Raw genomic sequence first — 57671 nt, 5'->3', positions numbered from 1 at the left:
ACCCGCCACGGCCTGAACATCGTGGCGACCAACAACAGCTGGGGCGGCGGCGCCTTCTCCCAGACCCTGCTCGACGCCATCACGCGCGCCAACGCCGCGAACATCCTGTTCGTCGCGGCCGCCGGCAACAGCGGCACGAACAACGACACGACGGCGTCCTACCCGTCCAACTACGACGTCGCCAACGTCATCGCAGTCGCCGCCATCGACCGCAATGGGGCGCTGGCGTCCTTCAGCCAGTACGGCGCCAAGACCGTCGACCTCGGCGCCCCCGGAGTCGGTGTCTGGTCGACGACCGCCTTCAACACCTACTCGTCCTACAACGGCACCTCAATGGCCACGCCACACGTCACGGGCGCGGCCGCCCTCTACGCCTCCACGCACCCCGGTGCGACAGCGGCGCAGATCAAGAGCGCGATCCTGAGCTCGGTCGTCCCGACGGCCTCCCTCAGCGGCAAGACGGTCACCGGCGGACGGCTCAACGTCAGCGGCTTCTGACCTAGCAGACGGTCAGCGGGTGTGGTCGGGGCGAGAGCCCGGACCACACCCGCTTCTCGTTGCCGAGCGCCGTCTCCAAGACTGACTGACAGTTCACGACGCCACGCTCAACAACGGGCTCGTCGTGCACCACGTCCGTGGACTCAACTAGCCGTCATTGCGGCTCTTCTCAGTTTGGTGTTCGGCGCCACAGCGGCGAGTGCCAATCACTCATGGGGCGGCTATCACTGGGCTCGAACCAGTAACCCGTTCACGTTGAAACTCGGCGACAATGTGACCTCTGCCTGGGGCACACTCTGAAAGCCCCGGTCACGCCAGTTGCAGCAATTGTTCGTTGCGTTCAGGCTGCAACTATCTGGGCCGATACACATCGGCGCGGTGATCCACCTGCACGACGATGATCACCAGCCGTTCCTCGACGATGTCATAAATAATGCGATAGGGGCCACGGCGCGCGCTCCACAGACCTGCCAGTTCACGTTGCAAAGGGTTACCGACTCGCCGCGGGTATCGGGCGAGGTCTCCGTAGACGAACTCAATTATCGCTGGCACAATCCGGGGCGGTACTCCTTGTAAATCTCGGCGGGCCGAACCAGCGAATTCGACCTCGCAGCTCTTCTCGTCGTCCGAGCTCACTTCGACGATCGACGGGGAACGTTGAACTCGGCGCGTATCTCGTCCTCGCCAATCGTGCGACCGTCGACCAGCTCCTGGCGCGCTTGGGCGACGGCAGCGAGAGTCCCGGGCCGAGAAAGCCAAAAGAGCGTCTCCTGCAACGAATCCCACTCATCGGCTCCGATCAACACCGCCACCGGGAATCCATTTTTCGTGATCGTCACCTGCTCGTGAGTGAGCGACACCGCGTCGACGAACTCACTCAGCCGGTCCTTGACCTTAGAAATCGGTAGCGTCTGCATGCCACCACCGTAGGCCCGAATCCTGGCCATAAATAGGCCCATATAGTGGCTCTTCTTGGCGATCGTTGTCTTGCGGTGAGCGAACGGATTAGTCTGCCGCGCTCTGTCGCGTGTCGTCGCGACCTTTGCGCCCCGGTCATCGGCCGGCCCACAACTCAGCGATCGGGATCTCCCGGTTCAGCACGTTCGATGCGGCGCGGTGGCCGGAGCAGAGCGCCGCGGTGACCGTGGCAGGGTCATCCGTCCAGGTCGCCTCTCCGGCGATATGGAGCACCCCGCCGACGGGCGTCGCGAGGTCGTCGTGGTCGGCCGTGGTAGCGCCGCGCGTCATGTACGCGTAGGAACCACGAGCAAAGGGATCGTCCTGCCACGCGGTGATGTCAACCCGGGTTGGAAACTCCACCTTGTCGCCGTACAGTCTCCGCAGCTGCGCCAGAACCGAGTCGACAACCTGCAGGTCAGTCCAGTTACGGATCTCGCGAGCCGCAGGCCCGGCGGCGAAAGTCAGCAGGGTAGGCGTTCCGTGCAGGGCCGTCAGGTCGTACCAGGAGTGCCACGCGCGACCCTCGGGTCCTTGCTGCCGGATTGCATAGACTCCGTCGTCCCAGAATTTCGTCGGAAACCGCAGGAAAATCTTCTCGAAGGCGTTCATCGTGAGCCGCCCCAGGGCACCCACGTTCGGTTCCGGGAGCGGCGGTTCGATGGTGAACTCCGGTGACCGGAGCACCCCGACGGGCACCGTCACGACGGCCGTGTCCGCGGTCAGAATGCCGCGGTCCGTCGTGACCGTGACGCCCGTCGTCGCCCACCGCACGTGGCTAACAATGTGCTCCAGCCGAACGTCGAGTCCGGCCGCGAGGTGCGTGGCAAGGCGGTCATAGCCGTCGGGAAAGACCACCTCGTCACCCTCTATGACATCGTCGTCGAGTCCGTGGGCGGCAAGATCGTCGATCCAAACCCCGTACTGCTCTTCGCTGCGGTGCTGCAAAAACTCCCGCACACGTTCGGCCCGAGCCGGGTGCCAGCCCTGGCCAGCGAGCGCTGTCTCGGTCACGTCACGGTAGGAGGCATCCGCTTGTGACGCAGCGACCGCCTTGACGAGCGCGGCATCAACCGAGCGGATGTCGTCGGTGAAGGCGCGCGCGGCGTCATCGGGCAGTCGCTCACCGCTTGGACCGTAGTACGCGATCGGGCGGCTGTTCGGTTGGTATCCGCCGACCGTGAACTCGACGGTTGGCATCCCAAATGCCGCGGCCGCTGCTGCGACGGGGTTGTCGGTGATGCCGTGGATCCACGATGCGCCGCGATCGGTGACGTACCCGTCGGCGCGATCCGTACAGACCCGGCCGCCCACACGGTCGCGGGCCTCGAGCACCACGACGCGGCGGCCGGCGTTCGCCAGCAGTCGAGCAGCGGCCAGCCCCGCCACCCCGGCGCCAACCACGATCGCATCGAAATGTTCCATGCCTAACCATCTCCTACGGGGGCGAGCAGCGCTGCCAAAGTCGGCTGCCATTCAGCCGTGAGCCCACTCTCCCATCCTCGTCCTCGATGACGGCGGCGGGGGTCGCTGAGAGTCTGAACTTGACCGTACGGGGGGATGCGCATGTTGGGTTGATACCGCAGTCGCTGGCCGATTCCCACGGCCACCGACATTGCATATGCTCTCGGAATCCTCGCGGTGTTCGGCAAGGGCATCCCCTCCCTGTCGGAATCGCCCTCGGCGGTTGGCTGTCAACGTTTATCGGTCCCAAGACCGAGAAGCCCGACCTGACCTTTGCCGCACTGATCACAGCCGGCGCCCTCGGCGGAATCGGCGCGGTGGCGGTCATGATCTACCCCCTCGCCTGCTACAGTTCCATGCACTTCGCGGGCGTCGCGACCCGGTGACCGGCTCGGCGCATCCGCTCGTCAGAGGCTGTCTCGTCAACGGCTGTTCGGGCACACGAAGAGGCCTCAGTCTTTCGACTGAGGCCTCTTCGTCACTCCAATTTGACTTAGTGGCTGCTCAAAGCCGGCTCATCAAACTGGTTGCTCGTGTTGTTCACGCCGCCAGCCTTCAGCGCGGCTTCGCCGGCGAAGTACTCCTTGTGGTTGTCACCCAGGTCGGAGCCCGACATGTTCTGGTGCTTGACCGTGGCGATTCCCTCACGGATTTCGCGACGCTGCACGCCCTTGACGTAAGCGAGCATGCCCTGGTCGGCGAAGTAGCCCTTGGCCAGGTCATCCGTCGAGAGTGCGGCCGTGTGGTAGGTCGGCAGGGTGATGAGGTGGTGGAAGATACCGGCCTCTTTCGAGCTGTCGCGCTGGAAGGTGCGGATCTTCTCGTCGGCGTTCAGGGCCAGTTCGGTCTCGTCGTAGTCGACGCTCATGAGCTTGGCACGGTCGTAAGCGGAGACGTCCTTGCCCGCGGCGAGGAGTGCGTCGTAGGCCTGCTGACGGAAGTTCAAGGTCCAGTTGAACGACGGGCTGTTGTTGTAGACCAGCTTGGCGTTCGGAATGACCTTGCGCACCTCGTTCATCATGCCCGCGATCTGGCCGATGTGCGGCTTCTCGGTTTCGATCCAGAGCAGGTCGGCACCATTCTGCAGCGACGTGATGCTGTCGAGCACGCAACGCGCCTCGCCGGTTCCGGCGCGGAACTGGAACAGGTTGCTGGCCAGGCGCTTCGGGCGAAGCAGCTTGCCATCGCGCTTGATGACCACGTCGCCGTTGCCGAGGTCGGCCTCGGTGATCTCGTCAACGTCGAGGAAGGAGTTGTACTGGTCGCCCAGGTCACCGGGCGTGTACGTCACGGCGAGCTTCTGCGTGAGGCCGGCACCGAGCGAGTCGGTGCGCGAGACGATGATGCCATTCTCGATACCGAGCTCGAGGAACGCATAGCGAACGGCGTTCAGCTTGGCGATGAAGTCTTCGTGAGGAACGGTTACCTTGCCGTCCTGGTGGCCACACTGCTTCTCGTCCGACACCTGGTTCTCGATCTGAATGGCGCAGGCGCCAGCCTCGATCATTTTCTTGGCCAGGAGGTAGGTGGCTTCGGGGTTACCGAAGCCGGCATCGATGTCGGCGATGATCGGCACAACATGGGTCTCGAAGTTGTCAATCTGCACCTGGATCGCAGCTGCCTTGGCGTCGTCGCCAACGATGCGGGCGTTGTCGAGGCCGGTGAAGAGCAGGTCGAGCTCGCGGGCGTCGGCCTGGCGAAGGAAGGTGTAGATCTCCTCGACGAGAGCGGGAACGGTCGTCTTCTCGTGCATGGACTGGTCGGGGAGCGGACCGAATTCGCTGCGCAGCGCCGCAACCATCCAGCCGGACAGGTACAGGTAGCGCTTGTTGGTCGTCTTAAGGTGCTTCTTGATCGAGATCATCTTCTGCTGGCCGATGAAGCCGTGCCACACACCGAGCGACTGGGTGTAGATGGAGGAATCTCCGTCGTACTCCCCCATGTCCTTGCGCATGATGTCGGCCGTGTACTGCGCGATCTCCAGGCCGGTCTTGAAACGGTTCTGGGCACGCATGCGGGCGACAGACTCCGGGTTGATGGCGTCCCAGCTGCTTCCAACCTGCTGCTTGAGGGCTTCGATGGCCGCGATGTCTTTCCGGTAGACAGTCATGTTAATTCCTTCGACGTGTGAGTTGGGCTGAGCCGGAACTTCTGACTCAACGAGCCGCTATCGGCTGATAAATCCAGATTGGCGCAAGAACAGTGACTCTTTCCCAAGACAGTCGAGAGAATAAATGCGGTTCTTCTGCAATTGAAAAGTTATTCGCGGAGTTGGGTGCTTCCGGGGGCATCTCCGGTCACGACGATGACCAGCCGGCACCTGGGGCACCGATGGCACTCTTCCAGACCATCAGCGGTGTCGACGCCGTCCGGGATCATCTCGGTGCCGCAGGCCGGGCAGGCGGGACCGTCGTCGTCGTCGTCGTCAAAGTCCTTCATCACACGGGCGATTTCAGGCCGGCGCCGCACAGCGGCACGACCACGGACTCGGCCGTGAGCAGGCTCGCGGCCACCGCCCAGGTGGGGCTGGCTTTGTCGAACGTCGAGTCAACGGCGGCGCGCACGGCAGCGAAGCAGACAGCCGAGGTCGGCTCGACGAAGAGTCCCTCGTCGGCCAGTTCGTGGCGCGCGCCCGCGGTTTGCCGGTCACTGACGGAAACGATCGTGCCACCGGTGGCACGCACGGCGGACAGAATCTGCCGGCCCCGGGGAGGCGCCGCGATGGCGATACCCTCGGCGAACGTGGTGCCGCCGTCAACCGCCGCGGGCATCGCGAATCCCTGCGCCATGGCCTGTTCCAGCGGCGAACAAGCGGCTGCCTGCACCGCGACAATCCGCGGCATCCGCTCGGCAAGACCAGCGGCGACCAGCTCGCTGAAAGCGAGGTGACAGCCGAGCACCAGCGTGCCGTTGCCGACCGGAACCACCACCGTCTCGGGCAGCGAGCGCCCGCGCTGCTCCCAGATCTCATAGCCGTACGTTTTTACGCCGTGCAGAAAGTACGGGTGATAGACGTGGCTCGCGTACATGACGCCGGGTCGGCCCGCTGCCCGCAGAGCGGCCGCTGCGGTATCCGCGCGCGAGCCGGGTACCAGTTCGACCGTGGCGCCGTGCGCGCGCATCTGCGCGAGCTTGCCGGGCGAGGTGGACTCGGGAACGTAGACCGTGCAGCCGATGCCGGCCCGCCCGAAATAGGCGGCCATCGCCGTGCCGGCGTTTCCGCTGCTGTCGACCATGGCGTTGGTCACACCGAGCCGTTGGGCGAGGGTCGCGAGCAAGACCGCGCCGCGGTCTTTGAACGAGAGCGTCGGCAGCAGAAAGTCGAGTTTGAACTGTACGTGGCCGAGAGCGCGGGACGGCACGAGGGGCGTGAAGCCCTCCCCCAGAGTGATCGCCGGGTCGACGGCGATCGGCAGCGCCTCGGCATAGCGCCAGAGCGAGGGAGCGCGGCCGGGCAGCGCCTGGGCATCCACTTTGATGTCGAATTCGGCGACGTCGAGTAGGCCGCCGCAGGTGCAGCGCCAGACCAGGCTCTCGACCGGATAGACGGCGGCGCACTCGGAGCAGACAAGGTCAGGCATCCCTCGATGCTAGCTGCCCCGCCGTCAGCTGCCGGTGGTGAACCTCCAGATGCTCGTCGAGACGGGGTTGCCGGCTAGATCACGCACGGCACTGCTGCCGCCGGTGACCGTGACGGTGAAGTTGGTGGTGACGACCAAGGTACTGCTCGGGTTCAGAATCCACTGATTCGTTGTGCCGCTGCGGGAGACGACGGCGGCGATCGCAGCGCCGGTCGCGGTGTTCTTCAGCCTGAAAGTGGATGCCGCCACCCCCGCCATTCCCTCGCTGAACGTCACCGAGACACTCGCGGTGCGGCTGGCACCCGTCGCCCCGCTGGCGGGAGTGCGCGTCGTGATCGTCGGCGCCGGGCCGGTCGTGAAGGTCCAGCCGGTTGACACCAGCGGTGTGCCCGTCGCGTCACGGATTGCTGCGGTTCCGCCGGTGAGGCTGACGCTGTATTTGGTGTCCGGCGCGAGGGTCGCGGTCGGATTGAGCGTCGCGACCCGGGTGGTCGCGTTGTAGCTGACCGCGGCAGAGAGAACCGTGCCGGCCGGATTCTTCACCCGCATCGTTGTCGTCGACAGCCCCTGCACGGCTTCGCTGAAGGTTGCGGTTGCGTTGGCGGACTGCGCGACCCGGGTGGCCAGGCTGACCGGTGATTTCGCCGTGACGGTTGGCGGGACTGCTGCCGCCACGATCGGGCTCAGAAAACCGCTCCTGGCGGTGTTCCAGTGGGTGGCCAGGTAGTTCGACGCGGGCGGCGTGCCCGGGAAATAGTAGTCCTCGTCGTGACAGTCGATGGCCCAGTCGGTGCCCGGGCAGGTGAAGGTCAGGGTGCCGCCCGCGGCGAAGTGCGGCCCGCCGTCGTCGTAACACATGAGGTCGGCCTCGTCGTAGCAGTGGCCGGCCTGGCTGGAATGCGGCGCCGAGTACTGCACCGCCCCGATATTGTGGCCGATTTCGTGGGCGATCACGAGCAGGTCCAGGTAGGCCGACATCGAATAGCGCGGCCGGGTGTCGTTGTTGGCGTTCAGCGCGGGATTCGGCTGGTCGTCGATCGAGAGCTCACCCTGACCCCCATAGGGATAGACATCCTGAATCTGATCGATGTAGGTGATATACAGACGATCATTGGCGATGAAGTCGACCGGTCCCAGCCCGAATGCGACCTGATTTTGCAGGCTCCAGACGTAGTCGTTGAAGTCGTATGTGGCGTCGACTCCGACCGGCAGCAGGGTCACGTTGCGCACCGTGACGTCGACGCCGTTGGTGCACAGAAAGCGGTAGTTCTGGCTGGTAGCGGCATCCGCTGCCTCGAGATTGTTGTTCACTTGCCGCATCACGTCACGCAGGGGGGCCAACATTGTTGCGTACCGGTTGGTGCGATCCTGCGGAACCCCGTAGATCACCTCGATGCGCTTGCCACTCACACCGCCGGCGCTGCACAGTGCGGTCAGCTCAGAGGCCGGTGCGGCGGGAACGCTCTCTTCTGCCGCAGCGGATGTCTGTCTCAGCCTGGCCGCGCCGCCGAACGCCTCGACCGGGTCGGGTCCGTGGCTGCACAGCTTGGTTCTGGCGAGCGTCAGCTTCAACCGGTCACACAGCTTGGACAGGTCGGGGGCGGTCTGCGCTGTGGTCTGCGCCGCTGCCTGCGCTGCTGTCGGCGCTGTGACGGCGTCGGCGGCATTGGCTGGCAGCGGTGCATCCGCGGTGACGAAAATGGCACTCAACGCGAGCACGGCGAGGCTACGGCGAATAATGCGGGACGGCTTCGGAGCGCGAATAAATGTCATCTTCGTGTCCTTCCGGTACTGGCCACAATTCGACCCCAACGATAATGCGGTTCGCCCACCCATTCAAGGGCCGGCGCCCCATAGTGTGGGAGCCATGATGGTTCACCGCTACTGGCGCATCGCGCTGGTTGCGCCCGTGATCGGGTTCCTCCTCGGTGCCGCCGTGGTGGGAGTGATGTCCTTGGGCAGTAACCCCCAGGCGCGAGCCGGCCAGACGATCGAAGGCGTCGTGCGGGCGATTCTGGGCTTCGGTGCCGTCGGCCTGGTCGTCAGCATCGCCGCGCTGGTCGGCGGCGTCGTTCTGGTTGGCTGCCTCGACCGGCACCTCGCAAAATCGTCGGGTGCGCGCACCGCCCTGGCCGCCCTCGGTGCGGCCGGTGGCGTGCTGGTTCTCGGAATCGTGTTCGCCACCGTGCAGGGGATAACCGGAACGGGCTGGGCGTACCTCATCATCACCTTCACCGTGGCGCTCGCTACCGCGGCGGGGATCGCGGCAGCGTTTCTGGTGCTCCGGGCCGAGCGACGAAGCGAGCGCACCCGGCCAGAGCGGGTGGAGCATCCGCTGCCCAGCGCCTGGGTCGATTTCTAGAATGCCGGTGCGACCCGTCGCAACGTAGGGTGGGCACATGATAGTTCGGCGCTACTGGCGCATCGCGGTGTTCGCACCGATCGTGGGGTTTCTGATCGCGGCCTGCGTCGCCGTCGTCATGACCGACGCCGGCAGCGGTGAAACCGAGTTTCGGTTCTGGTTTGTCGTGCGTTCCATGGCGAATTATGGCGTGATCGGCCTCGTTATCGGGGCGGTCGCTTTGCTGGGCGGTCTCGTGGCGGTGGCGATTGCTGATCGAAAGCTCACTAAATCGCGGCGCCTGCGCACGACAGTGGCCGCATTGGGCGCGATGGGCGGTGTGGTGTTGCTGTCCCTGACGATCGCCGCAGTCTTGACGATGCTGGACGACGGACTGTATGCGGGCATCACCATCGCCTTCGGCGTGGCCTTTGGCGCGGCGGCAAGCGTGGTGGCGGCCGCCATGGTTCTCTACGCGGATCGTCACAACCGCTAGGCCGCAGCAAACGGCTTCTGCGAGCGCGCTTTGGCGTTCTCGGCCTCGATTTCCCGGTTTTTCGGCGGTGCGGAGCTCACCAGATCTTCGAGCAGGTGCCGAGAGATGCGCGCTATCACGTGCACGGCAGCTCAAAAGCTTCTTCGTTCACCTTCGACGGATGCGTGGGCTGGGCCGAGTTCTGCGGCCGGCACATTCTGGTCGACGCGGGCGTGTTCGTGCCGCGTCGCCGAACCGAGTTCCTGGTCGAGCACACCCTGGCGCTGTGTCCACCCGAGGCAGTCATCGTTGATCTCTGCTGCGGATGCGGCAGCGAACGGGTGGAGAGCTGATCGCGTTCCCCGGGCAGGTCGACAACCATCTCTCGCTGCACGATGGTGGGCGTCGACGACAGCACGATGACGCGCTCGACCAGGTACGCGGCCTCGTCGATGTCGTGCGTGACGAACAGGGTCGTGATCTTCACGTCGCGCAGTGCTTCGAAGCTGGTGCCGCGACAGGCCAACCGCGGCGGCAAACTCGGGGCTGAGCGAAGCGTAGTCCTGAATGATCTCCCGAACAGCGTCTTCATTAGCGGATGCATACGCAAACGATTCCGCGAGCGCCGCCCGGAAACTCGTGACGAGGTCAGGGTTGGTCTGGGTGCAACAAACGCTGAGCTCCTCCGACATGGTCGGGGAGGTTACTGAATCAGGTAGTGGATGACAACGACGTATAGGCGTTCAAAATGAAACTTTATTGTCAATCTATGACAAATAACGGCCAAAGCCAAACAATGTCAAGGTCTCGTCAGATGGCAATGATCACGTTACTTGATCGAAACATCCGCTCCACAAGGTGATTATGCACTCATCGCGAGCACCGGACCGGCGTTCAAGCAACAATGATGACTGAATCCTCTTGTCATCTAATGAAATAGATGTTCTACTAAATGCAATTGTGAGTGGCATGGAAACACGAGGAGCTTGACATGAGCGCAGTACCCAAACCAGACACGACCACGCGAACGGCCGAGCGTGCCCTCGCGCTACTCAGCGTTGTCTGCGAGCGAGGCTCACTCACCCTCGGTGAAGCCGCGAAAGCGGTCGATCTCTCCGCCAGCACAGCACTTCGCCTCTTGCGCACCCTCGAGGCAGCCACCTTTATTCGCCGTGACGACGAGGGCTCCTACCGCCCAGGAGTGGCGATCGTGCAGCTCGGCGTTCTCGCCCTGAGTCAGGAATCACTCGTGGCGCTCTGTCGCGATTCGATGACGCGAATTGTCGAACAAACCGGAGAATCCGCGTATCTGAGCATCCCGGCCCCGGGACGACAGGGCCTCTACGTGGCCATTGTCGAAGGAACCCACTCCGTTCGGCACTCGAATTGGGTGGGCCGCAAGTTTCCCCTGGATTCGAGCGCCTCGGGTAAGGCCCTGCAGGGCGGCACCGGCGACACCGGCTACTGCGTCGTGAGTGACGGTGTGGAGCGTGACGTCACGGCGATAGCGGTACCGATCACTGTCGGCGACCGCATCGTGGGCACCCTCAGTGTGGTCGTTCCGAGCTACCGCATCACCACGTCAAGCATCGAACGTATCGGCCAGATCTTGCTCGGCGAAGCGCGCCAACTCTACGCCCGCTAATCACCCCTGAAACTTTCCCGCACCATCCACTGCCCCGCCAGAACAAGGGAGCCCCACCTATGACTCACACCTCGTCGCACCCGACTACCCACACCGCACGCCCCGTTCGCGCCGCCCGCGGCACCGAACTGACCGCGAAGAGCTGGCAGACCGAAGGGCCGCTGCGCATGCTCATGAACAACCTCGACCCCGAGGTTGCCGAGCGCCCGGACGACCTCGTCGTCTACGGCGGCACCGGCAAGGCCGCGCGCAACTGGGAATGCTTCGACGCGATCGTGCGCACCCTCGAAACGCTGGAAAAAGACGAAACCCTGCTGGTGCAGTCGGGCAAGCCGGTCGGCGTGTTTCGCACCCACGAGTGGGCGCCACGGGTGCTCATCGCCAACTCCAACCTCGTCGGAGACTGGGCGACCTGGCCCGAGTTTCGTCGCCTCGAGCACCTCGGGCTCACCATGTACGGGCAGATGACCGCCGGATCGTGGATCTACATCGGTACCCAGGGCATCCTGCAGGGCACCTATGAAACCTTCGGCGCCGTGGCCACTAAAAGGTTTGGCGGAACTCTTACTGGCACGCTGACTTTGACCGGCGGGGCCGGCGGCATGGGCGGCGCACAGCCGCTCGCCGTCACCATGAACGACGGCGTCGTGCTGATCGTCGACGTCGACCCCGCTCGTCTGCAGCGCCGGGTCGACCACGGTTACCTCGACGAGATGACCGCCGATCTCGACGACGCGATCGCCCGGGTGCTCGCCGCCAAGACCGACCGGCGGGCGCTGTCGGTCGGCCTGGTCGGCAATGCCGCAACCGTGTTCGCCGAGTTGCGCTCCCGCCAGGTACCGATCGACATAGTCACCGACCAGACCAGCGCGCACGACCCGCTGTCCTACCTGCCCGAGGGCGTCACCGTCGAGGAATGGCACGGCTACGCGGCCGAAAACCCCGAGGAATTCACCGTGCGCGCCCGCGCCGCCATGGCCAAGCAGGTCAAGGCGATGGTCGAATTTCAGGATGCCGGTGCCGAGGTCTTCGACTACGGCAACTCGATTCGGGCCGAGGCGAAGCTCGGCGGCTACGAGCGGGCGTTCGAGTTTCCGGGGTTTGTGCCGGCCTACATTCGCCCGCTGTTCGCCGAGGGTAAGGGCCCGTTCCGCTGGGTGGCGCTCTCCGGCGACCCGGCCGACATTGCCGCCACCGACAAGGCCATTCTGGAGCTGTTTCCGAACGACGCCGGGCTGCACCGCTGGATCACCAAGGCCGAGGAAAAGGTGCAGTTCGAGGGCCTGCCGGCCCGTATCTGCTGGCTGGGCTATAAGGAACGTCACCTCGCCGGGCTCAAGTTCAACGACATGGTCGCCTCCGGCGAGCTGCGCGCCCCGATCGTGATCGGCCGCGACCACCTCGACTCCGGCTCGGTCGCCTCTCCCTACCGTGAGACCGAGGGTATGTTGGACGGCTCCGACGCGATCGCCGACTGGCCGCTGCTGAACGCGCTGCTCAACACCGCCTCCGGCGCGACCTGGGTCTCCATTCACCACGGCGGCGGGGTCGGAATCGGCCGCAGCATCCACGCCGGGCAGGTCATCGTCGCCGACGGCACCCCGCTGGCCGCGGAGAAGATCGCGCGTGTGCTCACCAACGACCCCGGCACCGGAGTGATGCGGCACGTCGACGCCGGCTACGAACGGGCCGAGGAAGTGGCCCGCGACCGCGGCCTGCGCGTACCCATGTGGGAGGACTAAACGTGCTCGCCGGTCTCGCCGAGATCGCCGAGGTCGGCCGCGACACCCGGCGCGGCGGCTACTCCCGCCATCTCTGGCAGGCGGCCGACCTCGAACTGCGCTCCTGGTTCGTCGAACGCGCCGAACGGCTCGGCCTGCAGGTCGAAACCGACCGCAACGGCAATCTCTGGGCCTGGTGGGGTCAGCCGGGACCGGATGCGGTCGTCACCGGCAGCCACCTCGACTCCGTTCCCGGCGGCGGCGCCTACGACGGGCCGCTCGGAGTGGTCTCCTCGCTCGAGGCCATCGGCCGGCTGCAGGCAAGCAGGTTTGTGCCGACCCGGCCGTGCGCGGTGCTGATGTTCGCCGAGGAAGAGGGCTCCCGCTTCGGCATCGCCTGTCTCGGCTCGCGGCTGCTCACCGGCGCGATCGACGCCGATCAGGCCCGCGCCTTGTCCGACCGTGACGGCGTCACGCTGGCCGAGGCCGCCCGGAAAGTAGGTGTCGACCCGGCGCACCTCGGCGTCGACATCGTTGCACTAGAACGCATCGGACTGTTCATCGAGCTGCACGTCGAGCAGGGCCGCGGCCTGATCGACCTCGACCAGCCGGTGGCCGTGGCATCATCGATTCTGGCCCACGGTCGCTGGCGCCTCACCGTCACCGGCCAGGGTAATCATGCCGGCGCGACCACCATGATCGAGCGCCGCGACCCGATGGTCGCCACTGCCCAGGCCATCGTGGGTGTGCAGGCCGCCGCTCTGGGTCGCCCGGGAAGCCGGGCGACGATCGGCCGCATCGAAGCGATCCCCGGCGGCACCAACGTTATCGCCAGTTCGGTGCACGCCTGGCTCGACGCCCGCGCCGAGACCGACGAAGAAACCCGCCTGCTCGTGGCTGACATTGAAGCCCGCGCCCAGCAGGCCGCTCAGCAGAACGGATGCTCCGCCACCCTCACCGAGGAATCCTGGGCCGACGCCGTGCAGTTCACCCCCGGCTTGCGCGAGCGGTTCGCGCAAGCGCTCGGCCAGGTGCCACAACTGTCGACCGGAGCCGGCCACGATGCCGGCGTGCTCGCCGCCCACATGCCGAGCGCAATGCTGTTCGTGCGCAACCCGACCGGAATCTCCCACGCGCCGGAGGAATTCGCCGAAGCCGCGGACTGCGTGGCCGGCATCGACGCGCTCGAACTGCTGCTGAGAGAACTACTGTGAACGCATTCTGGTGCGAGTACCTGCTGATCGATGGGGTCGCCGTGACCGGGGTGCGGCTCGAGGTCGACGACCACGGTCGCATCTCTCGGGTTCAGATTCACGGGGCGGAGGCCGCGGACATCCGTTTGGGAACGGTGTTGCCGGGGTTCGGTAATGCGCACTCGCACGCGTTTCACCGGGCCCTGCGCGGTCAGACCCACACCGAGGGTGGCGATTTTTGGATTTGGCGCGAGCGGATGTACCGGGTCGCCGCGCAGCTCGACCCCCTGAAGTACCAGGCGCTGGCGACGGCGGTGTTCGCCGAGATGCTCGTGAGCGGCTACACCGTCGTCGGCGAGTTTCACTACGTGCATCACCGCGCGAATGGCGAACCGTATGAGACGGAGCATGCCATGGAACTGGCGCTTGCGGCGGCGGCGCGGGCCGTCGGCATCCGTTTGGTGCTGCTCGACACGGTGTATCTGCAGGGCGGAATCGGGCAGGAGTTGGCACCCGAACAGCGGGCGTTCGGCGACTTTGACGCCGCAAGCTGGCTGGCCCGATGGCACTCACTGCGCGCAGCACTGGGGAACGACGACCTCGTAACCCTCGGCGCCGCGCTGCACTCGGTGCGTGCCGTCACGCCCGAGGCGATGCGTGAAGTGCTCGCCGGGTTACCGGCGGACGTTCCGCTGCACGTGCACCTGTCGGAGCAGCCACAGGAGAACGCGGATTGCCTCGCGGCGTATGGCCTGACCCCGACCGGTGTGCTCGATTCGCTCGGTGCCCTCGCACCGCGACTGAGTGTGGTGCACGCGACGCATCTGAGCGACGCGGACCGCGCGCTGCTCGGCGACGCCGGCGTGACCGTCGTAATGTGCCCGACCACCGAGGCCGATCTCGGCGACGGAATCGGTCCGGCGCTCGCCCTGGCCGAGGCGGGCTGCCCGATTGCCCTCGGCTCCGATCAGAACGCCGTCATCGACCCGTTTTTGGAGATGCGCGGATTGGAAATGGGCGAGCGGCTGGCCTCGCGACAGCGCGGACGCTTTGCCCCGACCGCCCTGCTCACCGCTGCCACGAGCGTCGGCTATGCCTCGCTCGGGCTCGGCCGCCTCACGATGCGCGAGGGCGACCCGTGCGATCTGGTCGAAATCAGCACCGCCGGCGTGCGCACGGTCGGATCGTCTGTCGAGCAGCTTCCGCTGACCGCGACCGCCTCCGATGTGCTGCGGGTCATCGTGGGCGGCGACGTCGTGGCCGATGCCGGTCGGCTGGTCGGCGGCGCGCGGCCGTCGGAGCTGATGGCCGACGCGCTTGGAAGGCTCAGCGAATGAGCGGCACCGAGCTCATCACCGGAATAGGTGAACTGACCACGCACGATGAATCCGGCGAGCGCAGGCACGACGCGGCACTCGTCATCGGCGACGGCCACATCCTCTGGATCGGTGCGGCCGCCTCGGCCCCCGCTGCCGATCATCGAACGGATGTCGATGGCCGCGCCGTTCTGCCCGGCTGGGTCGACACGCACACCCACCTCGTATTCGGCGGCGACCGTTCGGCAGAGTTCGAAGCCCGCATGGCCGGCCAGAAGTATGCCGCCGGCGGCATCAACACGACCGTCGCCGCAACCCGCGCGGCGACCGAGGAGCAGCTTGTAGCCACAGCGCTGGGCCTGCGCCACGAAGCCGAAACGCAGGGCACCACCTTTCTCGAAACCAAAACCGGGTATGGGCTCGACGTGGACAGCGAAGCGCGGTCGGCCCGGGCCGCCGCCCGTGTCGCCGACGTCGTCAGCTATCTCGGCGCCCACATCGTGCCGAACGGGCTGGATCGTCGCGACTACCTCGACCTCGTCACCGGGCCGATGCTCGCCGCGGTGCTTCCCTACGTGCAGTTCATCGACGCGTTCTGCGAGCAGGGCGCGTTCGACGTGGAAGAAACGCGGGAGGTGCTGTTGGCCGGCCGGGCCGCCGGCCTCGGGCTGCGCGTGCACGGCAACCAGCTCGGCTTCAGTGGCGGCGTGCGGCTGGCCGCTGAACTCGGCGCCCACAGCGTTGACCACTGCAACTACCTGGAGCCATCCGATATCGACGCGCTGGCGGCGTCGGCCACGGTCGCCACGCTGCTACCGGCCTGCGACCTGTCCACCCGGCAACCGTTTCCGCCGGCCCGCCAGCTGCTCGACGCCGGTGTCGCCATCGCCCTGGCGACCAATTGCAATCCAGGCACCTCATACACCACGTCGATGCCCTTCTGCGTGGCGACCGCGGTATTGCAAATGGGGCTGACCGTGACCGAGGCGGTTTGGGCGGCGACCCGTGGAGCAGCCCGGTCGCTCGGCCGCGATCAGGGAACGGATGCCGTCGGCTCGCTGCGGGTCGGCGGCCTGGCCGACCTGCAGGTTCTGAACGCCCCGTCTATCTCGCACCTGGCCTACCGCCCCGGCGTGCCGCTAACCGCAAACGTCTGGAGACGGGGAGTGCGGGTGGCCTGAACCGCGAAAGCGAGAAAATAGCTGCTTCAGCACACCCGAAGCAACCTTTTTCCCGCTCTGGCGAGACGCGGCAAACTACGCTGGGGGGATGACCTCTCGCGCGATCACCCCTCCCCTGGCAACCAAGAAGCCGCAATGCCGCGAGCACCACAACGACGTCTACGTCGACGACTACGAGTGGTTGCGCGACAAGGACAGCCGCGAGGTCATCGCCCACCTCGAGGCCGAGAACAGCTACACCGAGGCCCGCACCGCCACCCAGGAACCACTCCGGCAGCAGATTTTCACCGAGATCAAGAACCGCACCCAGGAGACCGACCTGAGCGTTCCGGTGCGTCGCGGCGCCTTCTGGTACTACACCCGCACGGTCCAGGGCCAGGAATACGGCATCCACTGTCGCGCACCGATCAGCGGCCCGGATGACTGGGCGGCGCCCGTGCTCGGCACCAACCAGAGCGTGCCCGGCGAGCAGATCCTGCTCGACGACAACGTCGAAGCGGCCGGCCACGAGTTCTTCTCGCTCGGCAGCTTCGACCTCAGCGACGACGGCACCCAGCTGCTTTACGCCGTCGACGTGGAGGGCGACGAACGCTACACGATTCGGGTGCGCACCATCGCGACCGGCGAGAACCTGCCAGACACGATCGAAAACACGAGCGCCGGAGCTCTGTTCGACCCGAGCGGACGCTATCTCTTCTACACCACCGTCGACGACGCCTGGCGCCCGGACACCGTGTGGCGGCACGAAATCGGTGCCGCTGAAGTCGCTGACGCCAGCATCTTTCACGAGCCCGACGAACGATTCTGGGTGGGCGTCGGCATCACCCGCAGCCGCAAATTCCTCATGATCGAGGCCGGATCCAGCGTCACGACCGAATCGTGGGTGCTCGACGCGAGCAACCCCACCGGCGACTTCGCCGTGGTCTGGCCGCGCCAGGACAACGTGGAATACGATGTCGAGCACGCCGTGATCGCCGCGGAAGACCGCCTGCTGATCGTGCACAACGGCGGCGCGGCCGTCAATTTCGAACTGGTCAGCGTCGCAGCCGCAGACCCGCAAGGCGAGAAGCGGATGCTGCTGCCGCACGACCCGCAGATCCGGCTGGAAAGCGTCGACGCCTTCGCCGACTTTCTCGTCGTCGAGTACCGCCGCGACGGCCTCACCCGCCTCGCCATCGACCGACACGACGCGAGCGGCCTGACCGAGCTCGACTTCGACGAACCATTGTTTGCCGTCGGTTCAGCCGGCAACCCGGAGTGGACCCAGCCGACCCTGCGGTTCGGCTTCACGAGCTTCATCACCCCGTCAACGGTCTACGACCTCGTCGTCGCGACCGGCGAACGACGCCTGCTCAAGCAGCAGCCCGTACTCGGCGGCTACGATCCGGCGCTCTATGAGCAGCGCCGCGAGTGGGCGACCGCCGAGGACGGCACCCGGGTGCCGATCTCGCTGGTCTACCGCCGCGACCTCGTCACGCCCGGCACCCCGGCGCCGACCCTGCTCTACGGCTACGGATCCTACGAGCACAGCATCGACCCCGGCTTCGGCATCGCCCGACTCAGCTTGCTCGACCGCGGCATGATCTTCGCCATCGCGCACGTGCGCGGCGGCGGCGAACTCGGCCGCACCTGGTATGAAACCGGCAAAACCACGACCAAACGTAACACCTTCACCGACTTCGTGAGCTGCGCCCGACACCTCATCGACGCAGACTTCACCACCCCGGCCCGGCTGGTCGCCGAGGGCGGCAGCGCTGGCGGACTGCTCATGGGCGCCGTCGCGAACCTCGCACCCGAGCTGTTCGCCGGCATCCTCGCCGAGGTGCCGTTCGTCGATGCGTTGACCTCGATTCTCGACCCCTCGCTGCCGCTGACCGTGATCGAGTGGGACGAATGGGGTGACCCGCTGCACGACGCCGCGGTGTACGCCTACATGAAGTCCTACTCCCCCGTCGAGAACGTGCGTGCCGTAACCTACCCGGCGATTCTGGCCGTGACCAGCTTGAACGATACCCGGGTGCTCTATGTGGAGCCGGCCAAATGGGTGGCCAAGCTGCGCGAGGTGGGAGCGGATGCCCTGCTCAAGACCGAAATGTCAGCCGGCCACGGCGGAGTCTCCGGTCGCTACAGTGCCTGGCACGAACGCGCGTTCAACTACGCCTGGGTGCTCGACACCGCCGGCCTGAACGTGCCCGAGAGCTAGAAATGTCAGAGGGCACCCCAGCCTGGAAGCGGCTGGTGCTGCCGGGGGAACCGCCGGCATCCGCTGGCCTGCGGATCGGTAATTTTGGGCAGCCGAGACCGCTGGCCACGGGACCGAAAGTGCCGATGGGGCTGCAGTTCGAGCTGCGCGAGCAGACTCCGCGCACCAACGACCGCTGGCGCGGGCCGACCGCTAAACCGGTGAAGGCGCTCGTGGCCGGGCACGGCGACTATCGACTCGGCGTTCGGCCGGTCATCCACAATGCGCAGGGCAACTGGGTGCGCAGCAATGTCACCTGGAGCCACCTCACCTTTCAGCTGAACCGGTTCAACCTCGACCCCGAACACCACCGCTGGATCTCCCAGTTCGCCGCCCTGTACAAGGCCGTGCGCGAGGTTTACACGAGCCAGGAAACCGACTGGATCTACCTCGACAACTTCACGAGCCCGCTGCTGTGGCCGCTGCTGCGCGAGGCCGAGCAGCTCGGCATCGGCTTCGTCGGCAACAGAAAAGACGTCGTCGTGCGGGTCGGTTCGCTCGCCGAGATCAGTCTCGATGCCTCGCAAACGGATGCTGTCGGCCCGCTGCTCCTGCAGTCCCGCCTGCAGATCGACGGCGTCGACCATCCGCTCGAGGCCGCCGGAGTCATCGCCGGCCACGGTATCTACAGCGTGCGCTTCGGCACGCCGACCGTGTTCACGCTCGCCCCGGCCGCCGGCCCGCTGAGCGGCGAACAGCGTCACCTGGTCCGGCAGGTCGAGGCGGCGAGCGTTCCCGCGGCCGACACGGCCGAGTTTCTCGGCACGGTCTACCCGGCCCTGCAGCGCACCGTCGCGGTCACCAGCATGGATTCCTCGGTGCGCTTTCCCGAGGTGCTGCCCGACGACTTTGAGCGCACCGAAACACCCCACCTCGTGATCACGACGGTCGAGACCGACCAGCGCGACTGGTTCGACCTCGGCGTGATCGTCACGGTCGGCGCCATCACAGTGCCGTTCGGCCCACTGTTCAAGGCCCTCGCGAAGGGGCAGACCCGCCTGAAACTGGTCGACAACAGCTATCTCTCGCTGCAGAGCCCCGAGTTCGAGCAGCTGCACGAGCTCATCAACGAGGCCCGCGCGTTGCACGAATGGGAGACCGGCCTGCGCATCAGCCGCTATCAGGCCAGCCTGTGGAGCGATTTTGAGGATCTCGCCGATGAGACCATTCCGGCCGTGTCGTGGCGAGCGGCCGCCGCCGGTCTGAAAGATCTGACCGGGATCGACCCGGTCGACCTCCCCGCTGGCGTGCACGCGACCCTCCGCCCATACCAGCAGGAGGGGTTCGCCTGGCTCGCCTTCCTCTGGAAGCACCAGCTCGGCGGGGTGCTCGCCGACGACATGGGGCTCGGCAAGACCCTGCAGACCCTCGCGCTGCTGGTGCACGCGCGCGACTCGAGGCCGTTTCTGGTGGTGGCGCCGACATCCGTTGTCATGAATTGGCTGAACGAAGCCACCCGGTTCGCTCCCGGGCTGCGGATACGCACGGTGACGGCGACCGAGGCCAAAAGCCGTACGCAGCTAGCGGATGCCGCCGCCGACGTCGACGTGCTCGTCACCTCCTACGCTCTGTTCCGTCTCGACTTCGACGCCTACCAGGCCGTGAGCTGGGGCGGCCTCATCCTCGACGAGGCGCAGTTCGTGAAGAACCGCACCAGCCGCGCCTACGCCTGCGCGAAGGAGCTGAACACACCGTTCAAACTGGCGATCACGGGCACTCCGCTGGAGAACAACCTGATGGACCTGTGGTCGCTGTTCAGCATCGTCGCACCCGGACTGTTCGCGTCCGCGCGCAAATTCACCGAAGACTACGTGCGGCCGGTGACCCTTGGATCGAGCCCGGAGCGGCTCGCCAAGCTGCGCCGGCGCATCCGCCCGCTGATTTTGCGCCGCACCAAAGAGGTCGTCGCCCGCGATCTGCCGCCGAAACAGGAACAGGAACTGCAGATCGCGCTGAACCCGGCGCACCAGAAGCTCTACGACACGTTCCTGCAGCGCGAACGGCAGAAACTGTATGGGCTGATCGAGGACCTCGACAAGAACCGCTTCATTATTTTTCGCTCACTCACCCTGCTGCGACTGCTGAGCCTCGACGCCTCGCTGGTCGATAAGAAATATGTCGGCGTGCGCTCCAGCAAGCTCGACGCCCTGTTCGAGCAGCTCGACGACGTCATCGCCGAGGGGCACAAGGCCCTGATTTTCAGCCAGTTCACGTCGTTTCTGAAGCTCGCCGCCGCCCGGCTGGACGCTCTGGGCGTTCCGTACTGCTACCTCGACGGGTCGACGCTACGGCGCAGCGAGGTGATCGACCGGTTCAAGAGCGGCGCGGCCCCGGTGTTTCTGATCAGCCTGAAAGCCGGTGGCTTCGGCCTCAACCTCACCGAAGCCGACTATGTTTTTCTGCTCGACCCCTGGTGGAATCCGGCGACCGAGGCGCAGGCCGTAGACCGCACCCACCGCATCGGCCAGACCCGCAACGTCATGGTCTACCGGATGGTCGCGACCGGCACGATCGAGGAGAAGGTGATGGCGCTCAAGTCCCAGAAGGCGCAGCTGTTCAGCGCGGTGCTCGACGACGACGCCCTGTTCAGCACCGCGCTGACCGCCGACGACATTCGCGGCCTGCTCGAGCCCTGACCGCCGCCCCTGGTCAGAGCGTCACCGCCACTTCCGGTGGCTAATTCAGGAAATCGGCCGCAGAGCCCGCCAGCCCGGCCCGCAATTGCAGGTCGGGACCGGCGTGGCCCCGCGGATCTCCTGAATTAGCCACGTGGCCGGCCCGGAAGAGAGCCGGCGGGAGGGGCTAGACGTCGCTTGAGGCTGCCCACAGGTTGATGCCGTTGTCGACGGCGTGCACGTCGATCGCGGTCAGCTCTGCAGCGCTGAACTCGAGGTTCTGCAGAGCGCCCACGTTCGTTTCGAGCTGGGCGACCGACGATGCGCCGACGAGCGCGCTGGTCACTTCGGAGTTGCGCAGGACCCAGGCCAGGGCCATCTGGGCGAGCGACTGACCGCGCTCAACGGCGATCTCGGTCAGCGCCCGGATGTGCACGAGCGCCTCGGTGCTCACCATGGATTTCTTGGCCGAACCCTCCCGCGCGACGCGGGAGTCCGAAGGGATTCCCCCGAGGTAGCGGTCGGTGAGCAGGCCCTGCGCCAGCGGCGAGAACGCAATGCAACCGGCTCCGATGTCTTCGAGGGTATCGAGCAGATCGCCCTCGACCCACCGGTTGAACATGGAGTACGAGGGCTGGTGAATCAGCAGCGGTGTGCCGAGGTCGGCCAAAATCGCCGCGGCCTGGCGGGTGCGCTCCGGCGAGTACGAGGAGATCCCGGCATACAGGGCGCGGCCACTCGTGACGGCGGTGTGCAGCGCGCCCATCGTCTCTTCGAGCGGGGTGTCTGGATCGGCGCGGTGGGAGTAGAAGATGTCAACGTAGTCGACGCCCATGCGGCCGAGCGACTGGTCGAGGCTCGACAGCAGGTACTTGCGGCTGCCGAAGTTTCCGTAGGGGCCCGGCCACATGTCGTAGCCGGCCTTGGTCGAGAGCACGACCTCGTCACGGTGGGCGGCGAAGTCTTCGCGGAACAACTGACCGAAGTTCGTTTCGGCTGAGCCGTACGGGGGGCCGTAGTTGTTGGCGAGGTCGAAGTGGGTGATGCCGAGGTCGAAGGCCCGGCGTAGAATCGCCCGTTGCGTTGCGAGCGGCTTGTCATCGCCGAAGTTCTGCCACAGCCCGAGGGAGATGGCGGGAAGTTTGAGGCCGCTGCGTCCGACGCGACGGTAGGGCATGGACTCATATCGAGAGTCATTGGGAAGATAAGTCATTCGATTATTCTTCCACTTTCAGGCCACGCCACGCCAGAGGCTTGTACGAAAGCTGGCCTGCGAATCAGTGCACCGCTTCGGTGTCAGCCCAATCGGGGTTGATGTGTTCGCGCAGATACTCGGCGAATCCCGCCGGGGCTCGGCCGACGCGTCGCCCCGAGGTCAGCACCGGAATCAACGCCGTGCGTGCCTCGGCGACCCCCAGTTCACGCAGGGCTGCCACGAGAAGCCTGTCTTCATCGCGATCGACCGGCGCAAATTCGCCGGCGGCCAGGTATCGATCAGCCCGCACACCCAGATTAGCGCCGTGAACGTGCGGATGCCCCTCACCGATCCTGTGCAGGGATTCCCAGTGCACCAGCTCGTGGGCGGCCAGTTCGTCGTCGGGTTGCACCGTTCCGAGCACCAGATCAACTCCGTTGCGGGCAAACGCCAACTGGGTGATCAGCCAGTTCGGCGGCACGGCCGAGTCCGCGTCGGTGCTGGCGATCCAGATTCGCTCGGCTTGGCCATCACCCACAGCGGATGCCGCCACACCCGACGCCGAGACCGCTTCCAGCCGGCGCAGCGCGCGCTGCACACCGAACCGACGCGCCACGCCGACGGCGCCGGCCTCAATTTCAACTCGGTCGAAGTCGGGCCAGAGTGCGGCGACTCGGGCCGACAAATCGGTGCACTGGTCCAGGACCAGCAGCACCGACACCGCTGGGCGGTCCGGCTGCGGCAGCACGGCGAGCGCGTCGATCGCCACGGCGAGTGCTGCCAGGGCGCGCGGCAGCAGGACTTCCTCGTTGCGCACCGGCACCACGATGGTGACGAATTCGGGGCTCGACCGACTTGTTTGTACGCTCACGGCACGAGGCCGTCGCGCTGCGCGACCGAGAGTGCGGGCCGGGGTTCATACACCTCGAGCACGAAGTCGCGTTCGAGGTGATGCACGGTGCGCTGCAGCCCGACCACGTGGGTGAGCTGCGTGTGCACAGCATCGCCGGTGAGGGGACACTCCGCTACCGGGTGTCGCCAATGGCAGGCCACCAGAACCCCGTCGGGGGCGAGGCTGGCCCGGCAGCGCTCGAGCAGTCGCCGCAGGTCGGCACTGGAACAGTAATATCCGACCTCGGACAGCACAATCAGGTCGAACTCCCCCTCCGGCCAGTCCGCCGGAACCGTTCGCCGCTCAAAGCTCACGCCGGGCTGGCCGGCGAGTCGCGCTCGTGCAAGGCTGAGCGGCTGTTCGATCAGATCAATGCCGAGCACGGTGTCACACCGTTCGGCCAGCTCGGCCGTGAGCACACCGGTTGAGCAGCCGAGTTCGAGGGCTGCGCCAAAGCGCTGCCGGGGCAGCGCCGCGATCAGGACGGCTCGTTTGCGCTTCTCGTACCAGCGGGTCTCGAACCCCCACGGATCCGGACCCGAGGAATAGATCGAGTCAAAGTACCCGGTCGTGAGCGTGTAATTCGGGTCGGCGGGTGCGGGGGCATCCATTTGCGGGCGCGCTGGCGCACCTCCAGATTTTTTCACGGTCACCTCGATGAGGGTCTCGAAGGTGCGCGTGAAATGTTCCTGAAAACCGGCCGGTACGATCGCTTCGTCGCCGAACGAATCCGACAACGGGCCGACCTGACTGCGATGCAGCGCCAGAGCGCGCGCCTTGGCCTTGCGCTCGGTCGGCAGCAGATCAAAGACGCGCACGGTGGAGTCCGACCAGATGGGGGCATCCGGGTTTGACCAGTGCCAGGCCCAAATCGGGTACTCGAACAGGCGGGCGCTGCGTTCTCGTGCGGCTCGGTCGGCGGCCGCGCTGGCTGCCGCATGATCCGGATGCCCATCGGCTCGCCACGGTGCCACCACCCAGGTCGACGCGCCCACGTCGCCGATCGCCTCGATGATCGCCCCGGCGGCCAGGTCGATGTGCTCGGCGAGTTTGCCGTCGGGGAGCTCGAGCAGGTGCACCTGCGCGTTCGGTGCCAGGTGTGCGAGAGCATCCGTCACTTCGATGCGGCGGATCTGGGCGAGTCTGGCCTGGTCGTGGGTCGGGGAGTTCGGGTGAGACGCCTCGCCGTTGCTGAGTACGATGACCACGATCGGCACGTCGAGCCCCGCAACGTGCGCGATCAATCCGCCAACGCCGAGGCTTTCGTCGTCCGGATGCGCCGCGACCACGACGAGACGGCCGAGCCCGTCCGTGCTCAGCGTGGCGAACCGGTCTGGCCAGTTCGCTGCCTCCCAGCTCTTCTCGGGTGTTCCGTCATCGACGTTGCTGAATGTCACCACGGTGCACTCCCCTTCGTTACGAGCATGCGTCCCAACGCAGCGTCATCGTACTCGGCATGGTGTTGGCGTACGTACAGCTGCAGATCGGCGACCCGCTGCGCGTGCCGATCGTTCAAGGCCAGCGGCGCCGGTCCGAGGGCATGCCCGATATGGAATATGACGTCTTCGGCCGCGCGCGCGACGATCCCGCGCACCCGGGCGGCCAGGAGGGAACCGGCCGGTCCGTCGGCCGCGCCAGCATCGATCGCGGCCGCGGCCGCGGCCAGTGCCGTCGCCGCAGTGGTCACTGCCACGTCGACGGCGCCGAGATGGACGAGCGCAATCTGGTCGGGGGCGCGCCCCTGGGTCCAGTCGTAGAGGGTGCGCGCCAGGCCGACGGCACCGCCGCACCACACGGCGGCGACTCCGATACCGCCCCACGCGAACCCAGGCCGGCGCAGGTACCAGCCCTCATCACCAACCGCATCGGCCGGAACACCGTCGAAATCGACCGGGCCGCTCTTCACCTGCGGCAGGCCGCGGGCGATCCACAGCTCGTCATGTACCGTAATGCCGGCCTGCCGCAGGTCGACGGCGAACAAGCGTCTGCCGTGGTCGCCGACGTGGGCGGTGACCAGCGCGTGAGTCAGCAGTCCCGCGAGGGAACACCACGGCTTGGTGCCGTCGAGCCGCCAGCGGTCGCCCTCTCGCGTCGCTGTGAGCACGGTGCCAGCGGTCTCCGCGGCGAACACGCCCCAGGTGTGATCGGGCTGGGCGTCCAGGCCGGCCTGGGCGAGAATCGCCCGCGCATCGAGGTGCGCCTCGGCCACTCGTGCTGCCGTGAGGTCGGCCGACGCGAGCGTGCACAGCGTGTCGAACAGAACGGCCGTTTTTCCCTCCCCCGGGCGGGGAACGGATGCGAGACTGCTCGCGAGTGCAATCGCCCGCTGCGCGTTACCGTTGACCTCCAATGCAGCGGCACTGAGCGGGGCCGGTCGAAGCTGCGATTCAAGCCTCATTACTCCCCCTCGACCCACGCGGCATCAACCGAGACCGATGTGTTACGACGCCCGCGAGGCGGAGTTCAGTGCTGCGCGCTTGCGCGGTTTACGGTTCTCCGCGCTGACCATCCAGGAATACTGCTCGAGCTTCTCGATGAACGCGTGCAGAATATCCGCGCTCGTGGGGTCTTCCTCATCGACCTCATCGTGCACCTTGCGAATATTGTCGACGGTGGCATCGAGTCGTTCGGTGATGAGCGTCACCGTCTCCGCCGTGTCGACTTCGCCATCGGGAAACTTGGGCAGATGGGTGGTTTGGGTGACCGTCTCGCTGCGGCCATCGGGCATGGCGTCGAGGGCGCGCATTCGCTCGGCTACTTCGTCGGAGAATTCGCGCGCATCGAGAATGATCTCGTCGAGTTGCAGGTGCAGGTCGCGAAAGTTCTTTCCAACGACGCTCCAGTGCGCCTGTTTTCCCTGCACGTGCAGCTCGATCAGGTCGACCAGAACGGACTGCAGGTTATTACTGAGTGTTTCTGAGGCTTTCATGGTGTCCTCTCAATTGGGGGGGGAATTTGACTCGAGACTATATCACCGGAGGCGAATCTGGTCCAGAATCCTATCACCCCTATTGGGCGGCCGCTGACCCGACGTGTGGCCCCCGGTTTTCGGGCGTGCTGATGGCCGCTCGCCCGTCAGTCGCCTCGCGGCGGGCGCGGCTTGCTGTACTTCTTGTGTGCGGTCTGCGGAGCGGTACCAAGAATTCGTGCGATGTCGGCCCAGGAGCATCCGCCGTCGCGCATGGCGTTGACCGCCGCGGTCACCCGGAGGTTGACCTCCACCCGATCGCGCACCGCCCGTTCCAGTTCACGTTCGAGAGCTCGGTACGGACGCGCAATGTGCGGGGCGACGTCTTCCGCGCGCGGAAAAACGGACGCGGATTCGTTGGGCTGGTCGTTATTGGCGGGCGCAACACTGGTCATTGAGAAACCTTTCCATTGATGCAATGTAGGCCTCGGGCGGTGCCGCGTCAACGGGTTTACACAGACACGGTGACGTATCCGGTTACAGGGCTGCTGGCATGCCTTCGAACGCGCGTGCGCCTGTGGCAGAATCGTCTGCATGACACACGACAAGCGCCCCGGCACGGTCGTTTCGGTCAGCCGCGACGACGAGCACCGGTTCAGCAAGCCGGCGGTGGGCAGCATCCGTTTGCTGGCTGGAATCGGAGTCGAGGGCGATTCCCACGCCGGAGTCACCGTGCAGCACCGCTACGCGAAAAAGCGCAACCCCTTGGCACCGAACCTCTGCCAGGTGCACTTCATGGCCGCCGAGCTGTTCGACGACCTCGTGCCGACCGGGTATGCCGTGACGCCGGGCGAGCTCGGCGAGAACGTGACCACCGCCGGAATCGACCTGATGACCCTACCGCTCGGCACCCGGCTGCATCTCGGCGCCGAGGCCGTGGTCTCGATCACCGGAATGCGCAGCCCGTGCTCGCTCATCAACGGCTACCAAAAAGGCCTGATGAAGCAGCTCATCACAACGGATGCCGTCGGCGCAGTGCACCGCCGCGGCGGCATCATGGGCGTGGTCGTCATTGGCGGGGTCGTGAACCCGGGCGACGGCATTCGGGTGGAGCTGCCCGCCGGCGAACACGTGCCCCTCGGGGTCGTGTAGCAGGACCCATAGCCCGGCCATCCTGCGACCGGGCCCACGCCCGCATCCGCCCCCGGGGCCCACCTTAGGGAACGGGGCCCATGATAGAACATAGGCCCCGTTTCCGGGCCCGGGCCCGGACAGAAAAGGGTCGGGCTACTCGGCGTCGGCGGAGCTGTGGAACCACGGCGGATAGACCGCGACCTTGGGCTTGAACGCGCTCGCCTTCAGGATGCCCCGAACCGTCTCGCGCACATTGTCGTTGCAGACGCCGATGAGTGTGACCAGCTCCATTGGAACAGAACCGGGAACGAGAAGCTCGGCTTCGAGAATCATCGCGCCGTCGGCTTCGGCGCGGAGCGTCTGCAGCATGCGCTCAGCCGTCGCGGGTGTGGCACCGAACCGGGTGAGCGATCCGGCCGCATCACCGCTGGTGACGGCGACCAGGCGGGGAACGAGGGGGGTCTCGTCGTCGGTGGTGGAAGCATCCGTTACAGCGGCGAGCCCGTCGTTGATCTTCTTCACGGTGCTCACGAGCATGACGAAGTCGAAGGCTTCGGAGCCGTGGGCGTCGAGGGCGAGGCGCGGGTCGGTGGACTCGGCACGAATGCTCTCCCACACGGTCGCATTCGGCGACAGGAAGAACGGCACGTACTCGGCGACACTACGGTCAGTTCCAGCGACGAGGGCGTCGCGACGCGATTCGCGCGTGGCGGGCGCCGAGATGTCCACGGCGGGTCGGGTGGTGAGCGCAGCGTTGGCGAACAGGCATCCGTCGCGCAGAATGGCGGCGAGGTTGCTGATGTGGGTGAGGTGGTACACGCGCTGCTCGTCGACGTTGTCGGTCGAGACCTTCTCGGCGCGCACCGGGCGGGGGGCGCCGGCGACTCGAACCGGGCGGGCCGCGCGGGCGGCGGGCGTAGCCGCCGTGGGCAGCGGGTCGCGCAGGGACGACAGCTTGGGAGCGCGGGTCTTCTTCACCGGCACCAGGGGCTCAGTAACGACTTTGGGATAACACAGGGCGCACAATTTGCCCTCAAGTCCGTGGATGCATTCGTCGTCCAAGTGCCAAAACCTTTCTCTTCGCGGCTCGCGCCACCCGGAAAAGCCGAACGTGCATACCGCCTATCAACGTTACGTTCATTTGGGCCCGGGCGGTGACCGTTCTTAGCTTTTCGGTGACTCCACGTGAACGATCAAACCGTCAGGCGTGACCTCAATGCGCATCGAGTCGAGCCCGGGCACGACCAGATCGGCGTCGAGCTCGGCGGCTGGGTAGGTTCCGGTGACGGCGATCGTGGTGCAGCCGGCGGCGCGACCGGCCTGCAAACCTGCGGGTGCGTCCTCGATCACCAGGCAGCGGCTCGGGTCTACGCCAAGCCGCGCGGCCCCCTCCAAAAACGGGTCGGGCTCGGGCTTGCCGTTCGGAGTGTCATCGATGGTCACGATCACCGCGGGTGCCGGAAAAGCGGATGCTGCCAGCCTCGCTTCGGCCAACGGCCGGGCGCAGGACGTGACGATCGCGCGCCGGGCTTCGGGCAGGCTCGTCATGAGCGCGGCGGCGCCGGGCAGCACGGTGATATCGTTCGTGTCGGCTGTTTCGAGAGCGAGGACGCGGGCAATGGCTTCGTCTACCCGGTCGGCCGGTACCAGTTCCTCGATAATGTCGCGCGCCGGACGGCCGTGGGCGGTGTCGTCCTTCGCCACTCCCCATTCCCGCGCCCAGGCAGCCCAGGAGCGGTCGACCGCCGGCGTGGAGTCGATGAGGGTGCCGTCCATATCGAACAGTACGGCATCGAAGGTGCGCCCCTGCAGAACGTTCTCGGTGGGCAAGCTCGCGTGGGGCATTCACTGTCCTTTCGTCGATTTGTCGGGTGACTGCCGTGCGGCGGCCCCGCATTAACGGTAGCCCACGCGTCCGCGACGTCGGTTGGTGTGGTCTGGGCCGGTAACGTTGGGTGCAACAACCGAGCTGGGAGACCGTACCGTGTGGACGACCGTTCTGGTGATTGCGGCCGTGCTGATCGGCTCGAGCATGCAGCGCATCACCGGCATGGGGTTCGCCCTGGTCGCTGCGCCCTTTCTGGTCCTCCTGTTGGGGCCGATTGACGGTGTCATCGTCGTCAATGTCTGCGGGGCGCTTACCGCCGGCGTGATCCTGATGCGCGTGTTTCGGGACGTGGACTGGCGGCGCTACGGAATTTTGGCGGTCTGCGCCGTGATCGGCATCGTGCCGGGCTCCTACGTTTTGCAGTTCGTACCGGTGGCCTGGCTTGAGATCTCGATCGGTGTACTCGTGGCCGCCGGGCTGACCGTATCGGTGAATCTCGGCCGGGTTGTCGTGCGGGACCGGCTGAGTTTTCGCGTGATGGCCGGCATGACCAGCGGGGTCATGAACACGACGGCCGGCGTCGGCGGCCCGGCGGTGAGCATCTACGCGATCGCCACAGGCTGGCCGCAGCGGTCCTTCGCCGCGACCATGCAGCCGTACTTTCTGACCATCGGGCTGACCTCGCTGTCGTCCAAATTCGCCCTCGGATCCGCCGGCGTGCCGCAGCTGCCCGTGCTGGTCTGGATTCTGATCGGGTGTGCCTGCATCGTCGGGCTCATCGTCGGCGACCTGCTGTCGCGGGTGATCGAGCCGCACGTAGCCCGCCGCCTGCTCGTGATCGTGGCGTACCTGGGGTCGTTTGCGACGATCGTGCGCGGCGTGCTCGAGCTGCTCGCCTGACCGCGCGAGACACCGCGGGGCTAGATCGTGAAGTCGGCGCCTTCGACCGTGACGGACTCACCGGTAGCGGTATTGGCCAGGTGATGCGCGGCATCCGTTTGCATCGGTTGTTCGTCGGGGTAGGTGGCCGTCACCAGAATGGGCATGTGATCTGAGGTGCCCTGCGGAAGGGTCTCCACGTTGGTGATCGCCAGGCCCATCGAGGTCGCGAGGTCGAAGTGTCCGCGAAAGAACTTGTACCGGGTGTAGGTGCGGGTGTCGCTGAGGGTCAGGTCGTAACCGGACTGGTTGACCTTGTTGCCGAGCTTGCCCTGGAAGATCGGATAGTTGTAGTCGCCGACCATCAGGGTCGGCAGACCGGGGCCGAGCAGACTGAGCTCTTCGTGAGCGGTGCGAATCTGGTTGCGGCGCAGGGAGTTGAGCGCGGTCAGCGGTGCTGCGTGAAAGGATGCGACGACGAGCTCACGCTGGGCGACGTTGTCGATCAGGCGGGTGGCGATAAGGCGCTCGTGTGCCGGCGCCGCCAGGTGATCATGCAGGGATTTCTTCAGCGCGAAGGCCTGCGTCTTGATCGCCGTGTAGCGGTCCCGGTTGTAGTAGATGGCCAGGCCCAGCCGGTTGCGCCGGGTCGCGTCGGCGAGGTGCAGAGTGCCGACCTCGGCCGGCAGGTCGATGGTGTTGCATTCCTGCAGGCAGAGAATGTTGGGACTGTAACGCTCGGACAGCGCGACCAGTTCGCCGCTGGCACGATTCTTGCGGAGGTTGTAACTAATGACCCTCATGGCACCCGTCTCAGACTTGATGGCTTTGAGACAAGCCTACGGCTCTCTCCCGCGTTGAAATTGAACTTCTATCGCAAATTGGGATATGCGCAGGCGGCATCCAGTCTGCGCCGGGTTAGCCGGCACCGACGATGAACATCGTCGCCATGAAGACCAGGCCGGCCGCCAGAAAGGTGATCGTGGTGTAACCAAGAATGTCGCGCATTTTCAGCCCGGCGATCGCCAGAAGCGGAAGCGCCCAGAACGGCTGAATCATGTTGGTCCACTGGTCGCCGTAGGAGACGGCCATGATGGCGACGGAGGGGTCAACGCCGAGCCGTTCGGCCGCGTCGAGCATGATCGGGCCCTGCACGGCGAATTGGCCGCCGCCGGAGGGCACGAAGAAGTTCACCAGTCCGGCCGCCAGCAACGCCATCACGCCAAACGTCGCCGGAGTCGACACGTTCACGAAGAAGTCGGAGAATACCCCGATCAGCCCGGATCCAACCATCATGCCGAGGATGCCGGCGTACAGCGGAAACTGCAGCAGGATATCGCCGACGTTGGAGGCGGCATCCTTGGTCAGCCGAATCAGCTCGAACGGGTTGCGCACCAGCAGAAATATGAGCGCGAGGAATGTCCAGTTGACGATATCGAGCGTGAGGGTTCCGCCCTCGACGAAGTGAACGACCAGGTAGGCGACGAGGGCAAGCCCCACGATCAGGGTCATTATGCGGCTGGCATCGAGGCGGTCAGCGGGCGTCACGACCGGTTCCTCGGCGACCTGCTTATCGCGGGCATCGACCTCAAGCACGAAGATCGGGGCGTTACGTCGCGGGGCGACGAGGGCCAGCGCCAGCGCCACCACCACGATGGTGGCGACGGCCGCCAAAATATTCCACAGCGAGAATGTGGTGTCGCTGAGCGAAATGGTGCGACCCAGCTGCTCGGCCAGGAAGGAGCCCTCGGTGGCGGCGGTGAGCGGTCCCGACCCGGAATATCCCATGTGCCAGATCACAAAGCCGGAGTAGCCAGCGGCGACCAGGAGCGGAAAATGCACCGGAACGCCCTTCGCGCGCAGCTGAAAAGCCACCTCCTTGGCGAGCAGCCCCCCGACCACGAGGCCGAGGCCCCAGGTGATCAGGCACGCCACCGCGGCGACGGTGAAGACGAAAACGTAGGCCTGAAGCGCCGTGCGTGGCACAGCACCCAGACGAACCAGCAGCAGGTGCACCGGGGTCGTGTTGGCCAGAATGTGCCCGAGCAGCAGCACGAGGGCCATCTGGGTCATGAAGGCGAGCAGCCCCGCGAGACCGTCGCCCCAACTCCGCACGACATCGATCGGGCCGGAATCGGTGAGCACCAGGGCCAGAATCGCCACGATCACGGTCAGCACGATCACGAACACGAGCGCGCTCGGAATGAATCGTTCGACGAGCGAATTTATCGGGCGCATGAACGCAGCGGCTGGGCCGCTGGCGCGCTTCTCGGTGGCAGTTGACACGATGGTTCCCCCTGAATTGCTACAACACTGTGGCTCAGGGCGTCTGCACTGACGTATTAAACGTAGCAGGCGGGTCGTCCGCTCCCCCGTCGGGGCACCTGTGGCTGGGCCGAAACGTAGACTTGACCTGCCGCACAGCGGCAACCGCGAGGGAGCAGCATGACCCAGAACGACATCGTTCTTATTCGCCACGGGCAGACGGAATGGAGCATTTCCGGCCAGCACACCGGGCGCACCGACGTTCCACTGACCGATTTCGGCCGTCAACAAGCGGATGCCCTCGGCGAGATGCTGGACGGCCAGCATTTCGATCGGGTCTACTCCAGCCCGCTCGTGCGCGCCTGGGAGACCATGGAGCGGGCCGGGTACTCCAGCCAGGGCGTGGCGAGCGACGACGTGCTCGAATGGGACTACGGGGTCTATGAGGGCCGCCGCACCGTGGACATCCGCTCCGAGATACCCGGCTGGACCGTGTGGGGTAACCCAATTGTGGGCGGTGAGACCGTCGATGAGGTGGGGGCGCGAGCCGACCTCGCGATCGAGGAATGCCTCGCCGCAGAGGGCCGCGTCGCCGTCTTCGCCCACGGGCATTTTCTGCGCATCATGACCGCGCGCTGGATGGGGCTGCCGGCAATCGCCGGCAAGAACCTCAGCCTCGGCACTGCGACCGTCTCCACCCTCGGCTGGGAACGCGAGAACCGGGTGCTGCAGATGTGGAACGACGCCTGCCACCTAAGCTCGATGGACCCGGTCGTCTGACGCTGCACGGACCAATACCCCTAGTCTGGGGTTAGACAGATTCTATGCGTTGGAACCGTTGTCGTCGGTGCGTGCGAACAAACATGCCAATAGCATGCCCGGAGGGATCGATCGCGGGGGTTCGGGGGGGGGTTCTACCCGCGAGCCCGATCAACCAGAGAAACCCGATGTCCAGCATCGGTGGCCACGCCAGCGCGTGGCCCTGCCCCAGCCCGCACCGTGCGGGTCCTTCGAGAGGGAAATCACATGAGCACGTTCACACAGCTTTCACCGTCGCGCAAGCGACTTCTCGGCGCCCTGCTCGCCGTTGCTATGGTCGGCGTCGGCAGCATCGGAGTCGGCGGAGCCGTCGCCGCCGAGACTGCACCACGAGCCGCCGTCGACCTCGGCGAGGCCGGGACTTTCGCCGTCCTGTCGAAGTCCGGAATTACGGATGTCTACGCCTCGGCCGTCAGCGGAAACGTCGGTTCCAGCCCCATCACCGGTGCCGCTATCCACCTCACCTGCCCCGAGGTACTCACCGGAACGATCTACTCCGTGGACGCCGAAGGCCCCTCGTGCAAGGTGACCGACGACACCTATCTCACCACGGCCGTTAGCGACCTCGAACTCGCGTACACCGATGCCGCCGGCCGAACGACCCCCGACTTCATCAACCTGGGCGCCGGCGAAATTGGTGGTCTGACTCTCACTCCCGGTCTGTACAAGTGGGGCACCGATGTGAACATCTCCACCGATGTCACACTGACCGGATCATCGACCGACGTGTTCATCTTCCAGATCTCCAAGGACCTGCAGCAAGCCTCAGCCCAGAACGTGATTCTGGCCGGCGATGCGCAGGCGAAGAACGTCTTCTGGCAGGTGGCCGGGTCCGTCGCGATCGGTACAACCGCACACTTCGAAGGCACCATTCTCAGCCAAACGATGATCGCTATGAAGACCGGAGCGAGCATCAACGGTCGGCTGCTGGCTCAGACGGCCGTCACGCTGCAGAGCAACACGGTCACTGCGCCCGTCGAGTAACGAGCAGGTGCAGGCGTGGGTGACGTATCGCCCCCACGCCCTCGCCGGTTCAGCGCACCGGCACCCAGGTGGCCTTCACGCGCTCGGTGATCAGGGACGCCCGCAACTCGGCGACGACGCGCAGGTCGGCCACCACGTGGGCGCCGATCCGCAGGGCCGACGCCGCGTCATCCGCTGTGAAACGCACGATGACCCGGGCCGCGCCGGCGACGATGGTGAGGTCGGAGGCCTCCACCGTGGTAAATTCGGCCGCCGCCGCTGCGGCCCGCGGCACGACCGAGGCGGGCTCCGTTCCCGGGTGCAGGGAGTCGATACTCATGGTGACGCGATAAGAAGGCATGGTTTCAGGGTACGGGTACTGCTTTACTGATTGGGTCCCTCATCCCCAAGTTCGGAGACCCATGACTTTCACGGCCACGATCGTTGCCCAGGTTCAGCACACCAAGCCCGATGCCCTCTGGGCCATCGCGACCGCACTCAGCCGAGAGGTCAGTGGTACATCGGCCGCGGACGCGTTCATCGCGCTGCCGGACGGCGGTCGGGTCGAGGTGGAGATTGCCAAGTTCGGCGAAAGCCTGCCGTTGGCGATCGACGTCGTCGATGCGCGCGGCGCGGCCGAGGCGCGGGCATCCGCTCAGAATATTCTGGACCTGCTGGAGCAGTCCACCGGTTGGCAGGTTGACCACCTGCACGACTGAAACGGATGTCCACCCGCGGCACACAGGCGCGCCGCTTAGGATCGTTGGCATGACTGAAACCATTGCCCCCGCTGCTCGCATCACGATGTATGGAGCCCAGTGGTGCGGCGACTGCCGTCGTTCCAAGTCACTGCTCGACCGCCTCGAGGTGGACTACGACTATGTCGACCTGCTGCTCGTCGAGGATGGCGCCGACCGGGCCCGCGCCATCAGCGGCCGCACCAACATTCCGGTCATTGTGTTTCCCGACGACACGCACATGGTGGAGCCGAGCGACGCCGAGGTGCGCACGAAGCTCGTGGCGCTCGGCCGCATCAGCTGAGCATGCCCGGCGACTGACCGGCTTCGTGCTAGTGTCAAAAATCGCAGATACCAATGGGGGTCGCACCATGCACGCAATAACCGCCCAGCCGACTCGACGCCTTCCGCTCTCGTTGTGGGTGAGCATCGTTCTGTTCGTGCTATACAGCGCTCTGGGCATCGCCGTCTGCGTGTCACTCCCGACCGACCCCCGCCTGCTGTTTGCGCTGCTGACCGTGTCGCCACTGTTGTTCATCGGCATGGTCGTCTCGGCGGTTGACATTGTGCGCACCCGCAAACGCGGCGACGCCGGGCAGACCTATACCCGGTTGCAGTGGGGTGGCCTCATCCTCTTGGTTGTGGCGATGCCGCTCTGGCTGGCCATTGCCATTCTGATCGTCTCGTTGATCTAGTGCGCTCCAAAGAGTTTTTCTACCGTTAACAGCCCGGGTCCTGGCGCGTCACCGCGAGCATGCTCGGCGACTGGATCCACAACTTGCCGTCGCGCGGCTGAGACGGCGGATCGCCGTCAACACAGCGCTGGAGCACCCTCGAACGAATGCTCCAGCGCTTCAGCGGGCTAGTCGGTCAGCGGCGCACGATGGAGCGCAGCAGCCGCACGGCGACCGACAGGGACGCCATGTCGTCCTGCGCGAGGGAGTTGACCTCCTCGAACACGCTGCGCGCCCGGCCAAGCTGTTCGGCGTTGAGTGCTTCCCAGGCGAGGAGGCGCTCGTCGGGGGCGCCGGCATCCGTTTCATCGAGCACGGACCTGGCCATGTCGGCGACCGTGGAGTACAGGTCGTCGCGCAGGGCAGCACGGGCGAGGGCCTGCCAACGGTCCTTGCGGGGCAGCTTGGTGATGCGCTCCAGCAGGTTGTCGACACCGAACCGGTTGTACACCGCATAGTAGATGGCCGCGACTTCGGTGACCGGAAGGTTGGACCGGGCGGCGACCTTGGCCACGTCCAGCAGCGCGTACGCCTCGAAGAGTTCCGACCAGCGGCGACCGAGATCGTCGGGCAGGCCCCATTCCCTGGCCTGCTCCTGCTGGGTTTCGAGGCGTTTGAGGTCGGCGCCCTGCAGGTATTCCCCAAGGTGCTCGCGCATCAGCGCGACCTGCGGCTGGTACTTTGCGATCACCGCGGCGACGGGCATATTGCCCCCGTGGTTAACCTGCCAACGCACCGCACGGTCGAGCAGCCGGCGAATGTCGAGGTGAATCGCCGTCCACTTCTCGGTCGGGAACGATGACGGCAGCGCGTTGAGCTCGTCTACCATCTGGTTCAACTCGAAAATCTCCCGGAGGGCCACGAAGGCCCGCGCGATCGTCGCCTGGCTCGCCGACGTCTCCTCCATCGTGCGGAAGGCGAAGGTGATGCCGCCCAGATTAATCATGTCGTTCGCGACGACCGTCGCGATGATCTCCCGGCGAAGCGGATGCGTATCCAACTCGGCATCGAAACGTTCAGACAGGTGCGTCGGGAAATACCGGCGCAGGGTGCTGCCGAACCACGGGTCATCGGCCAGATCGCTGTCGCGCAGCGCGTTGGCCAGTTCGATCTTGGCGTAGGCCGCCAGCACGCTCAGCTCGGGGCTGGTCAGCCCCTGACCCTGGTCGAGGCGCTCCCGCAGCGTAGCCGTCGTCGGCAGTGCCTCGAGCTCACGCTGCAGATCGCCGGATGCTTCGAGCCAGTTCATCAGGCGCTCGTAGCTCGGGCTCCAGTTGTTGACGAGGACCCGGTCGTTGAGCAGCAGAATGTTCTGATCGACGTTGTCGACCAGAACCAGGCGGCCGACCTCGTCGGTCATCTCGGCCAGAAACTCGGCCCGTTCGGCGGGGTCGAGCTTGCCGGCGGCGACCATACGGTCCACGAAAATCTTGATATTGACTTCGTGGTCGGAGCAGTCCACTCCGGCCGAGTTGTCGATCGCGTCCGTGTTGAGAATGACGCCATTGAGGGCAGCTTCGATGCGCCCGAGCTGGGTGAAGCCAAGGTTTCCGCCCTCACCGACGACCTTGACTCGCAGGTCCTTGCCGTCGACGCGAATGGAATCGTTGGCCTTATCGCCAACCTGCGCTGCCGTCTCGGTGCTGGCCTTCACGTAGGTGCCGATTCCGCCGTTGTAGAGCAGATCGGTCGGGGCCAGCAGAATTGCGCGCAGCAGCTCCGGCGGGCTCAGGTGCGTCGTGCCCTCGGGCAAACCGAGCACGACCTGTACCTCGGCCGAGATCGGAACAACCTTGGACTGGCGCGGAAAGACGCCGCCGCCGGCGCTGATCAGGTCGGTCGCGTAGTCGGCCCAGGAGGAACGCGGCAGTTCGAACAACCGCTTGCGCTCGGCAAAGGAAAGCGCCGGGTCGGGGTTCGGGTCCAGGAAGATGTGGCGATGGTCGAAGGCCGCGACGAGCTTGGTGTGCTTGGAGAGCAGCATGCCGTTGCCGAACACGTCGCCGGACATGTCGCCGACGCCGACCACGGTGAACTCCTCGGACTGGGCGTCGACGCCGAGCTCGCTGAAGTGGCGTTTGACCGACTCCCAGGCACCCTTGGCCGTGATGCCCATCTCCTTGTGGTCGTATCCGACCGAACCGCCAGAGGCGAAGGCGTCGCCGAGCCAGAAACCGTACTCTGCGGCGAGTTCGTTGGCGATATCCGAGAACGAGGCCGTTCCCTTGTCGGCCGCGACGACGAGGTAGGTGTCAGCGTCATCGTGGCTGACCACGCGGTTCGGCGGAACAACCCGTTCACCCTCGGGCGTTGCCACGAGGTTGTCGGTCAAATCGAGCAGCCCGCGCACGAAGGTTTGGTAGCTCGCGATGCCCTCGGCCATCCACGCCGCCCGGTCCAGGGCTGGGTCTGGCAGCTTCTTGGCGAAGAATCCGCCCTTGGCGCCGGTCGGCACGATGACGGCGTTCTTGACCGTCTGCGCCTTGACCAGCCCGAGCACCTCGGTGCGAAAGTCCTCGCGGCGGTCCGACCAGCGCAGGCCACCCCGGGCAACCTTGCCGAACCGCAGGTGCACGCCCTCGACGCGCGGTGAATACACCCAGATCTCGTACATCGGTCGCGGTGAGGGCATCTGCTCGATCTGCGACGGATCGAGTTTAATGCTCAGATACGGCTTGTATTGGAAGAAGTTGGTGCGCAGCGAGGCTTCGATCAGGGTGATCAGGGTGCGCAGCACGCGATCGGCGTCTAGGGTGACGACCTGCTCCATGGCCAGGGTGAGCTGGGTGCGCACGTCGGCGACGCGCAGCATCCGCTCATCGTCGGCGAGATCTGGGTCGAATCGGGCCTCGAACAGTGCCACCAGGCCGCGCGTGACGGCCGGGTTAGCGAGCAGGGCGTTGGCGACGAAACCGTAGGAGTTGATATTGCCGATCTGACGCAGATATTTGGCGTAGCTGCGCAGGATGACGACGCGGTGCCACGGCAGGCCGTCCTGCAGCACCAGGCGATCGAGGCTGTCGGACTCGATGGCTCCGCTGATCGCGGCACCGAACGAGTCGGCCAGCAGGTTCCCGGTCGCGATCGGGTCGACGCCGGCCGGGTAGTGCAAGCCCAGGTCGTACAGGTAGAAGCGGCGCCCGTCGGCGGTTTCGATGTCGAACGGCACCTCGTCGAGCACCTCGATGCCAAGGTTCTGCAGAAACGGCAGAATCTGGCTGAGGCTCTTCGGCTCCGTCATGTATAGCTTGATGCGGGCGTCTTCGGCGGGGTCACCGACACTTTGAGGCCGGTAGACGTGCAGTCCGGGGCGGGTGTGCGGGTCAGCGGATGCTCCCACCGGCGCAGCGCAGGCCTCAAACCGACCGATGTCTTCGAGGGCATCGGTGATTTCGTAATCGACCCGGTAACTGTCGGGAAAAGCCTCGGCCCACACATTCGACAGGCGCTCGGCTTCTTCGACCGAGTGTGTTTCGCGCAACTCGTCGCTGATGCCCTCGGGCCAGGACCGCACGGCCATGGCCAGGCGGTGTTCCAGGGCTGCGGCATCGACCGTGTCGGCGGCGACATCCTTCGGCAAGCGGATGCGATAGAACAGTCGCGCGAGGGCCGATTCGGTCATGCGCGCTTCGAAGTCGAGGGCCTCCGAGTGGAACGTCTCCTGCAATTCCTTCTCGATGCGCAGCCGCACGGCGGTGTTGTACCGGTCACGCGGCAGGTAGACCAGCGCCGACATGAAACGTCCGTAGATGTCGGGACGCAGGAACAGCCGAGTACGGCGACGCTCCTGCAGACGTTGGATGGCGAGCGACGCAGTGACCAGATCGGGGACTTCGATCTGGAACAGCTCGTCACGCGGGTAGGTTTCCATGATGCCGAGCAGGTCTTTACCGCTGTGCGACTCGAGCGGAAAACCGACCTCGGTCATGACCGCCTTGACCTTTTCGCGCAGCACCGGCACGGCCGTGACCGAGCTCGTGTAGGCGCTCGCGGCGAACAGGCCGATGAAGCGCTGCTCTCCCTTGACCTGACCGGCGGCATCGAAACTCTTGATGCCGATGTAGTCGAAGTAGGCGGGGCGGTGCACGGTGGAGCGCGAGTTGGCCTTGGTGATCACAAGGGCGGTGCGCTCGCGCGCTTTCTGCCGGCCGGCATCCGTTAGATGCTGAATCTGGTGCCGGTCGTCGGCGGAACGCAGCAGACCGAGGCCGCTGCCGTCGATCAGGGTGAGGACGTCTTCGCCGTCCTGGGTCTCAAGGTTGTATTCGCGGTAGCCGAGAAAGGTGAAGTTGCCCTCGTCGAGCCAGTGCAGCAGCTGCTGGGTTTGGGTGAGGTCCTTGATTTGCTCGGCGCCGACGATCTGGTCGAGGGCGTTGGCGATCTGCAGCGCCTTCGTGCGCATAAGCGGCCAGTCGGCGACAGCGGCGCGAACATCGCCGAGTACGTCGGTCACGCCAGCCACCAGCAGGGCCTGTTCCTCGTAAGTCGCACTGTCAATCTCAATGGCGATCCACGACTCGAGGTGCGAGGCGTCATCGCCGGTGGCGATCAGGTGGGCGATGTTGGGCATCGCCGAGGTGTCACCGCTGGAGACGCCGACGCCAGCCGGGATGCGGTTGATGTCGACGAGTTCGTTGCTGGCCTTGCTGCGGGCAACGATGAGCAGCGGGTGCACGACGAGGTGGATGGCGGAGTGCTGGCGCACCAGCTCGGCGGTGACCGAATCAACCAGGAAGGGCATGTCGTCGGTGACGATATAGATGACGCTGCGTCCGGGCTCATTCTGAATCTCGACCGAGGCCGTTTTGGGCATCCGGTACTGCGCGACCTTCCAATGGGCTCGCGCTCGGGCTTGCAATACTGGCGGGGAATAGTGCGCCGCGTCTTCGTCCGTCAAATGCTCATAATAATCAGTTATGAACGACTCGAGTGTGGGGTCTACCGGGGCTAGACCCGTTGGGGTGAAACCAGACGACATCGAAAAAACGCCTCCATCAAATATCTACGCAGGGCTCCTGCAACGGATACTTCGGTGTACCCAGTCAAACTCAAACGTGGAGTTCCCTTACTTTCTCATCGTAGCGCTGGCCCCAGCGCCCCAGCCGTGCCGCCGCAGAACCTGCGGCGGCACGAAAGAACTGATGAGCGGCCCGATCTTCGCTACGGTTTGGTGTCGAAGGCGGTCGGTCAGTACCAGCCGACGGACTGCGAGTGCGACCAGGCCGCACACGGCGTTCCATAGGAGGAGGCCTTGATATAGCCCAGGCCCCAGCTGATCTGCGTCGTGGCGTTGGTGGCCCAGTCGGTGCCGGCCGACGCCATCTTGCTGCCCGGCAGCGCCTGCGGAATGCCGGTCGCACCGCTGCTGGAGTTCAGGGCCGAGTAGGACCAGCCCGATTCCTTCTGCCACAGCCGGTCGAGGCAGCTGAACTGATCCTCGCCCCAGCCGTACTGGGAGGCGGCCATTGAACGCGCTGTGGCGCGGGCACCGTCGACGGTATTGCCGCCCGCGAGGGACTCCATTCGAGCGGCTTCAGCGGCGGCGGCCGCAGCGGCCTCGGCTGCAGCAACTTCGGCTGCGACCCGGTCGACTTCGGCGGTGGCCGCAGCAACTGCGACGGTCTGCGTCTTCGCCCGGGCCGTGAGGTCTTCGAGCTGGTCGATCGGCATGATCTCGTAGCTGGCGAGCGAGCTGGCTACCGAGGTGAGGGTGGAGGCATCCACTTTGCTCACGCTGGCGGCAATGACCAGGTTGGCTTGCGAGAGGGCGGCGGATGCGCTGTCGCGGCTGAGTGCCTCGCCGCGCTGGGCGTAATAGTCGAGTTGTTCGATCTGGCGGCCGGTGCTCTCGGCGAGTGCGGTCGTGGCTGAGATGCTGTCTTGCTTGGCATCGGCCGACTGGGCGGCGAATTCGCTGCCGGCGACGAGGCCGGTGATGACCAGCACGGCACTGGCGGCGAAGATAATCTGGTGCACGCGTTTGGGGGATTTGCGGACGGTACGAGCATGAGAAGTTTCGGAGTTGTTTTGGCGCATATCCTTCATCGGGAGCGAGGACTCGGCGCTAGGTACGCCGGCTCGCCGGGTTTCGGGCTCGCGCGCTTCGGGTCGGCGCGGGCAAGGTCGCTAGCTTGCACCGCCTTTTTGAACGAAACCTCACGATTTTCTCCGAATACCCTGACTTTCGGTCACGATCGCTCAGCCGTGACATACTTTGCGACCCGCGGGTACCTAAGCAGGGTTCGCGGCGAGGGCGAGCAGCCGGGGCAATGCGTAGGTCCAGTCGATGCGTTCCTGCTCGAGGCGCACGTTTCCCTCCGAGCGGATGCGCCCGAGCGCGGTCTGCTCCCCCGCCGTCAGCGTCGAATACGTTCCGCCGGCCGCCTTCGGTTCCGGCACCCACAGGTCGCGAAATTGCAGCAGGGTCGCCTCGTCCATGAGTGTGCTCGTGACGTCGTCGCAGCCCGAGCGAAGCGCGTGCAAAATGGCAAATCCGTCGGAGTCGAGGTCGCCCCAGTAGATGACGCGGCCCGTGTTTATCCACGGGATGGCACCGAGGCGAGGCGCCGCGTAGCCGCCGCCGTGCACGACGACCGCGCCCGCCAGATCGGGCATCGCAAACATGGTCTCGAGGTTTTCGAAGACGAACACCGTCATCGGCGTGACGGCGAGTTCGGCGAGTTCCTCGACCGGCGCGATCACGTCGCAGAGCCCTCCGGGTCGCAGCCGTGGGTCAAGAAAACGCACCCGAACGAGGTGGGGTGTGCCCTGCAACCCGAGTGAAAAGCGCCCGCTCACCGCGGCGTGCAGGCCCTCCACGATGGCGCGATGTCCCTCGAGCCATTTGGTGTCGATTCCGCGAATGGGCAGCTGCCGAATACGCCAACCGGATGCCGGATGCTCGGCCAGCCACGCGACCACCTGCAGCAGGGTGGCAAAGTTGGTGTCGCTCAGGGCTTGCAGGGTGCGGGCGTGAGTGCGGATCGCGGCGGCGAGGAGGTCGACCTCACCGGTGCTGTCAGGCCCAGGGAAAGCCGCGCGAACCTCGGCCGCACGATCGCGCAGGACTCGCCAGTCACGGGCATTGGCCGTGCCGGCCCACAAGGCGATCGCATCCGCTCCCCGAAGGGTGCAGCGTTCGGGCACGGTTTGCGCGCCGACCCGAGACCATTGGCGCTCGCCCCAGCGCACCTCGAGCGTGGACACGGTGTCGTCGGCCGTGCGCCACTCGCGCAGCCAGCCGATCGCGGCATCCTGGTCGACGAGCGCTTGCCGTTCGGTCGGCGGATGCAGCACGATCTCGAGCAGCGCCGTTTCGCCACCGTACGCCGCCCAGTCGCGCTGGTCTTGCGTGACGCGCTTTCGGGCGCGTTCGCGCGCCTCGGCCACCGTGACCATGCCGCGCGGCACCTTCATTCGGCCTCGTCGTCGGGGCGAAAGACCACGCTGGCGGTACGCGAGTCGTTGCGGGTGGTGTTGGTGATTGAAGTGATACCACCGACGTAGGGTTCGATCGTCTGCAGCAGCTTTTCGGGCGTGGCCAGGATCATATGAAAGCCGAACTCCACGAAAACGTCCATCGCCATGCGGGTGTAGCGGCTGTCCGCCTTGTCGAAGGCCTCATCGAGAATGATCGTGGCATAGGTCGGCAGCTCGTCTTCGTCGGCGGCGAGCTGGTAGCGCAGGGCTGCGGCGAGGCAGAAGATCACGAGTTTCTGCCGTTGCCCGCCCGAGAGCCCGGCGCTCGAGTCGTGCACGTTCACCGTGCGGCCGGCCAGGTCCACCTCGTGCGCCATGAAGGTGACATGTTCGCGGGTGTCGAGGCAGCGACGGCGCCAGGCGACATCGGCGTTCTCGCTCGAAGCCAGCCGCGCCATGATTTGGTTGAGCACGACGAAGCGCTTTTCGGCAGCGGCGAGGTCGTCATCGTTCCAGGCGCCGTCGGCGACCGTCTTGAGGTCGGCCATGAACTGCAACACCTCGGGGGCACGCCGGGTCTTCACCTCGATGCGCAGGTAGCGCTCGACGTCGAAACGGGAACGCCCGAGTGAGGCGTTGACCGGGTCGATGCGGTCCACGACGAGTTTGGGCGCGTCCCGAATATCCGACGCCAGGTGCCCGATCAGATCCCGTGATTTCTCCCGCAGGAGCTTGAGAAAGTTACCCTCGTGTTCGGGAAGCCCCCGGGCCACGATGCCCTCGAGCAGGGTGCGATAGCCGGCCCGGTCGTCGATCGAGGTGCTCAAATCAGCGGATGCCGCGGGCCAGCGAGTCTGAAAAGCTCCGGCCCCCAGCACGAACGCTGATTGCGCCGTGCGAATCAGGTTCTGTGCGACGAGCGATTCCCGGTGCAGCACGTCGCTGACCTTGCGGCCCACCTCGCCAACGTTCTTACGATCGATCTTGCGCAGCACGGACCGGTACCGGGCTTCCAACAGGGCCGTATCCAAGTCAGACATGGTTTTGTGGGATTCGCGGGCCTGCACGCGTCGACCGATGTCCTCGATGAGCACGGTGAGTTCGCGCAGAATCGCAGCGTCCTGGCTCACCGCGAGGGCACGGGCGCGAGCCGTGGCTTCGGCAGCGTGCAGGCGGGCGCGGGCATCCGTTTCCGCAGCGATGGCGCCCTGCAGCTCGGTATTTCCGGTCGTGAGCGCCTCCAACTGGCGGCGGCGGGCCCGGACGAGTTCGTCGGCGGCGGTGCGATCGAGCTCGGACCAGTCCTGGCCGAGCACGCGTTCGAGCACGGCGCGACGGCGGGTGGCGGCGTCGCGCTCGAGCTGGGCCCGCTTGAGCCGGCTGTCCGCTTCACTGTGCCGTTGGTCGGCCTCGCGTCTGCGTTCCAGCAACAGGTCGATTTTGGCCTCGTTGTCGGCGCCGAGAATCCACTGGCTGCGGTCGTCGATGCGGTGGCGGTCGTTCTTCTCGTAGCGGCGGGCGTTCTTTTTCACCTGCCCGCCGATCGTGACGCCCTTCTCCACGTCATCGAGTTCGTCGGGATGATCGACGCAGGCGTAGTCGAATTCTTTGGCCGCACGTGATTGCAGCCAGTCCCGGAACGGACCGTCGCTCACCCGAATGCGGTGTAGCAGGGACCGCGGGGTTCGGGCGGCCTTCGGCGGGTCGGCCAGGGTCGGAACGGCCTCGAACACCAGGCGGGCACCGAGGTTGCGGGATTCCACCCTTCTCCGCACCTCGGGCAGGTACTCATCGCGAACCAGCAGGGCGCTGGCCAGCGGATACAGCACCCGCTCGATCGCGCCGCTCCACTTCGCGAACTCCGGCAGCACCTCGATCAACTCGCCGGCAAACGGGAGGGCAGCTTCGGTGACGCCGAGCTCGTCGGCCAGTCGTTTGCGGGTCAGCAGCAGGGCAGCGGGCAGGTTGCTCTTGCGGATGCGCAGCTCGGTGAGCTCCCGGTCGACCCGCTGGAGCTCTTCGCGCGCCGCAAAATATTGCTCGTTGTCGTCGTGGTCGTGCGCGGCCTGGGGCGCGGATTCGTCGAGGGCGCGTCGGCTGGACTCCTGAAATTCAGCGAATTCGGCGTTGTTCTGCGGCGCGGCGGCCACTCCGACCCCGGCGAGGTCGTCGCTGAAGGACTTCCACCGTTTCGCGGTCGCTTCGGCTCCGGTGACCGCGTCGGCGACGCGGGCCTGCATCAGCGCGGCGTCGGATCCGCCCAGTTGGAGCGCCCGACGCTCGGCGGCGCGCAGCAATTCTTCCGCGTCGTCGCGCGTGGCGTCGGCTGCATTCGATTCTTCTTCGGCGCGGGCATGCGCAGAGCGCAGGGCCCCGCGTTCGTCGCCGGCCAGGCGCAGTGTGAGCTGATCCTGGAACGGGTCGATCAGGTCGACCAGACGTGCGGTTTCGGCGGCCGTGGCCGAGGCGGTTTCGTAGTCGACGATGGAGGTTTCAAGCTGCTGCAGGTGCTCGGCCTGGCGCCGCAGTTCGACGACGTGTTGGTGGGCTTGGTTGAGCTCACTAAACTGCTCGACGGCGGTCTTGGCCCGCTTGAAGGTCGGCGGCTCGTCGAGCATAAACGAGCGAAACAACTGGTCGAGGCCGCCGAGGTTCTTGGCCGATTGGGTTTTGTGCAGCAGGTGCAGGGCGTTCTCGTTCTTGATGCCAAGCACCCGGCCGAGGCGCGAGTAGAACCGGGAGTGACTGCCGGTGGTGGTGACAATCGCCTCCGGCCAGGCCTTCTGAATGCGCTTGGTTTCGATCCCCGAGGCGACGAATTCCTTGAAATCGAGCAGGGTCACCCGGCCGCGATCGATGAAGCAGACGTCTTTGAGGTCGGCTTTGTCGACGCTGGAACCGCGCAGGTGAAACAGCCGTGCGAGGGTGATCGGGGCATCCTGTTCATTCTCGAAACCGAGCAGAATTCCGCTCCAGGTGGGGCCCTTGCGCAGATAGGTGCTGACAGCACGGTCGAGGTTTTCGTCGGCCTCCTTGCTCCACGCACCGCGGACGTAGCTGATCAGGCTGCGGTCGTCGTTGCGTGAGGCCGCGTCCTGAGCTGCGGCGTTGAATCGCAGCCACTTGTCGGGGGTGAGCACGGTGCCGATCGCGTCGAGCAGGGACGACTTGCCCGAGCCGGAGGCTCCGGTGAACAGGTGACCCTTGCGGGCGATGTCGATCGGGTGAAAGCCGTCGAAGGTGCCCCAGTTGAGCAATTCGACGCGGGTCAACCGCCACTGACCGACGTGAATCGGGCCGGTTAAGGTCGTCTGCGCGAGGCTGTCTGGTGTGTCGTCGAAGCCGGGCATTTCGAGCAGTGTCATGCGGTCACGTCCTCGTCGGTGTCGTCGCTCGAATCTTCGTTGTCCACGTCGATCCCGCCGCCCCCCTCGGCAATGCGCCGGTATTCGGCGCCGATCGCCTGAATCTGGTCGGCGTCAACGATCAGGCGCAGCACGGGTGAGATCTCGGCGCGATCGTCGGCGCCGGCCAGGTGAATCACGCGCAGCTTGTTCTTCATGTTCAGCCAAGACGAATTCATGCGCCGGGCGAAGTCGGCCTCATCGCGGTCGGGCGTGCGGTAGACCCAGAGCTGTTCGAAGACTTCGTCCTGGCCCACGATGACGCGGCCTTCGCCCTCACCGGCAAGCAACATTTGGCGCAACACCAGCAGCATTGCGGTGTCGAGAAAAGTGAGGGCTGCGGTGCGCACTGTGTTCGGGGTTTTCAGTTCGGTGGTGCTGACGTTGCGCACGAAGGCGAATTCGCCGACCCGGTCGATGACGAGGTCGAGGAACAACTCGTGCAGCCGGGAGCGCAGGGCGGTTTCGTCGGCGAGCAGCGCCGACCAGAGGGCCGGCGTGTTCACGCCCGACAGGTAGGGGCCCTTGATCAGTTCGAGCAGCGCGCGGCGCGATTGTTCGCCGAGCACGCCGGTGTCCTGCGCCCACAGCGCGGTGGCGGAGGCGGCATCCGCTTCGGTGAAGTTTATGGTGTCGGTCACAGCAGTCTCCCGGTGAAGCGGTAGATCGGAATGTCGGCGGCGCGGGCGGCCTGATCGGTGCCGTGCCAGCGCACGGTTTCGATGCCGCCGGGGATCGTGCCCTGATTGGCGGCGAGGGTGAGCAGGCCCACGACGCTCGCGACACCCTGGCTGGCCGGGTGCCGCTCGAGCACCTCCCGCACGCTGCACTGGTCGAGGTCGGCAAGCACGGAGTTGACGTTGTCGATGAGTTCGGCGAAGTCGATCTCGGTCTGACGGGCCAGCGCGCGCAGGGCCTCCAGATCGGCGGTGCCAGCGACGTGTTCGACGATCGGCGCCGTCGCGTCGAGTTCGGCGGGGTCGTGCAGCCGCAGGGCGCCGACGCTGCGCAGCGCGACCGCCGACAGCTCGAGGTGCAGCGTGGTCGGCTGGTACGGCTTGCTGTGAGCGGATGCCTCCACTCCGCTCGCGAGCGCAGCCCGCAGCATACTGCGCAGCACCCGGTCGCGCTGATAGTCCTGCGACTGCACGTAGCGACGCAGGCCCCGGGCAAAAGCGGTGATCACCTCGTGAATTTCACCGCTGTGATCCTTCAGCGTGCCAATGAACCGGCGGAGGAATCGGCGCTGGGCTGTGGTGAGATCGGCCGCAAAATCGCCGGCCAGCACGCGGGCGACGTCGTCGTCGAAGGCACTCCCGACCGCCGGGTCGAGCACGAGGGCGGAGAATCCCGCGAAGCTGCGCCCCTCGTCGGATTCAGCAATGAGGTCGACACCGCGAAACACCTCGTCGAGTACGGTGCGCTGGGTGTCATCAGACTCGACGATACGCGCCCGCAGGTCGCGGTTGAGGTTCTCGAATTCGGCCCGCACCCGGGCGAAGTCGGAGGGGATCTCCTCGGCCTGGGCCAGGATGTCCCGCACGCGTTCGAGGGCGCGCGCCGGGTCGAGGGTGTCAATGTCGCCCTGCTGGATGCGCTCGATCTGCGCGTCGATGCGGTCGCGCTGGGCGTGCAGCTGTTCGAGTCGGCGGGTGACGTCGGGGTCGGTGTCGATGGCCAGCTGGCTCAGCTGCACGCCGATGCTGGCCAGACGCGATTCGGTGACGGTCTGCCGGGGCGCGGCGAGTTGCTCCAGAATGCGGATGGCACCGAGCGCACCGGGGGCGAGCTCGAAGGTCTCACCACGGGTCTCTTCGTCGGCCCGGCGGGTGAGAAACCCGGATTTACGCCACTCCGCGCAGTAGCCCTGAGCATTTTGGGGCAGGTCGAAACCGTGCCCACGCAGGGCATCGAGGTCGTGATCGATTCGTTCGTACAGCTCAGCGGTGGGCAGTCGACGGCTTTCTCCCCCAAGATGTTCGCTCAGCAGGGCTGCGATCACCGGGGCGTTGGCGGCGCGCAAGAGCCGCCAGGTGGCATCCGTTTCGATGAGTTGCCGCAGGGCATGCGTCTGAGTGAGTGCGGACACGCGGCATACCTCCTATGGCTAGCTTCAAGGGTACTGGTCGAGTGTTTTCATCGTGCCGCACACCACCGACATTGGCGACGTGCTCTTCTTGCCGCCGTAGGCATCCGGCTTGCTCGCTAGGGTCCGAGTAGGGCGGCCGGTACGACCGCGATCCCATCCCGGCGTCATTCCTAACCGCACCATTAGCAGGGGTTCTACTAGTCCATTAGCAGGCCTTATGGCGCGGCTGCTGGCGGTGCGCGAGCTTCGGCGCGGCCGAAGTCCATCTCGCTTGGGAACCTATCGGATCGATCACATAGGAGGGTGATTGAGCAGTCATTCGGCTTTGGCCCAAGGACGGTGTGGCGCGCGGCCCTGAAGCAGGTCGACCCGACGCTCCATCACGGTACCGATCGGCCAGAGACTACCGAGGCGAATGAGCTCGTCGACAACTTTGCTAAACGGGCGTACTCGACAGGCCGGGCAGGAATCAGCGTCGCCATGATTTTCATACAAGGCCCTTTGGTATTCGCTCCGAGTGAGATTCGGAAGGTCCGTCACCAGCGCCGTAGTCGTCTCTTCATCGGAATACAACCCGCGAAAAGACCTGCCGCAGGGGCACTGTCCGTCGGGATTGCGCCGACTCTCGGGACACACATCGAGCATCCAGACCAATTCGCCCTTGATGCAGTTTGCGAAATCGCTTCGGCGAGCGCCCTGCGTTGCATCTGTAGCTACCAGCACGTGCATTTCCTTCTCCATATTCTCGGCACGAGTGTCTGTGAGTAGTTACTGACGACGTTAGAGGCACCCACCGACATTGCTGAATGGCACCACGAATGCCGGCGAAGGTTCCGCGGCATAACTCCTGCAATTCCTGGCAGCGACAGAAAACTTCCGCATGTTCACGGGCATCCGTTTGCGATGCCTCACGAATTGCAGGAGTTATGCTGCGTCGACGGTCAGCGGGGCGAGTCGGTCCACGGGTTGATCAGATCGATGCCGAGATCTTGAAAGTCCTTGATGTTTTTGGTGGCGAGCGTCACTCCTTTGGACCGACAAATCGCCGCGATCATGCCGTCTTCCACGCTGAGCGGATGCCCGCTCGCGCGTCGAGACTCCTGCATGAGCGCATAGACCCGCGCCGCGGTCTCGTCGTAGGGAAGAACTTGATCGGAATAGCTCGCGAGCGTGCGCTCGGTTGCCGCCATCAGGCCGTCCCGACGATGACCGTCAGGAAGGAGTCGAACCCCCGTGAGAATCTCACCGACGCTGACCGACGTGAGTGCCACGTCAACAGAGACTCGATCCAACCAGGCCAGCACCACAGGATGCGGGCTCGAACGAAGCGGCTCAGATACAACGTTGGTATCAAGCACGATCATGAGAGATCGAGTTCGCGACCCGTCGTGCGCGCCGGCAGGTTCAGGTCATCCCCGCGGAATTCCGCGGTCGCAGCGACCCATGCCCGGGCCAAGTCGCCGCCGATCACCGCGGCGCTCAGAATGGCTCGGACTTCCGCTTCCATGGACTGGTTGTTGGCGGCGGCACGCACCTTGAGTCGACGCTGCACCTCGTCGTCGAGATTGCGAACGGTAATGGCGGCCATCATGACTCCCTTCCACGGAGTGCTATCACTGCTAGCGAAAGAGCAGGAGGTAGTACAGGAGAATCAGATAAATACTCAATATGGCAGGACATCCTGCAATTCGGGTACATGCGATGTACAAATATTGCAGTATTGACTCCCCCATGCTCCACGGCATCCCGGATCGTTCTGCACCGTTCAAACTGCCAGCCGATTCCTTCCGAATTCGACAACACTTGCACTGCGGCTCAGACTAGAACCATTCAAAGGAGAAGCCGTGTCCGTACTCTCTGACGCCCGTGCACTTGCCGGCGACATCGCCGACCTGCGCCACCGCCTGCACCAGGAACCCGAAATCGGGCTGCAGCTGCCGCGCACCCAGGAGAAGGTGCTGGAGGCGTTCAACGGCCTGCCGTACGAGATCACCCTCGGTACCGACACCACCTCGGTGACGGCGGTGCTGCGCGGAACCGGCGCCGGCGCATCCGCTTCTCGGCCCGCAGTGTTACTGCGCGGCGATATGGATGCGCTGCCGATTCAGGAACGCACCGGGCTTGATTTCAGCTCGCGCATCGACGGCGCCATGCACGCCTGTGGGCACGACCTGCACACCTCCATGCTCGTCGGTGCGGCGACGCTGCTCGCCCACCACCGCGACCAGCTCGCCGGTGACGTGGTCCTCATGTTTCAGCCGGGCGAGGAAGGCTTCGACGGAGCGGGAGTGATGATTCGGGAGGGCGTGCTCGACGCCGCCGGGCGCCGCGCTGACGCCGCCTACGGTCTGCACGTGCTCTCGGCCGGGGCCCCCAACGGGCAGTTCTCGGGTCGAGCCGGCACCCTCATGTCAGCGAGCGATGGCCTCACTGTGACGGTGCACGGGGCCGGTGGGCACGGTTCAGCGCCGCACAATGCGCAGGATCCGGTGACCGTCATCGCCGAAATGGTCACGGCCCTGCAGGTGATGATCACGCGCCAGTTCAACATGTTCGACCCGGTGGTGCTCTCGGTCGGGGTACTGCAGGCCGGCACCAAGCGCAACATCATTCCCGAATCGGCGCGACTGGAGGCTACCGTGCGCTCCTATACCGAGGAGTCGCGGGCCAGGCTGGCGCGCGTCGTTCCGCGGCTGCTCGAGGGAATCGCGGCGGCGCACGGCGTCGACGTGACCGTCGACTACGACACCGAATACCCGCCGACCATCACCGACGAGAGCGAAACCGCCCGGGCCGAACGGGTCGTCGGCGAGCTCTTCGGCGGCGAGCGCTTCACCCGCATGGTCAACCCGCTCAGCGGCTCCGAAGACTTCTCGCGGGTGTTGCAACAGGTTCCCGGAACCTTCGTCTTTCTCTCGGCCGTTTCGAGACAAGCGGATGACGCCACCGCCGCCTTCAACCACTCCCCCGCGGCTACCTTCGACGACGATGTCCTGGCCGACGGCACCGCTCTATACACCCAGCTGGCGCTGTCACGGGTGGCCGAGTTGGCGGGCTTGGAGTGACTACGAGGCTCCAGCTGTGACTACCGCCGAGTTTCGCAGGAAGAGGAACGGAAAGCCTGGACAACCATTGGGCAAGCACCTACTAGGTGCGCCAGGGTGGTTCGGGGCTCGGGGTGTTGGCTCGGTGTGATTGGGCGGGGCGCCAGGTTTGCGTTGGGTCCCAGAGGAGTGGGCCGCGTACCTGGAGTCGGCCGTTGATCATGCGGATGGTCCAGCCGTTGGTGTCGATGGTGTGGTGGTGGAACCAGCACAACAGTGTTCCGTTGTCGACGTTGGTGGGTCCGCCTTTTGCGGCGGGGTGGACGTGGTGCACTTCGGTCCAGCGGGCGGGGATGGTACAGCCGGGGATGATGCAGCCTCCGTCGCGCGCGGCGATCGCGGCGCGTTGTTTGGCGGTGAAGCACCGTACCTTGTCGCCGAGGTAGAGAATGGCGCCGTGGTCGTCGATGATGACGCTTTGGGAGCCACCGGTGCAGATGGTTTCTTTCACTCTGCGCATCGAGATAGGCGCGTCGATGCCATCGATCCAGCCAACACCGCGGTCGTTGTCGAGGTCGCTGGCGTTGATGTGGATCATGACGTTGGGGGCGGCGCCGCCCATGGTGGGGGTTTTCGGGTCGCGGGCGGCCGCTTCGAACACAGTGCGGAGGATATCGGCGCGTTTCTCACCCGCGGTGCGGTGGTCGCCGTCGAAGCGGGTATCGCCGGTGAACGGGTCGGCGTTGAAGCGCTCACCGTCGAGGCCGGCGTCCGCGTTCGGGTCGTCGACGTCCAGGCCGTTCAACGCGGTGACGGCACCGTCAGCCGGATCGGTGGGTTCAAACCGCGGCGTACGCGACCGAGCCGATAGATGAGTGTCGAAGAAGGTGTCCATGATGCCGCGCAGCTCGGGGGTGACGTCGGCCCGCAGCGGGTAGAGCCCGGTGCGCAGCAGCCCGAACGTGAGGGTGCTCTTCGCCTCCACCGCGTCGTCGTTGGGGGCGGTGCCGTCGGGGTCGAGCCGCCCCTGCCACTCCAAAGCTTGCACCCGCAGCAGATCCGGCGCGAAACGAATGCCCGCCCCCGGCAGCCCGGCAGTCTCCGGAGTGATCGCCCCGGTCGCGGAGGCCACGAGGGCACGTTCGACGTGGTCGAGGTCGTCCTGCAGCACCTTCCCGTGCAGGGCGGTGAGGGTGGTCGCGATGATCTCGGCCGCCTCGATGCCGAGGTCGCCGCTACCCAGCGCGTCGGCGATGACCGGGTAACGGGCGGGGACCGGCAGGCCCAGCGGCGTGCGTTCCACCGCTGTCTCGCCGAGTTTCAGGCGCCGCTTGGCCTCACGGCCGGAGATGCCGGCGAGCTGGGTGATGAAATCTACCTTGGTGCGGCATCCGTTTCGGTAGGCCAACGAACCGTTCCCGAGGTCGGTTTCGGCCCGCGCACCGATGTCGGCGGTCGACCGTAGTCTGGCCCCATCAACCTTGCGGCCGAGACCTTCGAGCGCCGCGAGCACCGCAACCGCTTCGGAGTCATCCAGATGACCGAACCGCACCCCGTCTAACGCTGCTGCCAGAATGGCAGCTGCCTGAGCAATCGCTGCGATCCGGGAACCCGCGAACTCCGGCAGTGCACCAGCTACGGTCGGCGGGGCGGTAAGGGTAATGGCGACGGCGCCTCCTTCACCCACAATTATACCGCGAATCGCTCTTAAAAACGAGAACATCTCATAAATATAGTGAGCAATTATAAGAATTACTTACGCCCCCGTGCTCGACACTGGCCCGGCACAAACCGCAGCCGGTGACGCCGCAACCAGGCCCGCGTCCCCCGAAGGTGGGAGTGCGTTCGCCGTGGAACAACGGATAAGTTCGTCTGGTTGTCGGAACGCTGCCAGAGGAGCCCCATGTCCGCAGAACCCCGCCTTCGCGGACCAAAATTCTCCACGCTCACCTGGACCGTGCTCGGCTTGTCACAGGTGTTGTTACTCGTGGCCGCGTCGACCAGCGGGTTTTCCGGCCTGTTCCTGACGATTGGCTCGATCGGCGCCTTTACCGCTATCTATGTGTTGACCACCGGCCGACGCTCGTGGGCCGTCATACCCACACGCAAGATTGCGAGTGTCGTTCTGGCCGGGGCGCTCGTTGTGGTCGTTGTCGGATCGTCGCTGGCACCGGCATCCGTCGACGCGAACCTGGCCAGCACGAGTGCGCAACCGACCGCAACGGCCACCCCTTCCGCGACGCCAAGCCCGACTCCGAGCCCGACGCCGTTGGCATTCACCGTCGAAGCGCCAACCGATCCAGCCACGAGCACACCGGCACCGGAGGCCGCGAGCATCGTTCTGGCCGATACGTCAGGGACCGACACCACAGCGGTGGCGCTGCTGGCGACGCTGCTGGTGAAGGGGCGTTCACCCAAGACCGGCTACGACCGCAGCGGCGGCTTCGGCACGGCCTGGCTCGACGTTGACCAAAACGGATGCGATACCCGTAACGACATCCTGGCCCGCGACCTGACCAACATCGCGAAGCAAGGCGGCTGCCGGGTCGTGACCGGCACGCTGACCGGCCCATACACGGGAAAAACGATCAACTTTGTGCGCGGAACGGCGACGTCGTCGCTCGTGCAAATCGACCACGTGGTGGCACTATCGAATGCTTGGCAAACCGGTGCCCAGCAACTGAGCCAGGCCCAGCGAGTGTCGCTCGCGAACGATCCGCTCAATCTGCTGGCCGTGGACGGACGCACGAACTCGAGCAAGGGTGACGGCGACACGGCCACCTGGTTGCCGCCGCTGAAACCGTACCGATGCGCTTACGTGGCACGGCAGATTTCCGTGAAGGCGACCTACGGGCTATGGGTGACGCAGGCCGAGCACGACGCGATGACCCGTATTTTGACGGCTTGCCCCGACGAGCGGGCGACGGCATCCGTTTTCGCGCCGGCTCCCGCTCCCGTTGTCGTCGTCCCCGTTCCGGTTGCCGGGCCTGCGCCCATGGTCGTGGTGCCCGTTCCGGTCGCCGTCGAGCCGGCACCCGTGGCACCGGTTGCGCCGGCACCCGCCAGCGCCTACTACAAGAACTGTGACGCGGCGCGTGCTGCTGGAGCAGCTCCGGTACACACGGGGGACGCCGGGTATGGGCGTCACCTCGACCGGGACGGCGACGGCGTCGGCTGCGAAAGCTAGCTGACCAGGCTGGCCGAACCAGCCGTCATGGCGTGCGCAATCCCCAACCATAGAGCGGATGCCGCCCCGCCGGTCTGCCCGGTCGCCTCCGCGTCGACGGCCACCGCGACCGCCCGCTCAGAACCCGCGTCCGCCGGCTTAGAACCCGCGTCGCCCCGCGAACAGCGCGTGCAGCAGGGGGACGACCGACGCGACCATGAATACGGTGCCCAGCACCGCGTCATCCGCTCGCAGCAGGACGCCGGCGATGAGCAGCGCAGCGAACAGCAGCGCGGATACCGCTTGCCGCAGGGTGCGCTCGAGGCGGGCGACGCGCTTCTCGAGGCCCGGGCTGGCAACCGCAACGGAGCCGTCTTCGATCCGGGTGATCAATCCGTCGAGGCGCTTGGGCAGGCGAACGGCGATGCCGACCGTCTCCGCCGCCTGCTTCGCGATGTCCTGCACGAAGTTGCCGCTCTCGTCGCGCAGCAGCTGCGCCGCGTAAGGCTCGACGGAATCCCAGAGGTTGAACGCGGGATTGAGCGCGCTGGCCACGCCGGAGGTGAGCGACATGGCTCGGATGATGAGCAGAAAGTTCTCGGGCAGCTGGAACGGCAGCGAGCGCACCACGTCGCCGAACTGCACCGCGAATTCGCGGAACTCTCGCGGGTCCACCTCGCGCAACTCGGCGAAACCCATGCCACCAAACCGGGCGAACAGAGTGGTCATGGCCCGTTCGAGCTCGGTCGTCTCGGCCGAAGGCAGGAGCACGCCGACATCGTTCATGGCATTGACCAGGCCGCGCCCATCGCGTGAGGCGGCTGCAATGAGCATTTTGCGCAGCCCGGTGCGCGTGCTGGTGGGCACCTCGCCCATCATGCCGAAGTCAATGAAGGTCAGTTTCCAGCCGCGCTCGTTGTCGGCGTCCGGGGTGACGAAGATGTTGCCGGGGTGCGGATCGGCGTGGAAGAAGCCCATCGTGAACATCTGGTCGAACATGACCTCGGCGAAGACCGGAGCCACCTCGGCCGGGTCGATGCCGGCCTTGATCAGGGCGTCGACGTCGGTGATCTTGATCGCCGTGACATCTTCGAGAGTGAGCACCTTGCGGGTGGTTCGTTCCCAGACGACACCGGGAACACCGACTCGGTCGTCATCGGGAAAGGCCGCTGCGAAACGTTCGGAGCTGCTCGCCTCGTGCAGGTAGTCGATCTCTTCGAGGCTCGTCTGTGCGAACTCTTCGACCAGCGCCGGCATGTCGACCCGGTTGGAGACGAGTTTCACATGGCTGAGCCAGCCTCCCACCTTGCGCAGCGCTGCAAGGTCGACGTCGATGATTTCGTCGATTCCCGGGCGCTGCACCTTGATAATGACCCCGTCGAGCCCCGTGTCAGCAGCATCGAGCGCGGTGAGCCGGGCTCGATGTGCCTGCCCGAGGGATGCCGCCGCTACCGGCGTCTCGTCGACCGACGTAAAGGCCCGTTCGAGCGGCATGCTCAACTCCGCCTCGACAGCAGCGCGAATGGCCGCAAACGATACCGGCGCGACTTCGTCCTGCAGCCCCTCGAGCTCTTTAGTGATCTCGGGCGGCAGCACGTCAAGGCGCGATGACATGAACTGCCCGACCTTGATCATGAGACCGCCAAGGTCGGCCGCGAGCACGTGAAAACCCTTCGCGAAGCGCTGCATCCGCTTGGAGCGTGTGCGCTCGGCGATCTTCACCAGCCCGATGCGAGGCAGGAACAACTCGAACCACCACGTTATGGCGAGATACCAGCTGGCAAAACGCAGAATGCGGCGGTACCGGGCGCGCATGTTGCCCGCGCCCGAATTCGAATCGTAGCTACCTCGACGAGCCAGCGGCACCCGTCAGTCCTGGGCGAGGATCGAGTAGAGCTTGCGACGCGCGTCGTCGAGCACGGTTACAGCCTCTTTGATCTGTTCCGGCGATCCGGTGCGACCGACCTGAGCAGCAGCCTGGGCGAGTTCGATGCCCGCCTTCGGCAGCGCCGTGTGGCCGTGTGACCCGGTGGAGCTCGTCGCCGCCCACGGGGCGCTCGTGTCGGCGTCAGCGACTGCCGCGCGACCCTCATCGGTGAGCGAGTAGATCTTGCGACCGTTGTTCTCTTCGGCGCTGATCAGGCCCTCATCAGCCAGCAGCTGCAGCGTGGGGTAGACCGAGCCGGCGCTGGGCTTCCAGCTGCCGCCGCTGCGCTCTTCGATTTCGTGGATGATCTGGTAGCCGTGCATCGGCTGCTCCGCCAGCAGGGCGAGCACCGCCGTGCGCACCTCGCCGCGACCGGCTCGGGTGGCCGTGCCTGCCTGCTTCTCGAAGCGGGAGCGGAACTGTTCCATGGCCTGCCAGATGCCGTCCATGTTGGCGGCGTTGAACCCGCCGGTGGGGAATGTGTTGCCCATGATTACCTCCTCGGTATGACGTGCGAACGATATACAGCGATAGGTTCAACGATACCCAGCGATCGCCTCGAGCGTTACCCCAGAACGGATGCTCAGGGCTGGCTCCCAGACACCGCCGACCGATCATGGCAACTCTGTGTCAGGCGCCGTTTGCGTGCCGCAGCGCCAGCATCCGCTTGAAGCGTGCGCGTTGGAACAGCAGGAGAAATGCGACGAGGGCCGCGGCACCGACCGCGCTGGCCACCCACACGTACCAAGCCTGCCCGGCTATCGCGAACAGCACCAGGCCGACCGTGATCACCAGCGACATTATGGCCAAGGTGAGGTGCTCCAGTCCCGCCAGCAACGGCTCGCCGGCGCCGAGCACCGCCGCCGCGACGTGCAGCCGCAACTCGTCGATCAGCCCGGCTGCCAGGTATTGCCGCGCAGTGGCGGCCCCGCCCGCAATCGCGACCTCGCGATCCCCCGCAACGGCGCGAGCTTGCTCAATCGTCGCCTCGATGCCAGCGGTCACGAGCGTGAAGGTCGTGCCGCCTTGCATCACGAGC

Annotated in this window: 51 protein-coding genes and 1 pseudogene (2 of these 52 running past the window's edge); 20 read left to right on the top strand and 32 right to left on the bottom strand. The window is 65.6% G+C overall.

The window, feature by feature from the left end:
- Positions 1-498, top strand: the final stretch of a protein-coding gene (locus E3T31_RS06765; protein ID WP_198416987.1) for a S8 family peptidase. It extends 900 nt beyond the left edge of the window; only the last 498 of its 1398 coding nucleotides appear in the window; its start codon lies off the left edge, out of view; it ends in the stop codon at positions 496-498.
- Positions 499-849: 351 nt separating this feature from the next.
- Here E3T31_RS06765 and E3T31_RS06760 read toward each other — a convergent pair whose 3' ends face one another.
- From E3T31_RS06760 to E3T31_RS06750, 3 genes are all read right to left on the bottom strand, one after another.
- Positions 850-1134: a type II toxin-antitoxin system RelE/ParE family toxin gene (locus tag E3T31_RS06760; RefSeq protein ID WP_134468061.1), complete on the bottom strand. Its 285-nt coding sequence runs from the start codon at positions 1132-1134 to the stop codon at positions 850-852.
- Positions 1131-1457 carry a type II toxin-antitoxin system Phd/YefM family antitoxin gene (locus tag E3T31_RS06755; protein WP_304993880.1) on the bottom strand — a complete coding sequence of 109 codons (327 nt, stop codon included), beginning with the start codon at positions 1455-1457 and terminating at the stop codon, positions 1131-1133. Before E3T31_RS06755 ends, E3T31_RS06760 begins: the two co-directional genes overlap by 4 nt.
- Positions 1458-1551: 94 nt before the next feature.
- Positions 1552-2880, bottom strand: a complete 1329-nt coding sequence (locus E3T31_RS06750; RefSeq protein WP_134468060.1) for an NAD(P)/FAD-dependent oxidoreductase — start codon at positions 2878-2880, stop codon at positions 1552-1554.
- Positions 2881-3045: 165 nt separating this feature from the next.
- Between E3T31_RS06750 and E3T31_RS18655 the strand changes: the two are divergent.
- Positions 3046-3120: pseudogene (locus tag E3T31_RS18655) on the top strand (Na+/H+ antiporter NhaA); the annotation flags it as partial.
- 292 nt (positions 3121-3412) lie between these two features.
- Here the strand turns inward: E3T31_RS18655 and E3T31_RS06740 are convergent.
- The 4 genes from E3T31_RS06740 to E3T31_RS06725 all read right to left on the bottom strand — a co-directional run bounded on the left by E3T31_RS06740 (position 3413) and on the right by E3T31_RS06725 (position 8273).
- Positions 3413-5029 (bottom strand): isocitrate lyase, encoded by a 1617-nt coding sequence (locus tag E3T31_RS06740; protein ID WP_134468059.1) that lies wholly within the window; start codon positions 5027-5029, stop codon positions 3413-3415.
- A 149-nt stretch (positions 5030-5178) separates the two neighbouring features.
- Positions 5179-5358, bottom strand: coding sequence for a hypothetical protein (locus E3T31_RS06735; protein ID WP_134468058.1), 180 nt, complete (start codon positions 5356-5358; stop codon positions 5179-5181).
- On the bottom strand, positions 5358-6500 hold the full coding sequence (locus E3T31_RS06730) for a threonine synthase (protein ID WP_134468057.1): 1143 nt from the start codon (positions 6498-6500) through the stop codon (positions 5358-5360). Before E3T31_RS06730 ends, E3T31_RS06735 begins: the two co-directional genes overlap by 1 nt.
- A 24-nt stretch (positions 6501-6524) precedes the next feature.
- Positions 6525-8273: an Ig-like domain-containing protein gene (locus tag E3T31_RS06725; RefSeq protein WP_241977704.1), complete on the bottom strand. Its 1749-nt coding sequence runs from the start codon at positions 8271-8273 to the stop codon at positions 6525-6527.
- Between the two features lie 94 nt (positions 8274-8367).
- Between E3T31_RS06725 and E3T31_RS06720 the strand changes: the two genes are divergently transcribed.
- Both E3T31_RS06720 and E3T31_RS06715 read left to right on the top strand, forming a co-directional pair.
- On the top strand, positions 8368-8862 hold the full coding sequence (locus E3T31_RS06720; protein ID WP_134468055.1) for a hypothetical protein: 495 nt from the start codon (positions 8368-8370) through the stop codon (positions 8860-8862).
- A 37-nt stretch (positions 8863-8899) separates the two neighbouring features.
- Positions 8900-9337: a hypothetical protein gene (locus E3T31_RS06715; protein WP_134468054.1), complete on the top strand. Its 438-nt coding sequence runs from the start codon at positions 8900-8902 to the stop codon at positions 9335-9337.
- A 115-nt stretch (positions 9338-9452) separates the two neighbouring features.
- On the opposite strand, the gene E3T31_RS18650 is transcribed toward E3T31_RS06715, so the two are convergent.
- Positions 9453-9803 (bottom strand): hypothetical protein, encoded by a 351-nt coding sequence (locus E3T31_RS18650; protein WP_198416986.1) that lies wholly within the window; start codon positions 9801-9803, stop codon positions 9453-9455.
- A 504-nt stretch (positions 9804-10307) separates the two neighbouring features.
- Here E3T31_RS18650 and E3T31_RS06695 point away from each other — a divergent pair.
- The 7 genes from E3T31_RS06695 (at position 10308) to E3T31_RS06665 (ending at position 21250) form a co-directional block, all read left to right on the top strand.
- The gene (locus E3T31_RS06695; RefSeq protein WP_134468053.1) at positions 10308-10961 is read left to right on the top strand and encodes an IclR family transcriptional regulator; all 654 of its coding nucleotides are present in this window, start codon (positions 10308-10310) and stop codon (positions 10959-10961) included.
- A 59-nt stretch (positions 10962-11020) separates the two neighbouring features.
- Complete coding sequence (gene hutU / locus E3T31_RS06690) at positions 11021-12703, top strand: urocanate hydratase (protein ID WP_134468052.1); 1683 nt, start codon at positions 11021-11023, stop codon at positions 12701-12703.
- A 2-nt stretch (positions 12704-12705) separates the two neighbouring features.
- Entirely contained in the window at positions 12706-13896 is a 1191-nt protein-coding gene (locus tag E3T31_RS06685; RefSeq protein WP_134468051.1) for an allantoate amidohydrolase, read from the top strand.
- Positions 13893-15212 (top strand): formimidoylglutamate deiminase, encoded by a 1320-nt coding sequence (locus E3T31_RS06680; protein WP_134468050.1) that lies wholly within the window; start codon positions 13893-13895, stop codon positions 15210-15212. Before E3T31_RS06685 ends, E3T31_RS06680 begins: the two co-directional genes overlap by 4 nt.
- Complete coding sequence (gene hutI, locus E3T31_RS06675; protein WP_134468049.1) at positions 15209-16372, top strand: imidazolonepropionase; 1164 nt, start codon at positions 15209-15211, stop codon at positions 16370-16372. The genes E3T31_RS06680 and hutI overlap by 4 nt, the downstream gene beginning before the upstream one ends.
- A gap of 88 nt (positions 16373-16460) precedes the next feature.
- Positions 16461-18575 (top strand): S9 family peptidase, encoded by a 2115-nt coding sequence (locus E3T31_RS06670; RefSeq protein ID WP_134468048.1) that lies wholly within the window; start codon positions 16461-16463, stop codon positions 18573-18575.
- 2 nt (positions 18576-18577) lie between these two features.
- Complete coding sequence (locus E3T31_RS06665; protein WP_134468047.1) at positions 18578-21250, top strand: DEAD/DEAH box helicase; 2673 nt, start codon at positions 18578-18580, stop codon at positions 21248-21250.
- A gap of 166 nt (positions 21251-21416) precedes the next feature.
- Here E3T31_RS06665 and mgrA read toward each other — a convergent pair whose 3' ends face one another.
- From mgrA to E3T31_RS06635, 6 genes are all read right to left on the bottom strand, one after another.
- Complete coding sequence (gene mgrA, locus E3T31_RS06660; RefSeq protein WP_134443627.1) at positions 21417-22442, bottom strand: L-glyceraldehyde 3-phosphate reductase; 1026 nt, start codon at positions 22440-22442, stop codon at positions 21417-21419.
- 64 nt (positions 22443-22506) lie between these two features.
- On the bottom strand, positions 22507-23295 hold the full coding sequence (locus E3T31_RS06655; protein ID WP_134468046.1) for a glycosyltransferase family 2 protein: 789 nt from the start codon (positions 23293-23295) through the stop codon (positions 22507-22509).
- Positions 23292-24716, bottom strand: a complete 1425-nt coding sequence (locus E3T31_RS06650; RefSeq protein WP_134468045.1) for a PIG-L family deacetylase — start codon at positions 24714-24716, stop codon at positions 23292-23294. Before E3T31_RS06650 ends, E3T31_RS06655 begins: the two co-directional genes overlap by 4 nt.
- On the bottom strand, positions 24710-25714 hold the full coding sequence (locus tag E3T31_RS06645) for an acyl-CoA dehydrogenase family protein (RefSeq protein ID WP_134468044.1): 1005 nt from the start codon (positions 25712-25714) through the stop codon (positions 24710-24712). Before E3T31_RS06645 ends, E3T31_RS06650 begins: the two co-directional genes overlap by 7 nt.
- A gap of 42 nt (positions 25715-25756) precedes the next feature.
- Positions 25757-26245: a Dps family protein gene (locus E3T31_RS06640; RefSeq protein ID WP_134468043.1), complete on the bottom strand. Its 489-nt coding sequence runs from the start codon at positions 26243-26245 to the stop codon at positions 25757-25759.
- 146 nt (positions 26246-26391) lie between these two features.
- Positions 26392-26679: a hypothetical protein gene (locus E3T31_RS06635; protein ID WP_092448804.1), complete on the bottom strand. Its 288-nt coding sequence runs from the start codon at positions 26677-26679 to the stop codon at positions 26392-26394.
- 139 nt (positions 26680-26818) lie between these two features.
- On the opposite strand from E3T31_RS06635, the gene E3T31_RS06630 reads away from it, so the two are divergent.
- Positions 26819-27376 (top strand): MOSC domain-containing protein, encoded by a 558-nt coding sequence (locus tag E3T31_RS06630; RefSeq protein ID WP_134468042.1) that lies wholly within the window; start codon positions 26819-26821, stop codon positions 27374-27376.
- A 135-nt stretch (positions 27377-27511) separates the two neighbouring features.
- Here the strand turns inward: E3T31_RS06630 and E3T31_RS06625 are convergent, their stop codons facing one another.
- Positions 27512-28336: a DarT ssDNA thymidine ADP-ribosyltransferase family protein gene (locus E3T31_RS06625; RefSeq protein WP_206750311.1), complete on the bottom strand. Its 825-nt coding sequence runs from the start codon at positions 28334-28336 to the stop codon at positions 27512-27514.
- Between the two features lie 186 nt (positions 28337-28522).
- Positions 28523-29203, bottom strand: coding sequence for an HAD-IA family hydrolase (locus E3T31_RS06620; RefSeq protein ID WP_134468040.1), 681 nt, complete (start codon positions 29201-29203; stop codon positions 28523-28525).
- Between the two features lie 139 nt (positions 29204-29342).
- Between E3T31_RS06620 and E3T31_RS06615 the strand changes: the two genes are divergently transcribed.
- Positions 29343-30086 (top strand): sulfite exporter TauE/SafE family protein, encoded by a 744-nt coding sequence (locus E3T31_RS06615; protein ID WP_134468039.1) that lies wholly within the window; start codon positions 29343-29345, stop codon positions 30084-30086.
- A gap of 20 nt (positions 30087-30106) precedes the next feature.
- Here E3T31_RS06615 and E3T31_RS06610 read toward each other — a convergent pair whose 3' ends face one another.
- Together E3T31_RS06610 and E3T31_RS06605 are read right to left on the bottom strand one after the other, a co-directional pair.
- On the bottom strand, positions 30107-30868 hold the full coding sequence (locus E3T31_RS06610; protein WP_241977702.1) for an endonuclease/exonuclease/phosphatase family protein: 762 nt from the start codon (positions 30866-30868) through the stop codon (positions 30107-30109).
- A gap of 115 nt (positions 30869-30983) precedes the next feature.
- Positions 30984-32303 (bottom strand): short-chain fatty acid transporter, encoded by a 1320-nt coding sequence (locus tag E3T31_RS06605; RefSeq protein WP_134468087.1) that lies wholly within the window; start codon positions 32301-32303, stop codon positions 30984-30986.
- A 207-nt stretch (positions 32304-32510) separates the two neighbouring features.
- On the opposite strand from E3T31_RS06605, the gene E3T31_RS06600 reads away from it, so the two are divergent.
- Complete coding sequence (locus E3T31_RS06600; protein WP_092448810.1) at positions 32511-33110, top strand: histidine phosphatase family protein; 600 nt, start codon at positions 32511-32513, stop codon at positions 33108-33110.
- Between the two features lie 246 nt (positions 33111-33356).
- Positions 33357-34133 carry an ice-binding family protein gene (locus tag E3T31_RS06595; protein WP_134468038.1) on the top strand — a complete coding sequence of 259 codons (777 nt, stop codon included), beginning with the start codon at positions 33357-33359 and terminating at the stop codon, positions 34131-34133.
- Between the two features lie 49 nt (positions 34134-34182).
- Here E3T31_RS06595 and E3T31_RS06590 read toward each other — a convergent pair whose 3' ends face one another.
- Positions 34183-34473: a hypothetical protein gene (locus tag E3T31_RS06590; protein ID WP_134468037.1), complete on the bottom strand. Its 291-nt coding sequence runs from the start codon at positions 34471-34473 to the stop codon at positions 34183-34185.
- 61 nt (positions 34474-34534) lie between these two features.
- On the opposite strand from E3T31_RS06590, the gene E3T31_RS06585 reads away from it, so the two are divergent.
- The 3 genes from E3T31_RS06585 to E3T31_RS06575 all read left to right on the top strand — a co-directional run bounded on the left by E3T31_RS06585 (position 34535) and on the right by E3T31_RS06575 (position 35544).
- Entirely contained in the window at positions 34535-34831 is a 297-nt protein-coding gene (locus tag E3T31_RS06585; RefSeq protein WP_134468036.1) for a hypothetical protein, read from the top strand.
- Between the two features lie 49 nt (positions 34832-34880).
- Entirely contained in the window at positions 34881-35153 is a 273-nt protein-coding gene (locus tag E3T31_RS06580; protein ID WP_092448813.1) for a glutaredoxin domain-containing protein, read from the top strand.
- A 67-nt stretch (positions 35154-35220) separates the two neighbouring features.
- Complete coding sequence (locus E3T31_RS06575; protein WP_134468035.1) at positions 35221-35544, top strand: hypothetical protein; 324 nt, start codon at positions 35221-35223, stop codon at positions 35542-35544.
- A 175-nt stretch (positions 35545-35719) separates the two neighbouring features.
- Here E3T31_RS06575 and E3T31_RS06570 read toward each other — a convergent pair whose 3' ends face one another.
- From E3T31_RS06570 to E3T31_RS06530, 9 genes are all read right to left on the bottom strand, one after another.
- A complete protein-coding gene (locus tag E3T31_RS06570) occupies positions 35720-40561 on the bottom strand; it encodes an NAD-glutamate dehydrogenase (RefSeq protein ID WP_134468034.1) in 4842 nt (1613 codons plus the stop codon).
- Positions 40562-40770: 209 nt separating this feature from the next.
- Positions 40771-41559: a hypothetical protein gene (locus E3T31_RS06565; RefSeq protein ID WP_241977700.1), complete on the bottom strand. Its 789-nt coding sequence runs from the start codon at positions 41557-41559 to the stop codon at positions 40771-40773.
- Between the two features lie 255 nt (positions 41560-41814).
- Positions 41815-42999, bottom strand: a complete 1185-nt coding sequence (locus E3T31_RS06560; protein WP_134468032.1) for a Wadjet anti-phage system protein JetD domain-containing protein — start codon at positions 42997-42999, stop codon at positions 41815-41817.
- Positions 42996-46367, bottom strand: a complete 3372-nt coding sequence (locus E3T31_RS06555; RefSeq protein ID WP_134468031.1) for an ATP-binding protein — start codon at positions 46365-46367, stop codon at positions 42996-42998. The genes E3T31_RS06560 and E3T31_RS06555 overlap by 4 nt, the downstream gene beginning before the upstream one ends.
- The gene (locus tag E3T31_RS06550) at positions 46364-47047 is read right to left on the bottom strand and encodes a DUF4194 domain-containing protein (RefSeq protein WP_241977698.1); all 684 of its coding nucleotides are present in this window, start codon (positions 47045-47047) and stop codon (positions 46364-46366) included. Before E3T31_RS06550 ends, E3T31_RS06555 begins: the two co-directional genes overlap by 4 nt.
- Positions 47044-48495 carry a DUF3375 domain-containing protein gene (locus E3T31_RS06545; RefSeq protein ID WP_134468030.1) on the bottom strand — a complete coding sequence of 484 codons (1452 nt, stop codon included), beginning with the start codon at positions 48493-48495 and terminating at the stop codon, positions 47044-47046. The genes E3T31_RS06550 and E3T31_RS06545 overlap by 4 nt, the downstream gene beginning before the upstream one ends.
- Before the next feature lie 315 nt (positions 48496-48810).
- Positions 48811-49224: a hypothetical protein gene (locus E3T31_RS18065; RefSeq protein ID WP_206750310.1), complete on the bottom strand. Its 414-nt coding sequence runs from the start codon at positions 49222-49224 to the stop codon at positions 48811-48813.
- A gap of 212 nt (positions 49225-49436) precedes the next feature.
- Positions 49437-49859, bottom strand: coding sequence for a type II toxin-antitoxin system VapC family toxin (locus E3T31_RS06535; protein ID WP_134468028.1), 423 nt, complete (start codon positions 49857-49859; stop codon positions 49437-49439).
- A complete protein-coding gene (locus tag E3T31_RS06530; protein WP_134468085.1) occupies positions 49856-50083 on the bottom strand; it encodes a plasmid stabilization protein in 228 nt (75 codons plus the stop codon). The genes E3T31_RS06535 and E3T31_RS06530 overlap by 4 nt, the downstream gene beginning before the upstream one ends.
- A 256-nt stretch (positions 50084-50339) precedes the next feature.
- On the opposite strand from E3T31_RS06530, the gene E3T31_RS06525 reads away from it, so the two are divergent.
- Complete coding sequence (locus E3T31_RS06525; RefSeq protein WP_134468027.1) at positions 50340-51560, top strand: M20 family metallopeptidase; 1221 nt, start codon at positions 50340-50342, stop codon at positions 51558-51560.
- A gap of 82 nt (positions 51561-51642) precedes the next feature.
- Here E3T31_RS06525 and E3T31_RS06520 read toward each other — a convergent pair whose 3' ends face one another.
- Positions 51643-53226: an HNH endonuclease signature motif containing protein gene (locus E3T31_RS06520; protein ID WP_166788410.1), complete on the bottom strand. Its 1584-nt coding sequence runs from the start codon at positions 53224-53226 to the stop codon at positions 51643-51645.
- A 216-nt stretch (positions 53227-53442) separates the two neighbouring features.
- Here E3T31_RS06520 and E3T31_RS06515 point away from each other — a divergent pair, with 216 nt between their 5' ends.
- A complete protein-coding gene (locus E3T31_RS06515) occupies positions 53443-54726 on the top strand; it encodes a DUF1524 domain-containing protein (protein WP_134468025.1) in 1284 nt (427 codons plus the stop codon).
- A gap of 138 nt (positions 54727-54864) precedes the next feature.
- Here the strand turns inward: E3T31_RS06515 and E3T31_RS06510 are convergent, their stop codons facing one another.
- The 3 genes from E3T31_RS06510 to E3T31_RS06500 form a co-directional block, all read right to left on the bottom strand.
- Positions 54865-56520 (bottom strand): AarF/ABC1/UbiB kinase family protein, encoded by a 1656-nt coding sequence (locus E3T31_RS06510; RefSeq protein WP_134468024.1) that lies wholly within the window; start codon positions 56518-56520, stop codon positions 54865-54867.
- Positions 56521-56574: 54 nt separating this feature from the next.
- Positions 56575-57123, bottom strand: a complete 549-nt coding sequence (locus tag E3T31_RS06505; protein ID WP_134468023.1) for a PadR family transcriptional regulator — start codon at positions 57121-57123, stop codon at positions 56575-56577.
- Between the two features lie 139 nt (positions 57124-57262).
- Positions 57263-57671, bottom strand: partial view of a dihydrofolate reductase family protein gene (locus tag E3T31_RS06500; protein ID WP_134468022.1) — the 3' portion only. 296 nt of this gene lie beyond the right edge of the window; only the last 409 of its 705 coding nucleotides appear in the window; its start codon lies off the right edge, out of view — the gene reads right to left on this strand; it ends in the stop codon at positions 57263-57265.

This window comes from Cryobacterium sp. TMS1-13-1, from assembly GCF_004403125.1.
Lineage (GTDB): Bacteria > Actinomycetota > Actinomycetes > Actinomycetales > Microbacteriaceae > Cryobacterium > Cryobacterium levicorallinum.
This window is presented reverse-complemented; position numbering and strand designations above follow the sequence as displayed.

Excerpts from the sequence above, each read along its gene's own strand:
- E3T31_RS06755 (WP_304993880.1), bottom strand. The coding sequence starts at position 1,457 with ATGGGCCTATTTATGGCCAGGATTCGGGCCTACGGTGGTGGCATGCAG.
- E3T31_RS06750 (WP_134468060.1), bottom strand. The coding sequence starts at position 2,880 with ATGGAACATTTCGATGCGATCGTGGTTGGCGCCGGGGTGGCGGGGCTG.
- E3T31_RS06740 (WP_134468059.1), bottom strand. The coding sequence starts at position 5,029 with ATGACTGTCTACCGGAAAGACATCGCGGCCATCGAAGCCCTCAAGCAG.
- E3T31_RS06735 (WP_134468058.1), bottom strand. The coding sequence starts at position 5,358 with ATGAAGGACTTTGACGACGACGACGACGACGGTCCCGCCTGCCCGGCC.
- E3T31_RS06730 (WP_134468057.1), bottom strand. The coding sequence starts at position 6,500 with ATGCCTGACCTTGTCTGCTCCGAGTGCGCCGCCGTCTATCCGGTCGAG.
- E3T31_RS06725 (WP_241977704.1), bottom strand. The coding sequence starts at position 8,273 with ATGACATTTATTCGCGCTCCGAAGCCGTCCCGCATTATTCGCCGTAGC.
- E3T31_RS06720 (WP_134468055.1), top strand. The coding sequence starts at position 8,368 with ATGATGGTTCACCGCTACTGGCGCATCGCGCTGGTTGCGCCCGTGATC.
- E3T31_RS06715 (WP_134468054.1), top strand. The coding sequence starts at position 8,900 with ATGATAGTTCGGCGCTACTGGCGCATCGCGGTGTTCGCACCGATCGTG.
- E3T31_RS06695 (WP_134468053.1), top strand. The coding sequence starts at position 10,308 with ATGAGCGCAGTACCCAAACCAGACACGACCACGCGAACGGCCGAGCGT.
- hutU (WP_134468052.1), top strand. The coding sequence starts at position 11,021 with ATGACTCACACCTCGTCGCACCCGACTACCCACACCGCACGCCCCGTT.
- hutI (WP_134468049.1), top strand. The coding sequence starts at position 15,209 with ATGAGCGGCACCGAGCTCATCACCGGAATAGGTGAACTGACCACGCAC.
- E3T31_RS06670 (WP_134468048.1), top strand. The coding sequence starts at position 16,461 with ATGACCTCTCGCGCGATCACCCCTCCCCTGGCAACCAAGAAGCCGCAA.
- E3T31_RS06665 (WP_134468047.1), top strand. The coding sequence starts at position 18,578 with ATGTCAGAGGGCACCCCAGCCTGGAAGCGGCTGGTGCTGCCGGGGGAA.
- mgrA (WP_134443627.1), bottom strand. The coding sequence starts at position 22,442 with ATGACTTATCTTCCCAATGACTCTCGATATGAGTCCATGCCCTACCGT.
- E3T31_RS06645 (WP_134468044.1), bottom strand. The coding sequence starts at position 25,714 with ATGAGGCTTGAATCGCAGCTTCGACCGGCCCCGCTCAGTGCCGCTGCA.
- E3T31_RS06640 (WP_134468043.1), bottom strand. The coding sequence starts at position 26,245 with ATGAAAGCCTCAGAAACACTCAGTAATAACCTGCAGTCCGTTCTGGTC.
- E3T31_RS06635 (WP_092448804.1), bottom strand. The coding sequence starts at position 26,679 with ATGACCAGTGTTGCGCCCGCCAATAACGACCAGCCCAACGAATCCGCG.
- E3T31_RS06630 (WP_134468042.1), top strand. The coding sequence starts at position 26,819 with ATGACACACGACAAGCGCCCCGGCACGGTCGTTTCGGTCAGCCGCGAC.
- E3T31_RS06620 (WP_134468040.1), bottom strand. The coding sequence starts at position 29,203 with ATGCCCCACGCGAGCTTGCCCACCGAGAACGTTCTGCAGGGGCGCACC.
- E3T31_RS06610 (WP_241977702.1), bottom strand. The coding sequence starts at position 30,868 with ATGAGGGTCATTAGTTACAACCTCCGCAAGAATCGTGCCAGCGGCGAA.
- E3T31_RS06605 (WP_134468087.1), bottom strand. The coding sequence starts at position 32,303 with ATGCGCCCGATAAATTCGCTCGTCGAACGATTCATTCCGAGCGCGCTC.
- E3T31_RS06600 (WP_092448810.1), top strand. The coding sequence starts at position 32,511 with ATGACCCAGAACGACATCGTTCTTATTCGCCACGGGCAGACGGAATGG.
- E3T31_RS06595 (WP_134468038.1), top strand. The coding sequence starts at position 33,357 with ATGAGCACGTTCACACAGCTTTCACCGTCGCGCAAGCGACTTCTCGGC.
- E3T31_RS06590 (WP_134468037.1), bottom strand. The coding sequence starts at position 34,473 with ATGCCTTCTTATCGCGTCACCATGAGTATCGACTCCCTGCACCCGGGA.
- E3T31_RS06585 (WP_134468036.1), top strand. The coding sequence starts at position 34,535 with ATGACTTTCACGGCCACGATCGTTGCCCAGGTTCAGCACACCAAGCCC.
- E3T31_RS06580 (WP_092448813.1), top strand. The coding sequence starts at position 34,881 with ATGACTGAAACCATTGCCCCCGCTGCTCGCATCACGATGTATGGAGCC.
- E3T31_RS06575 (WP_134468035.1), top strand. The coding sequence starts at position 35,221 with ATGCACGCAATAACCGCCCAGCCGACTCGACGCCTTCCGCTCTCGTTG.
- E3T31_RS06570 (WP_134468034.1), bottom strand. The coding sequence starts at position 40,561 with ATGTCGTCTGGTTTCACCCCAACGGGTCTAGCCCCGGTAGACCCCACA.
- E3T31_RS06560 (WP_134468032.1), bottom strand. The coding sequence starts at position 42,999 with ATGAAGGTGCCGCGCGGCATGGTCACGGTGGCCGAGGCGCGCGAACGC.
- E3T31_RS06555 (WP_134468031.1), bottom strand. The coding sequence starts at position 46,367 with ATGACACTGCTCGAAATGCCCGGCTTCGACGACACACCAGACAGCCTC.
- E3T31_RS18065 (WP_206750310.1), bottom strand. The coding sequence starts at position 49,224 with ATGCACGTGCTGGTAGCTACAGATGCAACGCAGGGCGCTCGCCGAAGC.
- E3T31_RS06535 (WP_134468028.1), bottom strand. The coding sequence starts at position 49,859 with ATGATCGTGCTTGATACCAACGTTGTATCTGAGCCGCTTCGTTCGAGC.
- E3T31_RS06530 (WP_134468085.1), bottom strand. The coding sequence starts at position 50,083 with ATGGCCGCCATTACCGTTCGCAATCTCGACGACGAGGTGCAGCGTCGA.
- E3T31_RS06515 (WP_134468025.1), top strand. The coding sequence starts at position 53,443 with ATGTCCGCAGAACCCCGCCTTCGCGGACCAAAATTCTCCACGCTCACC.
- E3T31_RS06510 (WP_134468024.1), bottom strand. The coding sequence starts at position 56,520 with ATGCGCGCCCGGTACCGCCGCATTCTGCGTTTTGCCAGCTGGTATCTC.
- E3T31_RS06505 (WP_134468023.1), bottom strand. The coding sequence starts at position 57,123 with ATGGGCAACACATTCCCCACCGGCGGGTTCAACGCCGCCAACATGGAC.